63 protein-coding genes (2 of these 63 running past the window's edge) are annotated in these 56,613 nt (G+C 39.7%); 45 read left to right on the forward strand and 18 right to left on the reverse strand.

All coding sequences use genetic code 11. The annotated features are described in order from the left end of the window. Positions 1 to 815 carry the 3' portion of a Ger(x)C family spore germination protein gene (locus tag AC0VYV_RS08050; protein WP_475368816.1) on the forward strand. 286 nt of this gene lie to the left of the window's left edge, so only the last 815 of its 1,101 coding nucleotides appear in the window; its start codon lies off the left edge, out of view; its stop codon occupies positions 813 to 815. Here AC0VYV_RS08050 and AC0VYV_RS08055 read toward each other — a convergent pair whose 3' ends face one another. Next, positions 816 to 1,433: an NAD(P)-dependent oxidoreductase gene (locus AC0VYV_RS08055; RefSeq protein ID WP_475368817.1), complete on the reverse strand. Its 618-nt coding sequence runs from the start codon at positions 1,431 to 1,433 to the stop codon at positions 816 to 818. It lies immediately after the preceding gene. 262 nt (positions 1,434 to 1,695) lie between these two features. On the opposite strand from AC0VYV_RS08055, the gene AC0VYV_RS08060 reads away from it, so the two are divergent. Then, positions 1,696 to 2,901, forward strand: a complete 1,206-nt coding sequence (locus AC0VYV_RS08060) for a M20 family metallopeptidase (protein WP_430242240.1) — start codon at positions 1,696 to 1,698, stop codon at positions 2,899 to 2,901. A gap of 19 nt (positions 2,902 to 2,920) precedes the next feature. Next, positions 2,921 to 4,768 (forward strand): helix-turn-helix domain-containing protein, encoded by a 1,848-nt coding sequence (locus AC0VYV_RS08065; RefSeq protein WP_475368818.1) that lies wholly within the window; start codon positions 2,921 to 2,923, stop codon positions 4,766 to 4,768. On the opposite strand, the gene AC0VYV_RS08070 is transcribed toward AC0VYV_RS08065, so the two are convergent. Further along, positions 4,769 to 5,053, reverse strand: coding sequence for a hypothetical protein (locus AC0VYV_RS08070; protein WP_194221078.1), 285 nt, complete (start codon positions 5,051 to 5,053; stop codon positions 4,769 to 4,771). A gap of 268 nt (positions 5,054 to 5,321) precedes the next feature. Between AC0VYV_RS08070 and AC0VYV_RS08075 the strand changes: the two genes are divergently transcribed. Then, on the forward strand, positions 5,322 to 7,115 hold the full coding sequence (locus tag AC0VYV_RS08075) for an ATP-binding protein (RefSeq protein WP_475374723.1): 1,794 nt from the start codon (positions 5,322 to 5,324) through the stop codon (positions 7,113 to 7,115). An 80-nt stretch (positions 7,116 to 7,195) separates the two neighbouring features. Here the strand turns inward: AC0VYV_RS08075 and AC0VYV_RS08080 are convergent, their stop codons facing one another. Beyond that, the gene (locus tag AC0VYV_RS08080; RefSeq protein ID WP_475374724.1) at positions 7,196 to 7,423 is read right to left on the reverse strand and encodes a helix-turn-helix domain-containing protein; all 228 of its coding nucleotides are present in this window, start codon (positions 7,421 to 7,423) and stop codon (positions 7,196 to 7,198) included. After that, positions 7,398 to 7,886, reverse strand: coding sequence for a universal stress protein (locus AC0VYV_RS08085; protein WP_430242229.1), 489 nt, complete (start codon positions 7,884 to 7,886; stop codon positions 7,398 to 7,400). Before AC0VYV_RS08085 ends, AC0VYV_RS08080 begins: the two co-directional genes overlap by 26 nt. Positions 7,887 to 8,282: 396 nt before the next feature. On the opposite strand from AC0VYV_RS08085, the gene AC0VYV_RS08090 reads away from it, so the two are divergent. From AC0VYV_RS08090 to aceA, 11 genes are all read left to right on the forward strand, one after another. Continuing rightward, a complete protein-coding gene (locus AC0VYV_RS08090; RefSeq protein WP_475368821.1) occupies positions 8,283 to 9,212 on the forward strand; it encodes a metal ABC transporter solute-binding protein, Zn/Mn family in 930 nt (309 codons plus the stop codon). Between the two features lie 20 nt (positions 9,213 to 9,232). Further along, positions 9,233 to 9,988 (forward strand): metal ABC transporter ATP-binding protein, encoded by a 756-nt coding sequence (locus AC0VYV_RS08095; RefSeq protein WP_430242224.1) that lies wholly within the window; start codon positions 9,233 to 9,235, stop codon positions 9,986 to 9,988. 12 nt (positions 9,989 to 10,000) lie between these two features. Continuing rightward, complete coding sequence (locus tag AC0VYV_RS08100) at positions 10,001 to 11,368, forward strand: metal ABC transporter permease (protein ID WP_475374725.1); 1,368 nt, start codon at positions 10,001 to 10,003, stop codon at positions 11,366 to 11,368. After that, entirely contained in the window at positions 11,365 to 12,249 is an 885-nt protein-coding gene (locus AC0VYV_RS08105) for a metal ABC transporter permease (RefSeq protein ID WP_475367123.1), read from the forward strand. The genes AC0VYV_RS08100 and AC0VYV_RS08105 overlap by 4 nt, the downstream gene beginning before the upstream one ends. 388 nt (positions 12,250 to 12,637) lie before the next feature. After that, positions 12,638 to 13,477 carry a DUF1206 domain-containing protein gene (locus AC0VYV_RS08110; protein WP_475367124.1) on the forward strand — a complete coding sequence of 280 codons (840 nt, stop codon included), beginning with the start codon at positions 12,638 to 12,640 and terminating at the stop codon, positions 13,475 to 13,477. Between the two features lie 20 nt (positions 13,478 to 13,497). Further along, the gene (locus AC0VYV_RS08115; RefSeq protein ID WP_430242216.1) at positions 13,498 to 13,827 is read left to right on the forward strand and encodes a thioredoxin family protein; all 330 of its coding nucleotides are present in this window, start codon (positions 13,498 to 13,500) and stop codon (positions 13,825 to 13,827) included. 128 nt (positions 13,828 to 13,955) lie between these two features. Continuing rightward, positions 13,956 to 15,344 (forward strand): M48 family metallopeptidase, encoded by a 1,389-nt coding sequence (locus AC0VYV_RS08120; RefSeq protein WP_475374726.1) that lies wholly within the window; start codon positions 13,956 to 13,958, stop codon positions 15,342 to 15,344. Positions 15,345 to 15,411: 67 nt separating this feature from the next. Further along, a complete protein-coding gene (locus AC0VYV_RS08125; protein WP_475368825.1) occupies positions 15,412 to 15,909 on the forward strand; it encodes a DinB family protein in 498 nt (165 codons plus the stop codon). 136 nt (positions 15,910 to 16,045) lie between these two features. After that, positions 16,046 to 16,282 carry a hypothetical protein gene (locus tag AC0VYV_RS08130; RefSeq protein WP_475373628.1) on the forward strand — a complete coding sequence of 79 codons (237 nt, stop codon included), beginning with the start codon at positions 16,046 to 16,048 and terminating at the stop codon, positions 16,280 to 16,282. Beyond that, complete coding sequence (locus AC0VYV_RS08135; RefSeq protein WP_475374727.1) at positions 16,272 to 17,342, forward strand: aldolase/citrate lyase/malate synthase family protein; 1,071 nt, start codon at positions 16,272 to 16,274, stop codon at positions 17,340 to 17,342. Before AC0VYV_RS08130 ends, AC0VYV_RS08135 begins: the two co-directional genes overlap by 11 nt. A gap of 45 nt (positions 17,343 to 17,387) precedes the next feature. Then, complete coding sequence (gene aceA / locus AC0VYV_RS08140) at positions 17,388 to 18,668, forward strand: isocitrate lyase (RefSeq protein WP_475374728.1); 1,281 nt, start codon at positions 17,388 to 17,390, stop codon at positions 18,666 to 18,668. Positions 18,669 to 19,910: 1,242 nt separating this feature from the next. Here aceA and AC0VYV_RS08145 read toward each other — a convergent pair. Next, a complete protein-coding gene (locus tag AC0VYV_RS08145) occupies positions 19,911 to 20,384 on the reverse strand; it encodes a glycine/sarcosine/betaine reductase selenoprotein B family protein (RefSeq protein ID WP_194221092.1) in 474 nt (157 codons plus the stop codon). 176 nt (positions 20,385 to 20,560) lie between these two features. On the opposite strand from AC0VYV_RS08145, the gene AC0VYV_RS08150 reads away from it, so the two are divergent. Together AC0VYV_RS08150 and AC0VYV_RS08155 are read left to right on the forward strand one after the other, a co-directional pair. Continuing rightward, complete coding sequence (locus AC0VYV_RS08150; RefSeq protein ID WP_430242204.1) at positions 20,561 to 20,764, forward strand: YuzI family membrane protein; 204 nt, start codon at positions 20,561 to 20,563, stop codon at positions 20,762 to 20,764. A gap of 110 nt (positions 20,765 to 20,874) precedes the next feature. After that, entirely contained in the window at positions 20,875 to 21,222 is a 348-nt protein-coding gene (locus AC0VYV_RS08155) for a hypothetical protein (protein WP_194221094.1), read from the forward strand. A gap of 69 nt (positions 21,223 to 21,291) precedes the next feature. Here the strand turns inward: AC0VYV_RS08155 and AC0VYV_RS08160 are convergent, their stop codons facing one another. After that, complete coding sequence (locus tag AC0VYV_RS08160; RefSeq protein WP_475374882.1) at positions 21,292 to 22,083, reverse strand: superoxide dismutase; 792 nt, start codon at positions 22,081 to 22,083, stop codon at positions 21,292 to 21,294. A gap of 180 nt (positions 22,084 to 22,263) precedes the next feature. Here AC0VYV_RS08160 and AC0VYV_RS08165 point away from each other — a divergent pair, with 180 nt between their 5' ends. Then, positions 22,264 to 24,951 (forward strand): transglycosylase domain-containing protein, encoded by a 2,688-nt coding sequence (locus AC0VYV_RS08165; RefSeq protein ID WP_475374729.1) that lies wholly within the window; start codon positions 22,264 to 22,266, stop codon positions 24,949 to 24,951. A gap of 107 nt (positions 24,952 to 25,058) precedes the next feature. After that, positions 25,059 to 26,072 carry an alcohol dehydrogenase AdhP gene (gene adhP / locus AC0VYV_RS08170; RefSeq protein ID WP_475367132.1) on the forward strand — a complete coding sequence of 338 codons (1,014 nt, stop codon included), beginning with the start codon at positions 25,059 to 25,061 and terminating at the stop codon, positions 26,070 to 26,072. Positions 26,073 to 26,098: 26 nt separating this feature from the next. Here the strand turns inward: adhP and AC0VYV_RS08175 are convergent, their stop codons facing one another. The 6 genes from AC0VYV_RS08175 to AC0VYV_RS08200 form a co-directional block, all read right to left on the reverse strand. Next, a complete protein-coding gene (locus AC0VYV_RS08175; protein ID WP_194221097.1) occupies positions 26,099 to 26,311 on the reverse strand; it encodes a spore germination protein GerPB in 213 nt (70 codons plus the stop codon). A 14-nt stretch (positions 26,312 to 26,325) separates the two neighbouring features. Continuing rightward, positions 26,326 to 26,541, reverse strand: a complete 216-nt coding sequence (locus tag AC0VYV_RS08180; RefSeq protein WP_194221098.1) for a spore germination protein — start codon at positions 26,539 to 26,541, stop codon at positions 26,326 to 26,328. A 62-nt stretch (positions 26,542 to 26,603) separates the two neighbouring features. Further along, the gene (locus AC0VYV_RS08185; RefSeq protein WP_475374730.1) at positions 26,604 to 26,993 is read right to left on the reverse strand and encodes a spore germination protein GerPE; all 390 of its coding nucleotides are present in this window, start codon (positions 26,991 to 26,993) and stop codon (positions 26,604 to 26,606) included. A 12-nt stretch (positions 26,994 to 27,005) separates the two neighbouring features. Then, complete coding sequence (locus AC0VYV_RS08190) at positions 27,006 to 27,185, reverse strand: spore gernimation protein GerPD (protein ID WP_194221100.1); 180 nt, start codon at positions 27,183 to 27,185, stop codon at positions 27,006 to 27,008. Next, a complete protein-coding gene (gerPC, locus tag AC0VYV_RS08195; RefSeq protein WP_475374731.1) occupies positions 27,182 to 27,790 on the reverse strand; it encodes a spore germination protein GerPC in 609 nt (202 codons plus the stop codon). The genes AC0VYV_RS08190 and gerPC overlap by 4 nt, the downstream gene beginning before the upstream one ends. A gap of 161 nt (positions 27,791 to 27,951) precedes the next feature. Beyond that, positions 27,952 to 28,173 (reverse strand): spore germination protein, encoded by a 222-nt coding sequence (locus AC0VYV_RS08200; RefSeq protein ID WP_194221102.1) that lies wholly within the window; start codon positions 28,171 to 28,173, stop codon positions 27,952 to 27,954. Between the two features lie 288 nt (positions 28,174 to 28,461). Between AC0VYV_RS08200 and AC0VYV_RS08205 the strand changes: the two genes are divergently transcribed. The 18 genes from AC0VYV_RS08205 to AC0VYV_RS08290 all read left to right on the forward strand — a co-directional run bounded on the left by AC0VYV_RS08205 (position 28,462) and on the right by AC0VYV_RS08290 (position 40,723). Next, positions 28,462 to 29,127: a DUF4397 domain-containing protein gene (locus AC0VYV_RS08205; protein WP_430242195.1), complete on the forward strand. Its 666-nt coding sequence runs from the start codon at positions 28,462 to 28,464 to the stop codon at positions 29,125 to 29,127. 127 nt (positions 29,128 to 29,254) lie between these two features. Further along, complete coding sequence (locus AC0VYV_RS08210) at positions 29,255 to 29,494, forward strand: hypothetical protein (RefSeq protein WP_194221104.1); 240 nt, start codon at positions 29,255 to 29,257, stop codon at positions 29,492 to 29,494. Positions 29,495 to 29,549: 55 nt separating this feature from the next. Then, positions 29,550 to 29,756 (forward strand): DUF2188 domain-containing protein, encoded by a 207-nt coding sequence (locus AC0VYV_RS08215; protein ID WP_430242192.1) that lies wholly within the window; start codon positions 29,550 to 29,552, stop codon positions 29,754 to 29,756. 85 nt (positions 29,757 to 29,841) lie between these two features. Beyond that, on the forward strand, positions 29,842 to 30,324 hold the full coding sequence (locus tag AC0VYV_RS08220; protein ID WP_430242190.1) for a ribonuclease H-like YkuK family protein: 483 nt from the start codon (positions 29,842 to 29,844) through the stop codon (positions 30,322 to 30,324). 95 nt (positions 30,325 to 30,419) lie between these two features. Continuing rightward, positions 30,420 to 31,241 carry a DUF6612 family protein gene (locus AC0VYV_RS08225; RefSeq protein ID WP_475367133.1) on the forward strand — a complete coding sequence of 274 codons (822 nt, stop codon included), beginning with the start codon at positions 30,420 to 30,422 and terminating at the stop codon, positions 31,239 to 31,241. Positions 31,242 to 31,393: 152 nt separating this feature from the next. Further along, complete coding sequence (gene moaA, locus AC0VYV_RS08230) at positions 31,394 to 32,413, forward strand: GTP 3',8-cyclase MoaA (protein ID WP_475367134.1); 1,020 nt, start codon at positions 31,394 to 31,396, stop codon at positions 32,411 to 32,413. A 2-nt stretch (positions 32,414 to 32,415) separates the two neighbouring features. After that, entirely contained in the window at positions 32,416 to 33,210 is a 795-nt protein-coding gene (gene fdhD, locus AC0VYV_RS08235; RefSeq protein WP_430242184.1) for a formate dehydrogenase accessory sulfurtransferase FdhD, read from the forward strand. An 84-nt stretch (positions 33,211 to 33,294) separates the two neighbouring features. Beyond that, positions 33,295 to 33,567: a hypothetical protein gene (locus AC0VYV_RS08240; protein ID WP_226612478.1), complete on the forward strand. Its 273-nt coding sequence runs from the start codon at positions 33,295 to 33,297 to the stop codon at positions 33,565 to 33,567. 134 nt (positions 33,568 to 33,701) lie between these two features. Then, complete coding sequence (locus tag AC0VYV_RS08245; protein ID WP_475374732.1) at positions 33,702 to 35,543, forward strand: LTA synthase family protein; 1,842 nt, start codon at positions 33,702 to 33,704, stop codon at positions 35,541 to 35,543. A gap of 71 nt (positions 35,544 to 35,614) precedes the next feature. Then, a complete protein-coding gene (locus tag AC0VYV_RS08250) occupies positions 35,615 to 35,869 on the forward strand; it encodes a hypothetical protein (RefSeq protein WP_194221112.1) in 255 nt (84 codons plus the stop codon). A 175-nt stretch (positions 35,870 to 36,044) separates the two neighbouring features. Continuing rightward, positions 36,045 to 36,905: a transporter substrate-binding domain-containing protein gene (locus AC0VYV_RS08255; protein WP_475367136.1), complete on the forward strand. Its 861-nt coding sequence runs from the start codon at positions 36,045 to 36,047 to the stop codon at positions 36,903 to 36,905. A 16-nt stretch (positions 36,906 to 36,921) separates the two neighbouring features. After that, a complete protein-coding gene (locus AC0VYV_RS08260; protein WP_430242177.1) occupies positions 36,922 to 37,599 on the forward strand; it encodes an amino acid ABC transporter permease in 678 nt (225 codons plus the stop codon). A gap of 217 nt (positions 37,600 to 37,816) precedes the next feature. After that, positions 37,817 to 38,539 carry a SurA N-terminal domain-containing protein gene (locus AC0VYV_RS08265; protein ID WP_475367137.1) on the forward strand — a complete coding sequence of 241 codons (723 nt, stop codon included), beginning with the start codon at positions 37,817 to 37,819 and terminating at the stop codon, positions 38,537 to 38,539. Between the two features lie 128 nt (positions 38,540 to 38,667). Next, the gene (locus tag AC0VYV_RS08270; RefSeq protein WP_475367138.1) at positions 38,668 to 39,303 is read left to right on the forward strand and encodes an HD domain-containing protein; all 636 of its coding nucleotides are present in this window, start codon (positions 38,668 to 38,670) and stop codon (positions 39,301 to 39,303) included. 19 nt (positions 39,304 to 39,322) lie between these two features. Continuing rightward, positions 39,323 to 39,793 carry a GNAT family N-acetyltransferase gene (locus tag AC0VYV_RS08275; RefSeq protein WP_475368834.1) on the forward strand — a complete coding sequence of 157 codons (471 nt, stop codon included), beginning with the start codon at positions 39,323 to 39,325 and terminating at the stop codon, positions 39,791 to 39,793. Positions 39,794 to 40,032: 239 nt separating this feature from the next. Next, positions 40,033 to 40,188: an aspartyl-phosphate phosphatase Spo0E family protein gene (locus AC0VYV_RS08280; protein ID WP_194221118.1), complete on the forward strand. Its 156-nt coding sequence runs from the start codon at positions 40,033 to 40,035 to the stop codon at positions 40,186 to 40,188. A gap of 52 nt (positions 40,189 to 40,240) precedes the next feature. Further along, positions 40,241 to 40,480: a hypothetical protein gene (locus tag AC0VYV_RS08285; protein WP_194221119.1), complete on the forward strand. Its 240-nt coding sequence runs from the start codon at positions 40,241 to 40,243 to the stop codon at positions 40,478 to 40,480. Positions 40,481 to 40,582: 102 nt separating this feature from the next. Further along, positions 40,583 to 40,723 (forward strand): hypothetical protein, encoded by a 141-nt coding sequence (locus tag AC0VYV_RS08290; RefSeq protein ID WP_404682473.1) that lies wholly within the window; start codon positions 40,583 to 40,585, stop codon positions 40,721 to 40,723. 133 nt (positions 40,724 to 40,856) lie between these two features. Here the strand turns inward: AC0VYV_RS08290 and AC0VYV_RS08295 are convergent, their stop codons facing one another. Together AC0VYV_RS08295 and AC0VYV_RS08300 are read right to left on the reverse strand one after the other, a co-directional pair. Next, positions 40,857 to 41,615, reverse strand: a complete 759-nt coding sequence (locus AC0VYV_RS08295) for a DUF3891 family protein (RefSeq protein ID WP_475368835.1) — start codon at positions 41,613 to 41,615, stop codon at positions 40,857 to 40,859. Between the two features lie 218 nt (positions 41,616 to 41,833). Continuing rightward, entirely contained in the window at positions 41,834 to 42,283 is a 450-nt protein-coding gene (locus tag AC0VYV_RS08300) for a protease complex subunit PrcB family protein (protein ID WP_475368836.1), read from the reverse strand. A 170-nt stretch (positions 42,284 to 42,453) separates the two neighbouring features. Here AC0VYV_RS08300 and AC0VYV_RS08305 point away from each other — a divergent pair, with 170 nt between their 5' ends. From AC0VYV_RS08305 to AC0VYV_RS08325, 5 genes are all read left to right on the forward strand, one after another. Beyond that, complete coding sequence (locus AC0VYV_RS08305) at positions 42,454 to 42,672, forward strand: hypothetical protein (RefSeq protein WP_430242166.1); 219 nt, start codon at positions 42,454 to 42,456, stop codon at positions 42,670 to 42,672. A 225-nt stretch (positions 42,673 to 42,897) separates the two neighbouring features. Then, on the forward strand, positions 42,898 to 43,419 hold the full coding sequence (locus tag AC0VYV_RS08310) for a hypothetical protein (RefSeq protein WP_475374733.1): 522 nt from the start codon (positions 42,898 to 42,900) through the stop codon (positions 43,417 to 43,419). Between the two features lie 124 nt (positions 43,420 to 43,543). Further along, on the forward strand, positions 43,544 to 44,944 hold the full coding sequence (locus AC0VYV_RS08315) for a hypothetical protein (protein ID WP_475374734.1): 1,401 nt from the start codon (positions 43,544 to 43,546) through the stop codon (positions 44,942 to 44,944). A 280-nt stretch (positions 44,945 to 45,224) separates the two neighbouring features. After that, positions 45,225 to 45,680 carry a pyridoxamine 5'-phosphate oxidase family protein gene (locus AC0VYV_RS08320; RefSeq protein ID WP_475374735.1) on the forward strand — a complete coding sequence of 152 codons (456 nt, stop codon included), beginning with the start codon at positions 45,225 to 45,227 and terminating at the stop codon, positions 45,678 to 45,680. Positions 45,681 to 45,781: 101 nt separating this feature from the next. Further along, complete coding sequence (locus AC0VYV_RS08325) at positions 45,782 to 46,408, forward strand: TVP38/TMEM64 family protein (RefSeq protein ID WP_475368838.1); 627 nt, start codon at positions 45,782 to 45,784, stop codon at positions 46,406 to 46,408. Between the two features lie 264 nt (positions 46,409 to 46,672). Here AC0VYV_RS08325 and AC0VYV_RS08330 read toward each other — a convergent pair whose 3' ends face one another. The 4 genes from AC0VYV_RS08330 to AC0VYV_RS08345 all read right to left on the reverse strand — a co-directional run bounded on the left by AC0VYV_RS08330 (position 46,673) and on the right by AC0VYV_RS08345 (position 48,051). Further along, entirely contained in the window at positions 46,673 to 47,242 is a 570-nt protein-coding gene (locus AC0VYV_RS08330) for a manganese catalase family protein (protein WP_194221127.1), read from the reverse strand. Between the two features lie 20 nt (positions 47,243 to 47,262). Then, the gene (locus AC0VYV_RS08335; RefSeq protein WP_194221128.1) at positions 47,263 to 47,526 is read right to left on the reverse strand and encodes a spore coat protein CotJB; all 264 of its coding nucleotides are present in this window, start codon (positions 47,524 to 47,526) and stop codon (positions 47,263 to 47,265) included. A 3-nt stretch (positions 47,527 to 47,529) separates the two neighbouring features. Next, on the reverse strand, positions 47,530 to 47,745 hold the full coding sequence (locus tag AC0VYV_RS08340; RefSeq protein ID WP_194221129.1) for a spore coat associated protein CotJA: 216 nt from the start codon (positions 47,743 to 47,745) through the stop codon (positions 47,530 to 47,532). Between the two features lie 111 nt (positions 47,746 to 47,856). Next, the gene (locus AC0VYV_RS08345) at positions 47,857 to 48,051 is read right to left on the reverse strand and encodes a hypothetical protein (protein WP_194221130.1); all 195 of its coding nucleotides are present in this window, start codon (positions 48,049 to 48,051) and stop codon (positions 47,857 to 47,859) included. A 189-nt stretch (positions 48,052 to 48,240) separates the two neighbouring features. Here AC0VYV_RS08345 and addB point away from each other — a divergent pair, with 189 nt between their 5' ends. From addB to AC0VYV_RS08360, 3 genes are all read left to right on the forward strand, one after another. Beyond that, positions 48,241 to 51,741 (forward strand): helicase-exonuclease AddAB subunit AddB, encoded by a 3,501-nt coding sequence (addB, locus tag AC0VYV_RS08350; RefSeq protein ID WP_475374736.1) that lies wholly within the window; start codon positions 48,241 to 48,243, stop codon positions 51,739 to 51,741. Next, on the forward strand, positions 51,725 to 55,447 hold the full coding sequence (addA, locus tag AC0VYV_RS08355; RefSeq protein ID WP_475374737.1) for a helicase-exonuclease AddAB subunit AddA: 3,723 nt from the start codon (positions 51,725 to 51,727) through the stop codon (positions 55,445 to 55,447). The genes addB and addA overlap by 17 nt, the downstream gene beginning before the upstream one ends. A 77-nt stretch (positions 55,448 to 55,524) precedes the next feature. After that, positions 55,525 to 56,613, forward strand: partial view of an exonuclease SbcCD subunit D gene (locus AC0VYV_RS08360; protein WP_475367147.1) — the 5' portion only. Its footprint extends 72 nt past the window's final position; 1,089 of the gene's 1,161 nt are visible here — the first part of the coding sequence; its start codon is at positions 55,525 to 55,527; the stop codon falls past the right edge of the window.

A 56,613-nucleotide genomic window follows, 5' to 3' on the forward strand; every position in this document is an offset into this window, starting at 1 on the left:
CAATCATAATAGGAAGAACACTTGCTGAAGAAGGGGTCAGTCGTGTCATTACATCGATGGAACGAGATCAGGAAATTGGTTCACAAGTGAAGCTTGTCATGGCGTTTGGAGAAGGGGAAGAGATCATTAAGACAGATGTCGAACCGGATGTAGGTAGCTATGTTGACAAAATGTTAAAAACGGAAACGGATAAATTTACGATTCCAGAGATGGACATCTTTCATTTTTCAAGAGATTACTTTGATGACGGCATTGATCCGGTGGCCCCTCTTTTTAGCAGAGTAGATGATGATTTAGTATTAATGGGAACTGCTCTTTTTCGAGAAGATAAGTATGTAGCCCATTTGGATTTACTTCAGTCAAAGGTTTTATTGTTTCTTCTTGGGAAAGTAAAAAGAGGGGAATTAACAATTAAAATTCCGGATGGTGATAACATCCGCAACCTACATTTTGATTATATTAAGAGTAATAGGAAAATTAAGGTTGTTAAAAGTAATGGTAAGGTGGATCACATTCTAATAAATGTGAAGATGCGTGGCTCAGTCATTGAGGATACAGGAGCAAAAGAAATTTCAAGTACTAACGAAACTAAGAAAATTGAAAAGGTAATTGCGGAACATATTGAACGTGACGCGGAGGGGATTCTTAAAGTGTTAAAGGAAAATCAAACGGATAGTCTTGGACTAGGGCAATATGTAAGGCATTCACTATCATATCAAGAATGGAAAAACCTAGATAAACATGAATACCTTGAAACAATACCTGTATCAGTAAACGTTGATGTGACGATAAAAGATACAGGCATGTCTCAGTAATTAGTAAGCAATCCCCACACGTTTACAGGAGTGATTGCGATCGAAGAGTTCCTTGTATACAAAAGCAGCCGTGTCTGCGGTTGATATTTCACGACCACCATCAGGAAGATATTCTTCTTCCACGCGATATTCTCCTTTTGCCGGGCCATCTGGCAAATAAGTAGGACAGATGATTGACCAGTCCAGATCGCTAGCAGAGAGCATTTCATAAACAGAAAGATGTTCCCTTGCTGCTCGCGTTGTCTTTCGTTTAGATTCAGAGGATTCAAAACGATAGAGAGTTGGTTCGACTCGGCTATTAAGTATGCCAGCTGTTCCTACGGTGATAATCCGATTAATCTGTTGTTTTTTCATCACCCGTATTAAAATCGGGGTGCTTTCTGATAACGTTGTTGTTTTATCAGTACCAAGTGCACTAACGATCACATCAACGCCCTTGGCGGCTTTTTCAACGACGTCTTCATTGAGAACATCCCCTTCGACAATCGTAAGGTTACTATTTGTAGGGAGCTTCTCAGGTGATCGTGTTAAAACAGTCACCTGATGCCGATCGGAGAGAGCTAATGTAAGAATGTTGCTTCCGACTCGTCCTGTTGCCCCTAAAATCAATATATTCATCTTGACTCTCCCTTCTAATACTATTCATTTTAAAAAAGGAATGGCTCTATTGCAACTAACGATATTCATGGAATGACATTACTCCGCACTGGTATTTTGGGTGATTTAATGAGAATACAGCGCTTACATTGAAGAATCCTTTATATTTCACAATAGATTTCTGATTTCTACTTATAAAGTTCAGAATTTTTGTTAAAATACTCGTAACGTAATAAGAGAGTGAAGTTTATTTTGTTTTAGATAGAGGAGAGGGGAATGAAACATGAGAAAAGCGCTTTTTGAGAGATTAGAAGATTTAGTACCACAAATGATTGACCTAAGAAGAGATCTTCATCAGAATCCTGAATTGTCATTCCATGAAGTTCGAACACCTAAACTAATTGCAGATTTCTACGAGGAACTTGGCATGGACGTTAAAATAAATGTCGGTGGCAGAGGAGTAGTGGCTTCTTTAGAAGGTGCAATGCCAGGAAAGACAGTGGGCTTACGTGCTGATTTTGATGCCCTTCCAATCAATGATGAAAAAGAAGTACCCTACAAATCCACTGTTCCAGGTGTGATGCATGCGTGCGGTCATGATGGTCATACATCAACGCTTCTCCACTTAGCAAAAGCACTACATGAGCAAAAAGATCAATTAGCAGGTCGCGTCGTCTTTATTCATCAATTCGCTGAAGAGATTACACCTGGTGGAGCAAAGCCAATGATTGAAGACGGGTGCCTAGAGGGAGTGGATGTTCTTTTTGGAACACACCTTTGGTCTGGATTCCCAACAGGAACAATTGCGTATAAACCAGGACGCATTATGGCTGCTGCCGACTCTTTTGAAATTGTGATCAAAGGGAGAGGTGGTCATGGGGGTATCCCACATGAGGCGCTTGATTCAATTGTGATCGCCAGTCAGTTGGTTGGTAATCTCCAACAAATTGTCAGCCGGTTTATCAATCCTTCAAGTACAGCAGTCATCTCTATCGGTTCATTTCACGCAGGTTCCGCTTTCAATGTTATTTCAGAAACGGCAACATTGAAAGGGACGGTTAGAACCTTTGATCGAGACGTTCGCGAGAAGATCATCGGGTATATGGAACAAATGATTAAAGGCACGTGTGAGAGTAGCGGGGCAGACTATACATTTAGTTATGACAGAGGGTATCCTCCTGTAGTTAACCATGAAAAAGAAACGATGATGTTGAAGGAAGCTGCAGAAAGAGTAGCTGAGGTGAAAAATGTTGTAGAAACAGAAGCCTTAATGATCGGAGAAGATGTCGCTTATTATCTAGAAGAGGTTCCCGGAACATTCTTCTTAACCGGGGCAGGTAATGCTGAGAGTAAATCGACGTATCCTCATCATCATCCAATGTTCGATATCGATGAGAACGCTATGTTGATTGCTGCCAAAACGCTTGGGGAAGCAACGTTAGCTTATCTTGAGCAACATCGTTATGAGACGGAAGAGGTTAACACTTAAAATAAAAGGAGTGAAATGGATGGCGAGGGGTTTACTTGAGAATGAGGCAGAACTTAGCAAAAGGCAGTTGCATTTACTTATGCAAGTTTCAACAATCTTTAACTCATCACTAGATTTCTATTCTGTCATTCAGTCTGTTATAGAAGAAGCCGTCTCAGCCATTGATGCAGCTGATGGTGGTGTGCTTTTTCTATATGATAAAGAACAAAAAGGTTTAAAAGTGGCTGGGTCGACAGGGTTTCGAAAGAAGACGGTCAATGAAGTCATGCTCCGTTCAGGTGAGTCGATGACAGGTCTTGCATTTGAGAAAGAAACCACTTTGCACTTCAAAACAAGTGATGAAGTCGAAAAAGCTATGGGAACGATGTCTCATCAAAATGCTAGCCTATATTACCAATCTGCACAAGAGCTACCGCTGAGTACGATTTGTATCCCGATTAAAAAAGAAGGTACTTGTACAGGGGTCATAGTGCTCGACCAGTTTAATGGGGGAAAAGGATTTACAGAAGATGATATCCGACTTGTGGAAGCTATTTCTTCACAGGCGGCCATTGCACTAATGAACGCGAATTTGTATCAAAACAAAGAAGCTTCTTTACAGAAGTTAAAGCAATTTAATCAAACAGTGATTCATCAAAACGAAAGTCTATCGATCTCAGTAGATACACACCAGGCCCTGTCGGACATAGGGATGAATGAAGACTCGTTTAAAGAAATTTGCACGTATCTCACAAAGTCTATTGGAAAGAGCGTAGCCATCTATGATCCATTTGGAGAGGTGAAGGCTTCCAGTCAGATTGAATGGAATGCAGAAAAAAGTTTACAAAGCATTATTCTTAATCATTTAAGTACCATTCAAAATGAGACAAATGAGTTAGAAGTTGTGCAAACTGACGAAGATTCTTTACTTTTTCCTCTTGGCCGATTGTCATTTCCACTCGGTTATCTCGCTATTCTTTCTGAAAAGCTCCCACTTACAAGGTTTGAGCAGTCAGCCGTTTTTCACGCATGTACAGTTGCGGGTCTTCAGCTAATGAAAAAGGAATCGGAGCATAAAGAACAACAGCGTTTAACTGGAGAATTACTCATCCATCTTCTATCGCCACAAGAGGATGAAGCGGATTTAAGTTACCTTGCTGGGCGTTTGAAGACAGGATTAAATGGTTATTTCACAATCGCTTTAATCGATGTACCTCAGGAGTTTGAACAAGGACGCGAGGAATGGCTTAGAAGATGTATTCATGCTTCTATTAAACATTTACTGGAGAAAAATCATCAAAAAACTGTGCGTGTTACAGAGTGGGGCCGTCAAATTGTCTTGCTGTTCCATCAAGATGATGAGAAAGGCATCGAATCATCCATTTTCACTGTTAATCAGTTCATCCAAGAATTTAATGAGTTGATCGCTTCTGTCACAACTGAAAAAATTTGTAGAATCGGAATTGGAAAACCAGTTAGAGGAATCCGTGCCATTGATCACTCTTTTCAAGAAGCGAAGAAGACGATTAAATTTCTAAAGCGATTTACATTCGCGGGTTATTCATCATGGTATGGAGAAATCGGGGCGCTTCGACTCCTGTTAAACAATAAAGAAGAAGATCTAGCAAGCTATGCGCTTGAGTATCTCTCTCCGTTGCTAGCTTATGAAAAACGCCGCAAAGGAGAGCTCTTTCAAACTTTATTTGTTTACTTATCGACCGGACAAGATTTAAAAAACGCTTCTGAACAGCTCCATGTTCATGTTAATACGATGAATTATCGAATTCAACGCATACAAGAAATACTAACGATTAATTTTAATGATCCTTCTGATCTTATGAATATCCAAGTTGCCTGTAATATTTATCGTTATTTATTTGAAGCCTAGTTATTCATCGTCTGGCTGAAGATACGGGCGAAGTTTTCGTACGTATCGTCGAATGTCGAATAAGAGTTTGGTTTGTAATTTCTTTTCTTCTTCGAAATTTTGGATATGAGAGATGGATGGGAAAGATCCGTGTTCATTGAAACGAACGGGAATCAGTCCTGTTTTTAACAGTTCACCACTTTCTCGATTGATAAATTCCACTTCGACGTTCGCTTCAAGCGTGTTAGGTATATGATGGTCTTGTAGTCGCTTAACTTCCTGTACTTTAAATAATATTTGCGGCATGTGAGATCCTCCTTCCTTTTCCCCATACCCTTTTTTGAAATGAATTAGCCATAAGATATGTTTGTAACAGCCTGCCCTTTCATGCAGGCTGTTTTTATGTGGAAACTTTCTTGAGCAGATTAAATGATAGGGAAATGAGATGGGAAAATTGTATCATCTAAGAAAATGTGGAAGGAATTTGAAGATGAATGTCTAATGACTACTAATAGTGAAAGGAATTACTTGCACTTGAACTGATTTTGTTATGGAAAACGGAGTGGAGCGTATCATGGAAGACCTCATCTATGAATTTCATTTTTTTCTTATTTTGATTTCGATTTTAATGGTAGTTAGCTATACTTATACAGCTTTTGATTTTCATGAGAAGGCTTACAATATGACGCATTCATATCGACAGCTATGGATATTTGGCAGTGCATTAGCAATGGGAGCAGGGATTTGGATTCTACAGTATCTTGTACTGTTAGGGATTTCAACAGCCGACTCAACCTTTTACAATCCATGGTTTGTTATCATTACTTTAGTTATTCCTATTGTTGGATCACTCCTGTCATTCAACATCATTTCATCAAAAAGACAATTGAAACAGTTGGTAGTGGCAAGTTTCTCTCTCACCATTGTTTTGGTCTTTTTGCAATTGCTAACATCTGTCTATTTATTAGGAGAGATTTATCATTTGACAGATTGGTGGAAAATTGTCATTCCAGGTTTGACCGCCTTCATTTCGACAGTTTGTAGTTTTTGGTTAGTTTATGGTGTATCAAATGAAAAACGGAACTCCTGGGGGAAATTATCAGGGGCAATTGTATTTGGTCTAGGTACTCTCGCCGTTCATTATTTTACGATGATTTCCTCGGCTTCAAATTCAAATTTTAAAATAGAAAGCTACAGTGAAAATACGGTGTTGCAGTATCTTGTTTTGATTGGCATATTCATTATTTCTGTTTTAATCTTAATTAGTGTGATTCGAGGTCAAAAGGTAGAAGAACAGGCCACACAACTTCAAGAGAGCGAGCGGAAATACCTCTCACTCGTTGAAAATAGTCCCGATGGTATCATGGTACTAGATATCAGTGGTCAAATACTAAATATGAACCCCGCTTTAGAAAAAATGAGTGGCTACTCATCGAATAGCACAAGTAATAAAACGAGTTTTCAATTCGTGGATCAGCGTTACTTAAAGCAGACGTTAAATTGTTTTGAAAGAACGAAAGAAGGTATTCCGCAAAAGTGTGAATCTGCCATTGTTCATCGAGAAGGTCACTCGGTTCATGTGAAGTTAATTTCCATTCCTCATATGGTTCATGGAAAAGTACAGGGTGTTATTGTCATAGTGGAGGATATTACAGAATTTAAAGAAACGGAAGCACTGCTAAGACGCTCAGAGAAATTAACAGCGGTAGGAGAGCTCGCTGCGGGAGTTGCACATGAAATAAGAAATCCACTTACTTCTTTAAAAGGCTTTGCAACATTAGTCTATAGCTCTTCTGAAGACGATAAATCAAAAGAGTTTCTTCAAATCATGTTATCGGAAATTGATCGCATTAATTTCATAGTGAGTGAATTTATGCTCCTTGCAAAACCTCAAGAGAAAGAGTTTGGAGAAAGTGATCTTATTTCATTGCTTCAGCACGTAGTCGCCCTTCTTAAATCCCAGGCAATCCTGAAAAACATTGTTATTCGAACACAGTATGAGTGTGATCACTTTCCTATTTTAGGTGAAGAAAATCAGCTAAAGCAAGTGTTTGTCAATGTTGTGAAAAACGCTATTGAAGCGATGCCTGATGGTGGCACTATCTTTGTAAAGGTAAAAGAAAATGAGAAAAAAGAAGCGGTTATAACGTTTGTAGATCAGGGTGTAGGTATCCCAGAGCACCAATTGCCAAGGATCGGCGAACCATTTTATACGTTGAAGGAGAATGGGACTGGACTGGGACTAATGGTTAGTTTTAGCATTATTGATAACCATAACGGGAGAATGCGCTTAACAAGTGTTGAAGGAGAAGGAACTACCGTCGAAGTGATCCTACCAGTTTATGAAAATAAGCTGGTGAATGTTTGAAGAAATAGAGTTAGTACAAATGAAAAAACGCTAGCAACTTGCTAGCGTTTTTTCTCGTTTTTTAATAAATAGCTATCCTTTCATGTATCGGCTTTTTCTAACTGCTCAATTGTTTCCTTTTCAAGAAATTCAGAGGCTGGAATATCTAATGCTGTTGATATTCTTAGGAGTGTTTGAACGTCTGGCTGATAATGATTTTCTTCTATTTTCTGCATAAGCCCCGCCCCAATCCGTACTTTCACCGCTAACTCAGAAATGGATAAATTGGCTTCCAAACGGTGCTTACGTATTTTGTCTGCTGTGTTCATCTTTCTCAACCTCCTCAGAAAGTACTTTGCTGCCTCTTACAACAAATACATCACATGTGGCGTGACGAGTAATATGTTCAGAAACGCTGCCCATAAGCAATCTTTCTACGCGATTCATCCCTGTTGCCCCGCAAACAATTAAATCTATCTTATTTTGTGGAGCGATCTTTCTTGCGATTTTTGCTTTCGGGGATCCATATTCAATAACTGTATCAACATTCGAAATTCCTGCCATTCGTGCTTTTTCTTCGTACTCCTTTAATAGACGCTTTCCAAAGTCTTCTGCTCGTTCCGTTGCGATATCGTAAAGTTCAAAAGTTGAGAAATTTCTCGTATCAATGACATGAGCAATCAGTAGGGAAGCCTGGTCTTGAATCGAAAGTTCTACAGCTTTGGAAAAAGCAATCTCGGCTGAATCAGAACCGTCAACAGCAACAAGTATGTTTGAATGCTTTGTGCTCATTCTAATACCCTCCCAATAAAAACTTTATTTCTTAGCTTTATTGTATAGCGTCTCATTTGTCATTACTGTGAGATATATCACTATTATGATGAAAATATTCTATATCAAGGAAAAACTGCATAAACTTAAGTTGACAAAAATGCATTCATGCGATAGTTTTGTGCTAAGGAAACATTTGTGGTTAGAGGAATATTGACTAGCTGATATGAGATGTTAAAAAAATTTTTGTTTACAATTTGCCTTAGGGAAAGAAATGTTTATCTGGTAAAAAACAAAGACGTTAAGCAAATGTTTTTCGTTAAATTGAAATGGATAAGCACCTTACAGAAACAACGCCCATACGTTAGGTAAAGGGAAATGGTGCCGGTATAAATAGAAAAAGAGAGGTTGGTAAATGTGAAAAAGTGGTTAGGATTTGTTTTCGGTGCAGGATTATTTTTGATCGTGATGTCGGGGTGCAGTAGTACTGAGACAACCAAAGACGGTGAAGGAAAAATTAACGTGACGACAACAATCGGGCAAATTGGAGACATTGTAGAAAACATTGGTAAGGACCATGTGGAAGTCGATTCCTTAATGGGTCCAGGTATTGATCCTCACTTATATAAGGCCTCACAAGGAGACATTAATAAGCTATCGAATGCAGATGTCATTTTCTATAATGGTCTTCATCTAGAAGGGAAAATGGGCGAGATATTTGCGAAAATGAAGGGAGAAAAACCAACCTATCCTGTTGCAGAAGCTATTCCTGAAGAGAAGCTATTAATCACTCAGGGAAGTTCAAAAGCCGTTGATCCTCATGTGTGGTTTGATATTGATTTATGGAAATATGCTGTGCTAGAAATTCGCGACGGATTAATTGAATATGATCCCGAACACAAGGAAGATTATGAGAAAAATGCAGAGGAATATTTAGAAGAGCTAACTAAGCTACAAGAAGAAGCACAATCAAAATTGAATGAAATCCCAGAAGAGAGTCGTGTTCTTGTTACGGCCCACGATGCATTTCAATACTTCGGTCAGGCATATGGCATGGAAGTGAAGGGGCTGCAAGGATTAAGTACAGATTCAGAATATGGGCTTAGGGATGTTCAAAATCTTGTGAATGTATTAGCAGATCAAAATATTAAGGCTGTATTTATTGAAAGCAGTATCTCAGAACGTTCGATTAATGCAGTCGTTGAAGGAGCAAGAAAAAAAGGTCATGAGGTTGAAATAGGTGGCGAATTGTTCTCAGATGCGATGGGTGAGAAGGGTTCACCTGAGGGGACGTATATAGGTATGTATCAACATAACATTGATACGATTGTGGAAGCGTTGAAATAGGATAAGAAGGAGGTAGGGATATGAATCCAATTAATGTATCAAATTTAACGGTAGCCTATGACCGTAAGCCTGTACTTCAGGAAGTAACGGTTGAAATGCCAGAAGGAAAGTTAATAGGCGTTGTTGGTCCAAATGGTGCTGGTAAATCAACGTTAATCAAAGCTATTTTAGGGTTAATTCCAACAGCCTCGGGATCTGTAGAAATTTACGGAAAATCATATCGTACTCAGCGAAAACTAGTTGGATATGTACCACAGCGAGGATCAGTGGATTGGGATTTTCCTACGAATGCTCTTGATGTCGTACTGATGGGAAGATACGGGCACATCGGCTGGTTTAAGCGGCCTGGTAAGAAGGATACTGCTATTGCTATGCAGGCGCTTGATAAAGTGGGCATGAAAGAATATGCAAATAGGCAGATCAGTCAACTATCAGGTGGTCAACAACAGAGAGTGTTTCTTGCAAGAGCCTTAGCACAGGATGCAACAGTTTATTTCATGGATGAACCATTTGTTGGCGTTGATGCTGCTACTGAAAAAGCGATTATCTCACTTTTAAATGAGCTGAAGGCACAAGGGAAGACCGTCCTTGTTGTTCACCATGATTTGCAGACAGTGAAGGAGTATTTTGATTGGACCCTTTTGTTAAATAAAAGAAAAATTGCGCTCGGTCCTACAGATGAAGTATTTACAATTGAAAACTTACAAAAAACATATGGTGGAAGACTATCATTTCTTGATTCTGAGGTCAGCACACCATTTGTAGTTCAACCTTAAGGAGGGAGAATAATGTTAAATGAGCTCCTCCTAACGCTACAGGATGCAAATACACAGTGGGTGCTATTTGGTACAATTCTTCTTGGAGTGGCAAGTGGTGTCCTCGGTAGTTTTGCCCTTCTTAGGAAACAAAGCTTAATCGGTGATGCTATGGCGCATGCAGCACTTCCTGGGATTTGCATTGCATTTCTACTTTATGGAACAAAATCGATTGGCTGGTTTTTAGTAGGTGCTGCGATATCTGGCTTACTTGCAACCTACTTTATTCAAGCTATTATTAACCATTCACGTATTAAAGAAGACACCGCGATTGGATTAGTACTCTCAGTGTTTTTTGGGTTTGGAATTGTCTTATTAACTAAAATCGCTCAATCTGAAAATGGTAACCAGAGTGGTCTTGATGACTTTATATTCGGTCAGGCAGCATCGCTTGTAGGAAATGATGTTCGAGTTATTTCGGGAATTGCAATCGTGCTTCTCGTGATCACCTGGCTACTTTTTAAAGAATTGAAGCTATTTACCTTCGACCGCCAATTCGCAAAAGGAATTGGATTACCTACAGGGTTTCTTAATGCCTTATTGATGACACTAATCGTCAGTGCAGTTGTGATAGGTTTACAAGCAGTGGGAGTTATTCTAATGGCCGCTATGCTCATTACTCCTGCAATATCTGCAAGGTATTGGACCGATCGACTTGATCGGATGGTTATAGTAGCGGGAACAATTGGTGCTTTATCAGGAATTCTTGGCACGATATTAAGTTCTATGGCAAACCGACTTCCGACAGGACCCGTCATCGTCATTGCAGCAACGGTTATTTTCTTAATTTCTCTCGTTTTTGCTCCAAACAGAGGGCTTTTATCGAAAGGTTTAAAATTGTATCGTATTCGTAAAAGTGTTGCTAAGGATACCGTTTTTCAAACGATGTATGATCTTTCTGAAGAAGTTAGCTTATCCACTACGAATTTTGCGTTCACTATAGCTCAGCTTGAAGAAAGAAGAAAAATGCCACGTCGCAAACTAGAGTCGATTCTACATCAGCTTCAAAAAGAAGGATACGTCTTCCAGCCAGTGATCGGCAAATGGCGCCTTACTGAGTTAGGTGCTTATAAGGCGCATGAAATTACAAAGAACAATCGACTATTCGAGATTTACACTATGTATGAAATGAAATTTGCTCATCTTCAATCAAAAACAAACGATGAGTGGCATTATAAAGAGCTTCCTCCAACAGCCGTAGAAGATCTTACTCGATTAATGGATGTTCATGAACGGGCGCTTAAGTTAAACCCGGCTCATTTTGCTAGAGGAGAAAAGTATCATGTCAAAGCACCTTCTCAAAGCACAAAAAAGCGTAAGAAGGAGGTGAATTCCTCATGAGTTATGGAGCATGGATTATGCTTACAGGTTCTTTAGTGGGAGTATCGTGTGGGATCATCGGGTGTTTTTTAATATTACGTAAAATGGCGATGCTTGCTGATGCGATTAGTCATACCGTTTTGCTAGGTATTGTATTGGCATACCTCGTAAGTCATTCACTAGAAGGGATCTATATGCTGGTTGGTGCAGGGATCATAGGTCTATTGACTGCTTTTTTAGTGCAGGTCCTTCATTCAAGCGGTGTGCAATCTGATGCCGCTATCGGTGTAGTGTTTACTTCCCTATTCGCATTCGGAGTTATTCTGCTGTCAGCTTTTGCTAGTAAAGTACACCTTGATGTTAACCACGCCCTTATGGGAGAGATTACCTTTATTCCGTGGAATACGTTAACAATAGGTGGAGTGGACCTTGGACCTTCTGCGGTCTGGATGCTTGGAAGTGTTCTGGTGATTAATCTTATTTTGATCCTCACGTTTTATAAAGAGATTAAGATTAGCTCGTTTGATCCTGCAATGGCTACGGCTATTGGTATTCCAGTTATGTTCATCCATTACCTACTTATGTCGATGGTTTCAATCACGACGGTTGCTTCATTTGATAGTGTTGGGGCTATTCTCGTCGTAGCCATGCTTATTGTACCGGGAGCTACAGCATATTTATTAACAGATAAATTACTTGTTATGTTAATCATCAGTGCAGGTGTTGGCGTAGTTGCAGCGATCGGTGGTTATTATTCCGCGCTCGCTTGGAATATTTCGATCTCAGGTTCTATGGCATCGATTGCTGGAATGATATTTGCGATCACATTTATCCTTTCACCGAGACACGGTTTATTATCTAAAGTCATAGCAAAGAAAGGAATTATCGCAGATCAGTCTTAATCATTTAACGCGATGAATCGCAAAAGAAATGATTCAAAACTATATGAAAATTATGTGATCTGTAGTATAGTAAAGAAATGCGATAGCTTGTGTCCACAAGACTATCTCCTCAATTAGTAGCCCTGTAAGCGAATGCTGGATTCGCTTACAGGGCTTTTTTTCATTGAGTGGATTTTTTCTGTCATCATCTTGATTTCTAGAATAATGATACATTCGAGGGAATGCTTCCTCAAACGTAAAGTAAGGATTTAACGGATTCACGAAGTGTACGAAATTCAACTTTCCTATAAATGGATAAGCAGAATCGTAATCTTTTAGGTTGAAAGTAAGCATTAGTGGGAATAGAAAGAATGGATAAATGATATGAAAGAATGGAAGGAGATTAACAATGGACACTGGTACTGCTGCGAAACACAAAGCAAAACAAGCATCAAATGATGTGAAACCATGGATAAGAGGATTAGCAAGAATGGGGTATGCAGCCAAAGGAGTTGTTTACTTAATCATTGGGATCTTAGCTCTCCAGGCAGCATTTGGGCCAGGAGGTAAAACGACTGATTCAAAAGGTGCTTTCGCTACTATTGCAGGAAAGCCATTTGGTGAAGCACTTCTATGGGTTCTCATAGTTGGGTTAATCGGTTATTCCGTATGGAAAGGTATCCAGGGAATTAAGGATCCAGATCATTATGGTAACGATACAAAAGGCATATTAATTCGAATTGGATTTGTTGGCGCTGGTATTATTCATTTATTTCTTGCTTATAATGCGGTTTCTATTATTACAAGAGCGGGAAGTTCATCTTCTGGCAGTAAACAATCAATGTCTGCTAAACTATTAGGACAGCCGTTTGGTCAATGGATAATTGGATTTATTGGATTATGCTTAATTGGTTTTGGTATTTATCAGGTTATTCGTGGGTACAAGAAATCCTTTATGAAACAGCTTAAGCAGTATGAAATGCACGATCAAGAAGAATGGTGGGGCAAACGTGCTGGACAAATCGGACTTGCAGCACGAGGTGTTGTCTTCACGATGATGGGCGTATTCTTTATTCAGACAGCGATTACTGCTAATCCAGATAAAACGAAGGGGCTCGATGGAGCGCTTTCAGAATTAGCTAAACAGCCATATGGTGCTATCTTGCTTGGACTAGTTGCCATTGGATTTATCGCTTACGGCATTTTTATGTTTGTAAAAGGGAAGAATAGAAGAATGCAAATTTCTTAATTTATGGAGTATTGAAGAAGGTGAATCAACTGAATCAGACGACACTTGAAGAAGCAAGAAATGGAATTAAACAGAATCGTATGTACTTTTTGTACTTGTATGGAACAAATTGCTCTGTATGCCATGCTCTTTTGCCTCAAGTTGAGGAAGTATTAGAGGATTTTCCACAAATTATACGAGAGAAGTTAAATGTTCATGAAATTCCAGAAGCAGCAGGCGCCTTTTCTGTTTTCACCATCCCCGTACTTTTGTTATATGTGGAAGGAAAGGAAAGCATTAGAGAAGCGCGATTCGTTAATATTGACTCCCTTCGTTCATCGATCAATCGAATTGTTACGATGTTAGATTAGCCTAAAAACACTCATTAAGAGTGTTTTTTTGTTTTATCTTTATTATGAGTTGAAAACCATATACAGGAGAATGGAAAATTCAGTATACTGAACATAATCCAATGTGAAAGGAAATATGTGAAGTACGAATGAATGACTCGAAGCAGTTAACAACCACTTCAGAAACATCTCTATTTATTGTTCTCCTTGTCTTTAGCATACTTACTTATGTAGTTCTGTTTTTCTCAGTAATTGGAATGGCGATTATTGGCGTTTTATGGTTTATATCTTTTTTTAGTCACGGCTTGTTTATAGGAAACATTCGTAGTAATGGCGTTAAAATAACGGGATACCAGTATTCACATATCGATCAGAGAGTACGTGATTTATGTGAACGAATGGAGATTGAGAACGTTCCAGACGTCTATGTCATTGAGTCGGCAGGCATGCTGAATGCATTTGCAACAAGGTTACTAGGTAGGAACATGGTCATTCTTTATTCTGATATTTTTGAGTTAATTGAAGAAAACGCTGAAGAAGAAGTTACGTTTATTATTGCTCATGAACTCGCCCATATTAAACGAAATCACATTTTCAAACAACTTCTGCTTTTACCTGGAAATGTGATTCCGTTTCTTGGATCTGCTTATTCTAGAGCGTGTGAATATACGTGTGACCGAATGGGAGCTTACTACATAAATAGTGGCGAGAGGGCAGCAAATGGTTTAATTATTCTTGCCGTTGGAAAACGGCTATACCAGAGTGTGAACAAAGACGCTTATATAACACAGCTTCAATCTGAGAAGAGTTTTTTTGTTTGGTTAAGCGAATGGCTTTCAACTCATCCCCCTTTACCGAAAAGAATTGCTGCTGTAGAGTCGTTTATGGAACTGAGGAAAAAGACTCCATTTCCTGCTCCTCGTAAGAAATTAGTAATCCTTTCACTAATTATGCTTATGCTCTTTATCGGTGGAATAGGAACAGCCGTAATGGCAGTAGAAGTTGTTATTCCTTCGATCTCATCAGCATTCGAAGATGAGTTTGCGTTATTTGACGAGGCTACTGGCGTGACACCTCTTATGGAAGCCATAATTAATGAAGATGATCTCGCCTTTCAGTCTCTTATAGATAAGGCTGATCTTGAAGCAACTGACTCAGATGGCTGGAATGCTTTACATTATGCAGCTGAGCATTCAGAAAATGATAAGATGTTTCAAGCGCTCCTTGATCGTGAAATGAATCCAAATGCCGTTGATTTATATGGGACAAGTGCCTTAATGATTTCGGTTCAAAATGGCTATGTTTCTAAAGTGAATCGTCTATTAAAGGCAGGTGCTGATCCAAACATGGCGGACATTGATGGCTGGACGCCTCTTATTTATGCTGCTTATATGGAACCTTATAATCGGAATGAAATGTATAATCTACTCCTCGCAGCTGGGGCAAATCCCGCTATGCAAGATGAAGAGGGGTATACTGCAATTGACTATGCACGAGATGCGGGAAATGAAGAAGATATAAAAATTTTGTCTCAATAATGATAGATTCATAGGAAATTTAGTTTTGTGGCACGAATGATTATTAATAATGAAAGGTGGAGATTGAATGAAAGATGCTCAATTACTAAAACAATTTACTTTTTGGCGATATCGAACACTCCAGGCGCTTGATGCTGTTACAGAGGAGCAAGCAGATGTTCTTCCTGAGGGTTTTACGAACACAGTGCGATGGAATTTAGGCCATGTACTTGTCACTGCAGAATTTGTTTTAGATCGTTTTACAGTGATGGAGAAGAGCCTTCCAATAAACTATTCCGCATTATTTAAAGCTGGTACAAGACCTGGTGATTGGACGGAAGAGCCGCCGTCACTTACTGAGATAAAGCATTACTTAATCGAGCAGAATAAAAGAATAAGTGAGTTAGAAGGAGAACTGAGCGAGTCCCTTCAAAGTGAATTTTCTATTGGTTCCTACCTTACACTTGAAACAGTAGGAGAACTTATTCTGTTTTTAATGAATCATGAAAATCTTCATTTAGGGACAATTAGTGGGATTAAACGTGCTCAGGGTATGAAAGAACTGTGGAAAAAACAAACTGTATGAGTACAGCTTAAAACACGTGCAAAAGCACGTGTTTTTTGTATTTTTTATAACTTACTACAAGAAATATAGAATATATAACCTGTGATTTGTGCAATTCACAGGTTTTTTTAATTTTCTAAAAAAAGGTTGAACCTTTTTGGAAAGTTGTTATATAATACTAACAAATAAAATAAATTGTATTATAACAGATGGAGGGAAGCAAAAATGGATTGTTATACGTGCTATGGAAATGGTGAATTGGAATGTCCGCATTGTCATGGAAAAGAAAGAAAAAATGAAGGGTGTCACCACTGTGAAGGTGAAGGATGTGTGGGATGTCATCGCTGCAACAGTAGCGGCAGACTTGAATAGGAGGGGATGTTGTGCTGGATGAAACTTTAGAAAGCGCTTACGATCAAAAAAACCATTTACTAACTCTTGAAGCGATGGTGTTTCTAGAAAATCTTCAACGTCATTCACAGTCAATACAGCAATTAATGCAAGCAGAATTAAACAGAGAAGATTTCTTTGAACAAAAAATTCTCTTACCTGAAACGAAATCAATCCGTGAAGCGAATTGGGAAGTTAAACCAGTTCGGAAAGATTTACAAGATCGAAGAGTCATCGTGAAACAATCCATTATCGACATTGTAAATGGTGCTTCAACAATTAATGCTGGGGCAAATGTACTTATTGCAGACTTTTCGGATGAAGCAATGTCTTATGATCAGCGTATGGGAGCAGCGCAAAATCTAAAAGGACTTATTCAGCAAGAACGAGTTAAAGAGAATGTATATCCTACGGCCTTCATGATCGCAGTAAACAGTAGAAAGAATGAAGATAACTATAGTGGTATAGAAATTCCAGCTAACCTTATTGATTTTGGACTTTATGTTTTTCATAATACGACTGAATTATTGAAGCATGGTTCTGCTCCATATGTTTGTTTGAAAGGAATTTCTTCTTATCGAGAAGCTAGCTATTGGAATAACATTTTTTCTTTCACAGAAAAGGAAATGAATCTCTTTCAAGGAACGATCAAGGCCACTGTCACAATTGATCAAAACAATATGAACCAGACTGAGGAAATACTTTATGAATTACGTGATCATTGCGCGGGTCTTCATTTTGAATCTGAAGGTGTTGAGAGCATAAACGATTTAACGCGGTTTGTGATTAGCGTAGGACATAAGCGAAAGACACATGTCATTGTGGAAGAAAAGATGATGAAAAATAAAGATCGCGATGATGAGAGAAATGTGAATGGGGAAATGTTTGAACGGGGGACACGGGAAGTAATTGAAGGGTTTGATGGGAAGTGCATCACAGATACTAATCTGATTCCAATGATGAAGGCGATTTGGAATCACTATATGCCTGAACCGAATCAGATTTGGAAAATGAGGCATGAGTACTCGGCATTTGATAGCTTGAATCATTCGAAAGTGATCTAAGAAAGAAGCATGACCAAATACCAACATATCCAGGGGGAAATAATGATGACAAAGCAAACAGCAGAAACACTTCAAGAAAACTGGAACCAGGACCGTTTTAAAGGAATTGAACGCCCATATTCACCTGAAGAAGTTTTGAAATTACAAGGATCCGTTCAAATCGAGTATACTCTTGCGAAAAGAGGTGCTGAACGACTCTGGAAACTTGTGAATGAAGAGAACTTCGTCAATGCGCTAGGTGCCCTTACTGGTAACCAGGCTGTTCAACAGGTGAAAGCTGGCTTAAAAGCCATTTACTTAAGCGGATGGCAAGTAGCCGCAGATGCAAATATGTCGGGGCAGATGTATCCAGACCAAAGCTTATACCCTGTAAATAGTGTTCCACAAGTCGTAAAGCGAATTAATCAAGCTCTTCAAAGGGCGGATCAAATTGAACATTCGGAAGGAATTCATGAACGTGATTGGTTCGTTCCAATTGTTGCTGATGCAGAAGCAGGTTTTGGTGGTGCGCTGAATGTGTTCGAACTTATGAAATCAATGATTGAATCAGGTGCAGCAGCAGTACATTTTGAAGATCAACTCTCATCAGAGAAAAAGTGCGGGCACCTTGGAGGTAAAGTTCTTCTGCCAACACAGCAAGCTGTTAAAAATTTAATTTCTGCACGCCTCGCAGCAGACGTTATGGGAGTGCCAACGTTAATCATTGCGCGAACAGACGCTAACGCTGCGAATTTAATTACGAGTGATGTTGATAAATACGATGGTGAGTTTTTAACAGGGGAACGCACTCCTGAAGGCTTTTTCTATACGAAACCAGGTCTTGATCAGGCGATTGCAAGAGGCCTTGCTTATGCACCATACGCTGACCTTATCTGGTGCGAAACGTCTGAACCTAATTTAGAGGAAGCTCAGAAATTCGCAAATGCCATTCATGAACGTTTTCCTGGAAAATTACTAGCTTACAACTGTTCGCCTTCATTTAATTGGAAAAAGAAACTCGATGATGAAACGATCGCTAAATTCCAGCGTGAATTAGGTAAGATGGGCTATAAGTTCCAATTTGTTACGCTTGCTGGTTTCCATGCTCTTAACCACAGTATGTTTGAACTTGCAAGAGACTACAAAGATAATGGAATGGCTGCCTATTCAAGACTTCAGCAAGCTGAATTTGCTAGTGAGGCAGATGGTTACTCTGCGACAAGACACCAGCGTGAAGTTGGAACGGGTTACTTTGACGCTGTGTCTCAGGTCATTACAGGAGGAACTTCGTCAATGACTGCTTTAAAGGGTTCCACGGAGGAAGAGCAGTTTACTTCAACGAAATAAGAGAAAAAACTGGCTGAATTCAGCCGGTTTTTTGTGTGGGATTCGTTTAAATAGTGGAAGTGGGTCAGAAAAGCTGCTAGACATCGGTAGTATTAGAGTGAAAGGCACTTATTTCCGCGATAATTCATTGAATTCCGCGAAAAGTGATCACAATTCCGCGATAATCCAAATATATCCGCGGAAATAGGATTAATTCCGCGAAATCGGTTTTTTAGATCAGGCTGCAGCGCCTGCCGGGTCTAATCGGAGGCTTCCGTTTTTCGATGTCTAGCTGCAGCCTCCAGACCCTCGGTCACTTCACCTTTTCATCCGAACACAAAGACCGTGTTCATATGAAAAGGTTCCAGTGCCTGCCGGGTCTAAACGGAGGCTTCCGTTTTTCATGTCCAGCTGCGCGGGCCAAATCCTCCGGCTGTTTCGCCCTTTCGATTGAGACAAAAAGCGTCTCATTCGAAAGGGCTCCAACATACTGCGGATTTAGGCGGGCCCGCTCCGCTTTTCATGTCTAGCTGCGACTCGCAGAAACTGCGATATTTCGCTCTTGAACCAGAACACAAAGGGCGTGTTCTAGTTCAAGAGCTCCAATATCTTCGTTTCTAACCGCTCGTCTCCGCTTTTCGATGTCTAGCTGCAGCCTCCAGACCCTCGGTCACTTCACCTTTTCATCCGAACACAAAGACCGTGTTCATATGAAAAGGTTCCAGTGCCTGCCGGGTCTAATCGGAGGCTTCCGCTTTTCGTGTCTAGCTGCAGTGGCCAGGGTCTCGATCGCTTCACCCTACAAAATGAACACAAAGACCGTGTTCTTTTTGTAGGGCTCCAGCGCTTTTCGACCCTAACCGGCCACTTCCGCTTTTCGTGTCTAGCTGCAGTGGCCAGCCTCTCGATCGCTTCACCCTCTAAAATGAACACAAAGAGCGTGTTCTTTTTAGAGGGCTCCAGCGCTTGTCGAGGCTAATCGGAGGCTTCCGCTTTTCATTATTTATACTTAATTCCTGATTCTTCTACTATTCCGCCTTCATTGGCTTCGACTAGGAGGTCGAGGGCTTTGTTGAGAACTTGTTTGTGCTGTTCTCTGTTGTTTGGTTGTCCTAGTGCGCTGCCCATTGGAAAACGGTTGTAGAGGGAGCGTGGAATGTTAACGTATTCGCTTATTTCTTTAGACATTGTCAAGGAAACTGTTGGGATTCCGTGTTCTTCTAATATGCGTGCGATCAGACCGACCGACTGTTGACAGACTGGTCAGGAAGGCACCAACAAAGCGAAGTCTACGTTTTCCTTCAATAACTTCTGAGCCACCTCTTGTGCTGTAACCGTTTTGAGTGGGTGAGGTGTAGGGATATATCCCATAAAGCCATAGTGATTTTCAGCGAGTTCTCCAATTCTTCCTTCTTCTTGAAGTTCTTTCATTGTATCAAGAGGGAATTGGATGTTGGCATCCTGTATCACTTTTGAGTGATCATAGTGCTCGTGAGCAAATGATACATTATTGAGATCTGTATTTACGGGAATTTCTCTGTAAGAAGGATCACCCAAACCAAAGTTATCATTAAATGGTTGTTGCCCTTTTACATATACACCACCAGTAGCAATAATAGCGCCTTTCGCTTTGCTAAGGTCTTTAGTGAATGGTGTGAATGGGGTCGACTCGTTCTTTTCAAACTTAAAAGAAGGGACCCAATTTTGTTGCACCGCCTGTTCGACCTTTTCAATCATGCTAACTCCTCCTTCTCATTAAAATTATGTTGCCTTTTTGTTTTAGCATGTATACAAAAAAAACAAAAGTAAAACGTCTTGGACAGCATAATTTCCTCAAGTATGAAATACGATGGTTAGTAAATGAAGGAGGAGGGACAGGCCGATATGAATCAGAGAAGAAATGCCTATAAACAATGATTATTCGATTCTTCACTTTTCTAATCGGGTTTGGTCTGTCGGTTGCAGGTGGTGTTACGTTAATTCTAGAGCTCAATCTGATTATTATTGGTCATAGTCTTCTTGACTATTTTGCGTATATATCGCAGACCCCAGAGCTGTATCTATTTGCTTCTGGCGTTTTTGTTGTATGGGTAAGCGTATATTGGCCTAGAGCATAGGCAGTAAGAATTATGATTTCTCCGCTAATGTCCCTTCCCGATTGAGAAACTCCTCATACCCTATAATGTAGGCAACTATCATGATGGCCAAAAGGAAAGGGAGGAGACACATGAACCATTATCTCCCCATTCAGGGGGATTTTTATAGTGCTTATCCTGACACAAGGAATTATTATGGACTGAGACAGTATGACTACCAGCGGCCGTATCCGTTTATTGGAGGTTTTGCAGGTGGGCTTGCCGGAGGTCTTGCCGGAGGATTATTAGGAGTTTTATTAATACCGGGTATATATGGTGGATATCCTCGTCCACGACCCGGATATCCCTGTCCTGGTCCGGGATATTGCCCTCCAGGTTATGGACAGCCGGGATACGGAGCTCCAGGGTATGGCCCACCAGGATATGGCCCTCCGGGTTATCCTGGCGGACGACCGCCATATGGACCATATAGAGAATAGGATTAAAAGCAAAGGGAGAACCCTTTGCTTTTTTTCTTTATTTTAGCTTATAGTATTGTTTTTTCTTTTTTAGAAGGAATTCCACTTTACATTTTGAGCTTTACGAAATCGTTTGTTAACTTCCTTCCAATTAACGACATTCCACCAGTTTTCGATGTAGTTTTTTCGGTTGTTTTCATATTGTAAATAATAAGCGTGTTCCCAAACATCAAGAGCTAGAAGAGGGATGACATCCCACTGGCTTAAGTTTTGGTGTTTTTCAGCTTGAAGAATTTCAAGTCTTCTTGATACAGGTGACCAGACAAGAATGGCCCAACCTGACCCTTCTACTTTAGCAGCAGCATTTGTGAATTGTTGCTTGAATTGGTTGTATGATCCAAAGCTCTTTTGAATCTCAGGTAAAATTTCTCCCTCTGGCTTCCCACCGTTTGGGCTCATGATTTTCCAAAATAAAGTATGAAGATAATGTCCAGCTCCATTGAAAGCTAATTCACGTTCCCAATGTTTAATGAGAGCATAGTTATCCTGTTGTCTTGCTTTCTGTAATTCAAGTTCTGCTTTGTTTAACCCATCTACATAGCTTTGGTGGTGAAGGTCATGATGCAGCCTCATGATTCTTTCACTAATGTAAGGCTCGAGTGCATTGTATTTGTATGGCAGAGAAGGTAAGGTATGTCCTCCTATAGGAACGGATGAATCTTGTAAGTTCCGCCACTGCTTGTATAACGAATTGGCCATCTTATATAGGTCTTCTTCATTTGACCCATTCACATCAACATTTTCCTGAACCGCCGCTAACCATTCTTCAGTTTGAATAAGTAGAGAAGAGTTTACTCGTTCATGGAGGTTACCTTCTAAAATGTGATTTCGGAATTGGGAGCCCCACTCAAGCAGTTTTACTGACAATCCACTCACTCCTTTCTAGACGTTATTACTATATGAATCTTGTTAACAAATTGTTTCAATCTCTTAATAAATGTTTTTAATATGAAACATTTGGGTAACACCTCTCTATGGAGTTTGACGCTAAGGGGGATCATAATGGGGAAAAATATCAATGAAGAACAACATACAGGTAAGCAAGAAGGTCGAAAAAAAGGGAAACGTTTTGCTAGGAATGTCCTTTTAATAGGTGCTTTCTTGATGGTTTTTGTATTAACGTTTGGGGGATATCAAACTTACGCCTATATTAATGAAGCACCAAAGCTTGAAGAAAATAAACTAAGTTTACCGCAATCATCTACTTTATATGATGCAGAAGGAAATAAAATTACAGACATCGTAGGCAAAGAGCATCGAAATATCGTTTCATTTGATGAAATCCCTGAACATGTTGTAAATGCCTTCATTGCAGTTGAGGATGTAAGATACTGGGAACATAATGGAGTGGATTTAAAAAGAATCGGCGGAGCTGTCGTCGCCAATATTCAAGATGGGTTTGGGGCAGAAGGTGCGAGCACGATTACGCAACAAGTTGTTAAGAACATGCTTTTAGAGCCTGATAAGACAGTGAAACGCAAAGTTCAGGAAGCTTACCTTGCGATGGAATTAGAGAAACAGTATTCCAAAGAAGAGATTCTTGAGATGTATTTAAATAAAATCTATTTTGGACAAGGGGCATATGGAATCGCAACAGCTGCGAATACCTACTTCAATAAGTCACTTGAAGAGTTATCAACAGAGGAAGCAGCATTATTAGCAGGTTTGCCTCAGCGGCCATCAGGATACGATCCATACAAACATCCGGACATTGCAAGCGATAGAAGAGCTACTGTCCTAAGTTTAATGGAGCAGCATGGATTTATCTCTGAACAAGAACGGAAAGAAGCAGCTTCTGTTCCTGTAGAAGATTCAATTGTGGATCAACAAAGTCAGTCGACAACCAACGATGCTTTTATCGATCAGGTCATTGATGATCTTGAGAAAGCTGGCATTCCTGAAAACGCCCTTTATTCAGGGGGATTAGAAATTTATACGACGCTTGATCAGAATGCTCAGCAGATTGTAGATGAAGCACTTACCACAAATAAAGTTGTTGAATACCCAGATGAGCAGTTTAGAGCAGGGGTTTCCCTAATTGACACTCAGTCCGGTGCGATTAAGGCTATTGGTGGAAATCGTCAAACGGGTGAAGATGATGTGCAAAAAGGATTTAATTATGCCACTCAATTAGAACGGTCCCCAGGCTCCACGATCAAGCCAATTCTTGATTATGCTCCTGGAATTGAAAATCTAAAATGGTCAACGAATCAACAGTTTATTGATGAAGAACTTGAGTTAAACGGTAAAGAATTTAGTAACTGGAACGACGAGTTTCAGGGCAGTGTTTCTATACGAGAAGCACTTCAGTGGTCTTATAATATTCCTGCTATTAAAGCATTTATGGAAGTGGGGGGCGAAGAAGCTCAAGCATTTGCGAAAAAACTTGGCATTTCAATTGATGAAACGTATCCTGCCTATGCTATCGGTGGTTTTGCTGGAGGAATTTCTCCTCTACAACTATCAGGCGCATATGCCGCATTTGGTTCAGGCGGAACTTTCCATGAGCCCTATAGTGTTGAAAAAGTAGTATACCCGAATGGTAAGGAGCACCAGCTATCCTCTAAATCTGAAAAAGCGATGAGTGAAGGAACTGCCTACATGATTACAGACATGCTCCGGACGGTCGTGGAAGAAGGAACTGGCATGCAGGCGAAAATTAAAGGTTTGGACGTAGCCGGTAAGACGGGCACGACAAGTCTTGATGATGGTATTAACGGTGATGGTGTATCAGACGCCTGGTTTTCTGGATACACGTCTAACTATACTGCTTCCATTTGGACTGGATATGATAAAACGACTCAAAATTCCTTTATTCATAAAGAAGACGATGATATTGCGAAGTTGCTTTTCCGTCACATCATGAGTGAAGTATCGAAGGATAAAGAAACCGCCTCATTTGAAAAGCCGGATTCAGTTGAAGAGATTGAAATTGATAAGACAACAGGCTTACGTGCAAATAAGGCAACACCTTCGTCTAGTATAATTAAAGAGCTTTACTTTAAAGGAGAAGAGCCGAAAAAAGCACCACTTCCAAAACCAAAAAAGAAAACTTCATCAAATGAAAAAGATGAGAAAGACGATACATCTACAGAATCTACTAAGAAGAATTCCAATAATTCCAATGATAAAAAGAAGTCAGAGGATAAAGTAGAGAAAAAGCAGAAGGATGAGTCCATAAAAGAGGAACCAAAGGCTAAGCCGGAAGAAAAGAAAGAACCAAAAGAGCCTCAAGAACCGGAAAGATCAGACGAACAAGAACAACAAGAACCTACTGATCAGTCCGAAGAAAATGAAGAGCCTGTAACGGATGACTCTGCTAATACTAAAGCTGACAGTTCAGAAGACGGCGAAGATGATGCTAATGCTAACACTGGTAATGAAGAGAATACCAATAATGATGGCGGTAATGAAGGAACCCCAAGTAATACGGGTGACGCAGAAGAGGGAGGTAATCAAGAAGGTTCAAATAATGACCCTCCCGCTGATGGAAATGATGAGGGCACGAGTGAAGAAACAAATGAAAACTCTGCAAATGATAGTGAAAATAGCGAGGTAAGTGATTCGGAAGAAAACACTAGTGACACATCGGACACTTCTGATCAAAGTGGAAGTCAAACTTCTGAAGAGAAAGAAACTTCATCAGCTGATGCGAATCAATCGAAGGAAAAAGAAACAACAGAAAAGTAGAAAATACTGCAAATATCCTGAAACTGTGACCAATTTAACAGTTTATAGAATGAACCTCCATTATGATGAAGAAGGAAATGAAAATTCATCATATGGAGGTTTTCATTATGAAAGCAGCAATTGTACATGCCTTTAGAGAGCCACTTTCAGTAAAGGAAGTAGAAAAGCCTGTTATTGGACACGGAGAAATATTAGTACGCATCAAAGCATGTGGTGTATGTCATACCGATTTACATGCCGCCCATGGTGATTGGCCAGTTAAACCAAAACTTCCGCTGATCCCTGGTCACGAAGGAGCTGGTATTATTGAGGCAGTAGGGGAAGGCGTTACGCACTTGAAGATAGGAGATCGAGTGGGTGTCCCATGGCTCTATTCCGCTTGTGGTCACTGTGAATACTGCCTAACGGGACGTGAAACACTTTGTAAAGAACAGCAGAATGCGGGCTATTCAGTTGATGGAGGATATGCTCAATATTGTAAAGCCGATGCAGATTATGCTGTCAAAATTCCTGATCGTCTTAGTTTTGAAGAAGTAGCTCCTATTTTCTGCGCCGGCGTTACCACTTACAAAGCTTTAAAGGTAACTGAGGCTAAGCCTGGTGAGTGGGTGGCTATTTATGGTATCGGAGGATTAGGGCATGTCGCCGTTCAATATGCGAAAGCAATGGGGCTTCACGTTATAGCAGTTGATACGCACAGTGAAAAATTAATACTTGCAAAAGAACTAGGTGCAGATCTTATTGTTAATCCAGTTGAAGAGAATTCTTCTGAATTTATCCAAAGAGAGGTTGGTGGAGCGCACGCTTCCGTTTGTACAGCTGTTTCTAAGCCTGCTTTTAGTGAAGCTTATGCGGCAGTTAGACGAGGAGGCTCCGTAGTTGCTGTTGGACTACCACCTGAAGAAATGCCGATACCGATTTTTGATACAGTATTAAATGGCATTAAGGTCATTGGATCGATCGTGGGCACGCGAAAAGATTTAATGGAAGCTTTGCAATTTGCAGCTGAAGGTAAAGTAAAAACAATTATTGAGACTCGCCCACTAGAAGAGATTAACGAAGTTTTTGAGAGTCTAGAAAATGGCGATATTAATGGAAGAGTTGTGATCACGTTCGACTGAAAAAAAAACCGCCGTCGGCGGTTTTTTTATGTTGGGGGAGCAAGAGGGACAAATGGTGTTAATTCAGAAGTTTGGGCTGTAGATAGTTCAGGAGCAGGTTCAGTGTATCCACCTGTATTATAGAGATTTGATAGTGGTTTTATAATACCCGCGCTCCCAATTTGCAGGACTGAGGAATTCGAAATTCCTTCGACTCTAAGCTGATGAATAACGATGTTTTGGTTCACAAAGAAATTCACGAATCTTCAGCTCCCTAATTGTTTGCGGTAATGTTTTCATCCGCAACATCCGGGTCTAGTGAATTCGTTAAACTAAATCCGTTGTTCACGACATGAAAATCCCCTGTATTAAATGCACCTGAACCAGCGTATGTTTTTGAAGTTGATTTTGGTGTTGTGTTAAAACTATCCCCGAAGTTTACTACTCCACCCGCGCTATTTATCTTAACTGGTCCTACGATTGAAGGCATTGTTGAACACCCTTTGAGTTGTTATAAAGTATAGTATGTGATCAATAAAGGATCCGTTCAATTTATTCTTCATCATCGTAAGGATTAGACAAATATTCGCGATTATGTTTCACCCTTGCCTCCGTCTTAATCTGTCGTGTAGAACCAACTTGTAAAACGGAGGAAGCAGCGATCCCAATGACGCGAATGCTCCCAACTTTAATAATGGGGTTTTCGTGAATAGTGAATTGCTCGATGTTCTCAGTAAGCAGCGGGAGAGGTAGTAGTTGGGAAAACATCGGATATTCTGATAAATCTTCTACTTCATTCCCATTAAAAATAGGAAATTCACGCTGTAAAGCATAAATTTTAGTCTCGGGAGTCACTTGATTGCTGTCACCAATTTGCACAACTGCTGAACTATCGACTGACGAAACAAGGATCCAATTGACGAGGGAGGATCGACTATTCATAGGAAATTCCCCTTATGATGACGCTAATGGAACAAATGGAGCTGAGATAATTAACGATTCCGGCGGTGTGTCGAAAATAGATGAGCAGACGATAGATTCTGTGTCTCCTACAAGAAACACAGAAGAACTTGCTACAGCTGTAATATTAATATGCCCTACTGAAAGTCCTCGATTTATGACGGTATATTTCATTTAAAATCAGTCCTTCCAGGTAAGTTTTTTAGAAAAGCCTCCATGCCATTAGTAATGTCTCGCTTTAATTTGTTCGTTACTTCTTCGACTAGTTGCTCTGTGCTTGACTCAGGCGAACGGTTGGATTGTTGATTAACATAATAGTTAATGCGCTGATCTAGCTGTTTTTGAATATCATTTAGGATGAAGTGACGGTAAGGATCATCAAGAGGATACTGATATTTTTTCTCTAACTCCCCTAGATGTTGGATAGCTCCTTTTTTCATGTAGGAATGAATGTTTTGCTGAATGGATTGAATGGCTTCCGGAGGTATGTTGCTTGGGTTCATTCCATTTCCCCCGTTTACTGTAAAGTCATCCAGAACATCAGCTCCTCCGTTTGGAGTTAAGCCAATATTTAACGTTCCATCAAGCCTTTCAATTTTTAATTGATCAAATTTATATTCGATTTTCTCAATGTTGGTTTTAGGAGCTTTCGATAACTCATGGCAGCTATTTCTTAAATCATCCACCATATCTTCAAGCATTTTGATTCGATTGTTTTGTTGTTCAATGTTTTGTTGCATCCGTTGCAAGATCGCATAGAAATTATCGGTTGGATACATTGACAATCAACTCCCGTATCAAAATGTTTATTCCACCAATAAAGGGTCACTCCCCAAATCTTAGGTAATCCAACCAGGTATCACTCAATATCTTTATGGTCCGATGGATAGAAGACTTTACACTATCGTATGTTCGATAGCAAAATTAGGTGAATGCCCTGCTAAATATTCGCAACAACATTTTGGTCAGCAATATCACTATCGTTAACGGTAGTGACGCTGTAATTACTATTTACGTTTAAGCCATCGCCTGTATTAAACGAACCGCCGCCCGCAAAGGTGCGTATTGCACTTGTTGGAGACACAATAAATACATCGCCGACGTGGAAAACACCGCTGCTTCCAATGGAATTGACTTTAATAGCTCCAACGATTGCCGGCATTTTTTCACATCCTTATTAATGGATTTCACTTATTACTGTATGCGGAACAATAGCGTATGTTCAAAGCTTCTAGCTTTGGTCTATTTACCGCATACTTCGCCTGCATCGTAGCAAACTTAAAAGCTCTAAATTATAAAAATACTTCTGCATCTAAACTATTATTCAGTAACAAAACCACCTATAAGAATTTTTTAATAAGTCATATGACGTTGGATCAGCAAATGAATAATTTATATCTTTCAGTAAAAAATAGGCAGGTTAACAAATGAATAGAAGGGAGTTTTTATAATGAAATGGATGTTGAATTTACTATTCATGCTAGCGCTTTTTGTCGTGCTTTCTCCTGAGGGTTTTGCAGCTGAGAAAAGTGATGCCAATGTGCGTGTTATTCATGCTTCACCAGATGCGCCGTCTGTCGATATTTATGTAGATGGTCAACCTGCTTTTGAAAAGGTTTCGTTTAAAGATGTGACAGATTATGCTGCTTTAACACCTGGTGAGAAGACGATTCAAATTTTTGCCTCTTCTGCTAACGGGGAAGGTAAACCGGCCCTTGAACAAAAATTAACTGTGGAATCAGGAAAAAACTATTCCGTACTTGCGATCGGTAAACTTGAGAACCTTGCCCTTAAAGTATTAGAAGATCAAAAAGGTTCAGGAGAAAAATCGGGATTGAGAGCTGTACATGCTTCACCGAACGCTCCAGCTGTTGATATTGGTGTGAAGGATGGAGATGCTCTTATTAAGAATCTCGCTTTTACCCAAAACTCTGAATATCAAATGGTCGATCCCGGGACATACAATTTAGAAGTTCGAGCCGCAGGATCTGATAAGGCTGTTCTTGATCTTCCTAACTTACCTGTTGAAGCAGGTGTGAACTACACAGCTATCGCCATTGGCTTATTGGATGGAGACCCCCCATTAAATGTTATTCTTCTAAAAGATGGGAAATAATAAGAAGACCGCAGCTTAGCTGCGGTTGTTTTTGTCTGGAGAGGTTCTGTTCGTTTATTGCATTATTTTCTAATACAATGGGGTCCAACAAGTCCATCTATACTGAAAAGAAAGGAAACGTGATCGAATGCATTCAAAACATACAGTGCGCTACATTTGCGAGCGTTATATAAGTGGGAATAGTTATTATTATAAGCAGGAATTAATTACGCATGATACGTGGCAAAATCCTGCTTCAATTCAATGGTCTACTAAAAGACCAATTTCAAGTAATACATTTTATCAGAAAGAAAAAGAAGGCTATAAGACAATTACTAAGCTACATGACAAAAAACCAGCGAAGGTTCTCCAGTTTTCTAGAACATAGTAAGGTTTATTCTACATCTTAGGAAGGAATGAGAGATAGCAAGGAGGAATAAAGGATGAAAACCATTTATCATGTACAGAGCGGAAAAACCGGTTCATGGGAGATCAAGAAAGAGGGGGCAGAACAAGCAACCAAAACTTTTGAAACAAAAGCAGAAGCGTATCAGTATGGAAGGTCATTATGTGATGAGAATCGTCCATCTGAATTGATTATTCATCAGGAGAACGGGCAAATCGAAGACCATAGCCTATACAATCGTTAGTAATTTCTGTTCTCTTCGTACATATTTTTCAGCTTATGAATAAACATAGTACTAACTACTATCCTAATGAAAGAAGGGAACCTTCATGGATTTTATTAGTCCAACAGCTGGAAAAGTAACGGTTGAACAGCTTACTCAACTCATTGAAAGCTATACGAAAGAAGATCCTAAAGGAACATATCGCATTGTGATTGGAACAGATTCGCAGACAAGCCGGAAAGCGACACAGTTTGTGACAGCCCTCATTATCCATCGCGTCGGCAAAGGAGCACGCATTTTCTATCGAAAAGTAAAACACAAGCCGATTCATGAGCTCAGGCATCGCATTTATAAAGAAACCCAAATGAGTCTTGAGCTCATGGAATCGTTAAAGGATGAAGGATTTTCAACGCTATTAGAAACCTGGCCGATTGAGATTCATCTCGATGTTGGAAAGCAAGGGGAAACGCGTAAAATCATACAGGAAGTTGTAGGTTGGGTAACTTCTGTTGGCTATATTGCTAGAATCAAGCCCGACTCATATGGGGCAAGCAGCGTTGCAGATCGCTATACAAAATCAATTAGTTAAACTGGCGGAATATGCCAGTTTTATTTTTTTTTATGAAACTTCACTCTCGCTCATTCGTATTATTAGTAGAATGAATACTATGGAGGAGTGGTGAGATGAAGTTACGAATGATCACGATTCTTAGTGCACTGATGCTTATTCTTGCAGCATGTAGTGGTACAACAGAATCCGGAGGCGAAGTCAGCGTTGATAAAGGAATTGACGCTCAGGAAGTATTTGAGAAGTCAATTGCGGCTCAAGAAGAGATTAAGAATTTCCATATGAATGCGGATATGACGCAAAGTATTGGTTCAGGTGAAGAAGAGATGGATATTAATAGCGTGATTGACGCTGATATGGTGATGGATCCTATTGCTTTTCATCAAATGATTGATATGACAGCAAATGGTGAAACAATGCAAATGGAATCATACTTTACTGAAGAAGGTTTCTTTATGAAGCAGGGTGAGCAATGGATGAAATTCCCTGATGAAATGACAGATACGCTTCTTTCTCTTCAGGAAACTCAAGCTGATCCAGCTGAACAAATGGAAATGCTCAAAGAATATGTCGATGAATTTACTTTATCAGAAGAAGATGATACTTATGTGATGACATTGAAAGCTTCGGGTGAGAAATTTCAAGGTTTGATGGAGAAAACAGCTGAAGACATGGGCTCACAAAATCAAATGATGGAAGATGCCATGGATCAAATGAAAGTGAACAATGTGGAATACACATACGCGATCGATAAGGAAAGCTATCTCCCTGTTCAAATGGACATGAAGATGGACAGTGAAATGAGCATGGAAGGCGAAACAATTTCCACGATTATGGAGATGAACTCCACTTATGACAAGTACAATGAAATTGAAGAAGTGAAGGTTCCTGAGGAAGTTATTTCACAAGCAAAAGAAATGCCAGGTATGGAACAATAATAATAAGGAGTGCTGCTGAAAAAGCGGCGCTCTTTTATTATGAATATAGAATTTTTAAAAACTACTTATGAATCGGATAAGTTATAACTGGAAAAAAGTACCCTGAAGCGTTACGATTAGCACATGACAACTGTTTGAAAGGAGCGAGGTTCATGTCAACTGAAACATTATTATACGATCAACTGAAACGTCCTTTAAGAGATCTTCGTATATCGGTAACGGACCGTTGTAATTTCCGCTGTCGTTACTGTATGCCTGAAGAAACGTTCGGTCCAGATTATGAATTTCTTCCTAAAACGAGCCTTCTCCAATTTGAGGAGATTACTCGTCTCGCTCGGTTATTTGTTGAGATGGGGGTTGAGAAGATTCGTCTGACTGGCGGAGAACCGCTACTTAGAAGGGATCTCGATGTCCTTATTGGTATGCTATCACAAATTAAAGGTCTTGATGATATAGCTTTAACAACGAATGCTTCTTTATTAAAAAAGAGCGCATTAAAATTAAAGCAGGCAGGTCTCACTAGGGTGAATGTTAGTCTTGATGCCATTCATGATGAAACGTTTGGCAAAATGAATGGGAGAGGAACTAAGATAAAACCTGTTCTCGAAGGCATTCAGGCTGCAGCCGATGCAGGACTTCAAGTTAAAATTAATATGGTCGTTCAAAAGGGAGTTAACGATCACGAGATCGTTCCAATGGCTTCGTATTTTAAAAATAGCGGGCACATCGTTCGCTTTATTGAGTATATGGATGTAGGAAATTCAAATGGATGGAAGTTTGATCATGTGATGAATAAGAAAGATATTATTGATCAAATAGCAGAGACTTTTCCTCTTAAATCTGTTGATGCTGCATACTTTGGCGAAGTAGCAAGCCGCTATCAATATGAAGATGGATCTGGTGAAATTGGTGTCATTTCATCTGTCAGTGATTCGTTTTGTTCTAGCTGTACAAGAGCGCGCCTTTCAGCTGATGGAGCTCTTTACACTTGCTTGTTTGCTTCGAAAGGAATGAGCTTACGAAATCCGCTTCGTAATGGAGCGACAGATGACGAATTACGGACGATGCTAACAAATCTCTGGAACGGTCGACATGATCGCTATTCAGATGAGCGAACAGAGGAAAGTGTTTTAAATAGAGACAAGATTGAAATGTCATTTATAGGTGGATAATCATGGAGAAACAATTCAAACATACGACTGAACGCAAAATCACACGGTATGAAGGTGGGAAATTTAAAGAGAAGGAAGACGTGATTGCTCTTGAGAAACCAATCACGATTCGAATTAATCATACTGAATTCGCAACGCTTGTTTGTACACCTGATCATTTAGAAGATATGGTCATTGGATTTCTCGCTTCAGAAGGGGTGATTCGATCTTATCACGATGTGGAAGAAATGCTTTTTAATGATGGACAAGGGATTGTAAATGTAAAAGCTGCTGTTCAAGGTTCATTAACGTCTGATACATATACAAAGCGCGTCATTAGCTCATGCTGTGGAAAAAGTAGACATTTTTATTTGAAAAGTGATTCAAAAACGGCTCGGACGATTATGAAGGCACCTAAATTAACGGCTTCCGTTTGTCTTGCTAATATGAGAACGTTGCAAGAGGAGTCAGCTACGTTTAAATCGACTGGTGGTGTTCATAACGCGGCCATTTTCAAAAATGGGGAAATGGTGGCTTCACGTACTGATATTGGAAGACATAATGCTCTTGATAAGCTATATGGTTACGTACTCCGTCATCATCTTCATCCTTCTGATCTTAGCGTTGCGTTTAGCGGGAGAATTTCATCAGAAGTTGTTATTAAGCTATCCAAGATGGGTATTGGTGTACTGCTCTCAAAATCGGCTCCCACCGAGCTTGCCATTCAATTAGCGGATGATCTTAACATTACAACAGTAGGGTTTATTCGCCATGAAGGCTTCAATGTTTATACAAAACCAGAACGGATTCTGAATTAGAACACCTCTAGATTAGAGGTGTTTTTTTTGATGAAGTCGTTCATACTACTGAACAAATAAGCATTTTGGAAAGGCGGATATGCAATGGGTTGGACGATAGCTGTGATATTCTGGATTGCTGGTGTTGTATTGGTAGGAAGCCCCAAGTATTTGTTTCATCGTCTTGAGGCTATGAAATCGGATACGGCGGGTCATGCAAGGGCATCTGAAGCAACAGATAAAGAAGAAAGTATTTTCTTTTTTATTGAAACGAAAGCTCTTGATTCAATACCGTGGTGGGTTGTAACGATTTCTTGTGTCACAATTGGACTTTTTCTTATTGCGTTTGGAGTAATCGCCCTTGTTTTTTCCTATTAAAATGAAACTTTCTTGATTATTCATTCGTCTTTAGAGAGGAGGGATTTGCCGGTAGTTTGGTTATCCCCCTTTGGTGGTAAATAAAGAAAGAAAGAGTTCATTTATGTTAGGGAGATATAAGGGGTGTGTGACAGATGGAAGCAGAGAGAAGAAAAGTAAAGTCAGTGTGGCATTTTTATTTATTATTAGTAGGATTACTTGTTCTAAAAACGTACCTTGTTTATCGATTTGAATTTTCGTTTACGTTGAGCGGAATTGGCGAAGAAATGTTTCTTTTCATTAATTCAATAGGGTCAATCGTATTACTGCTAGGTATAGGTCTTTTTAGGAAGCAGTCAAAACCAGGCCTAATACTAGCAGTTTATTTTATTTTATCAGCTCTACTTTATTGTAATATTTTATATTATCGTTTCTACATAGACTTTGTTACCGTTCCTGTTCTTTTTCAATTCGGTAATGTTGGAGGGCTTGGTCAAAGTACAGTTGAGCTGTTGAATTTATATGATCCGCTCATCGTGTTCGACTCCATCATCTTATTTTGGATCCTAAAACGAAATCATTTACATAAGATCCCTTTATCAGAGAAACTACGAAAAAGAACGGCGCTTACTGGTGTCGCCGTATTAGTAGGAACAGCTGGACTGGCGTTGATTATGCATCCATTACTATTTGAAAAATCATATGATCGAGAGTTATTTGTTAAGTCACTAGGTGCCTACACATACCATATTTATGATATAGGCTATAACTCGTTTACATCCATTAATAGTGCGTTTGCGGATGATACCGAACTATCAGAAATCGAAAGTTATGTTGAGAAAAAGGAATTGAAATCTTCCTCCTATGAAGGGATCGCAAAAGGGAAAAATTTGATCATTATTTCTTTGGAATCTACGCAAGCATTTATGCTTGATGAAAGTATCGATGGGGAAGAAGCAACACCTTATCTAAATAAGTTGAAGGAAGAAAGCTTTTTCTTTCCCAATTTCTATCACCAGACAGCACAGGGGAAAACGTCTGATGCTGAATTTATGATTGATAACAGTTTGTATCCACTTTCCGGTGGGTCTGTGTTCGTAAGAAAGCCACAGAATGAGTTTTTCTCACTTCCTGAGGCATTAAATGACGAGGGGTATACGACAACTTCTTTTCATGGAAATGATCGAGAATTTTGGAATCGGTCAGAAATGTATGAAACGCTTGGTTACGATCGTTTTTATTCAAAAAAGGATTTTGAAGTGAGTGACGATAATTCCATTAACTACGGTTTGAAGGATATCCCATTCTTCAAGCAATCAATTCCTTACTTAAAAGAACTGGATCAGCCATATTCGGCAAAATTTCTTACGCTGACAAATCATTTTCCTTACTTATTAGAAGAAAAGGATACACTGATTTCACTGCCGGAGACGCCGGAAGAAGTAGTAAACCGATATTATGCAACGGTTCGCTATGAGGATGAAGCGATAAAGACTTTCTTTGAAGAAATGAAAGCTGCCGGTTTATATGAAGACTCCATTTTTGTTCTTTATGGTGATCATTATGGGTTATCTGAAACTTATGATAAAGCTCTTGGCGACTATCTAGGTGAAGAAATAGGTCCTGTTGAACATGTCGATCTACAAAAAGTGCCTCTCATCATTCACGTCCCAGGTGAAGAAGGAAAGGTGATTGATACAGTTGGAGGACAGGTTGATTTAAAGCCGACAATATTAGAGCTGTTAGGCGTAGAAGAAAGCACAAGTTTGAATTTTGGCACAAGCCTATTCTCGAAAAAACGAGAAGACCTCGTTATTTTCAGGGATGGAAGTTTTGTGACAGAGAATCTTATCTATACTAAAAATACGTGTTATAACAAAGAAACAAGTTCAAAAACCAATCGAAACAAATGTGCTCGCTATTTTGGTCAGGTTCAAGATGAATTAGATTATTCTGATCAAGTGATCTATGGCGATTTACTCCGTTTCATTGAATAGCTTTGGTGTTCATTCTGAGTCGTTCATGGTACGCTTAAATAGGATTAATGACTGTAAAGGGATGAGTATAAATGGATTTGCAGAGGTTACAAATTCTAACTGAAGTAGTGAGAGAGTACAAAACAGCTATTCACATGGATCAAAATAAAGATGAGGTAGGTAGAGAAGTTCTCGATATTGTGATGAATTCTCAGGATCTCGTTTTATATGGACATGTAAAAAGAGCTAAAGATGTTGATAAATTTCCTGGTGAAGCTTTGAAGCACCTCGATCAGGCTACAAAATATCTTCATGAAAAAATAGATGAACAGTTGAAACACTCTTGAACCTAAGGGTGTTTTCTTTACGATTGACATTGTTTTTATCGTAACATAGCGATCAAAACATTGATTGAAAAATGGAAATAGTTTGTGTATAAAAGAATGTGTTGTAATTGTTGCAATACACTGTCATATAGTGATATGTTTTTACTGTTTACTAGATTAAAGGAGAGTGAAATGAATGACTAATTTCGTTAAGCGACTGGCTCCTGTATTTTTAATGGGGCTAGTTGTTTTTGTGATAAGTGCTTGTTCGAACGGTGGAAACGAATCGAATGAAGCATCTGAAGATAAACCGACTGCCTGGGAAGAGATTCAAGAAGAAGGAAAGATTACGGTAGCTACGTCTGGGACGCTCTATCCAACTTCTTATTATGAAGAAGGTTCTGACGAAGTGACGGGGTACGAAGTTGAAGTTGTAAAAGAGATGGCGAAACGCCTTGATCTTGAAGTTGAATTTGAAGAAATGGGCTTTGATGGCATGTTAACAAGCATCAACTCAGGGAAAGTAGATCTTGCTGCAAACGACATAACATCAACGGAAGAGCGAGAAGAAAAATTCGCTTTTTCTGAACCAGTTAAATACTCTTACGGAACTGCGATCGTAAGAAAAGATGATTTATCTGGAATTGACTCACTAGATGATCTTGAGGGGAAAAAAGCCGCTGGTGCTTCAACAACGGTTTATATGAAGGTAGCTCGTGAGCACGGTGCTGAAGAAGTAACTTACGATAATGCGACAAATGAACAGTATTTACGTGATGTATCAACAGGGAGAACGGATATTATCCTGAATGATTATTACTTACAGAAGCTCGCTCTTGCTGCCTTTCCGGATTTAAATATTACAATCCATCCAGATATCGAATATTATCCAAATGACCAGTCGATCGTTATGAAAAAAGATAGCGGAGAACTTGAAACAAAAGTGAATGAAACCATTAAAGAGATGAAGGAAGACGGGACGCTCAAAGAGCTTTCAGAGAAATTCTTTGATGGAGCTAACGTATCAGTTAAGCCAGATATTGATTTTGAAGAATAAGTGGGAGTTGTAACAAGTGGGGGAAATACATTGGGAATATCTATTTGATGCGGGTCTTGCGTTAAAGTCGTTTCCCTATGTCATTCAAGGACTTGGATTAACGTTATTGATCGCGTTTGTTGGAATGATTATCGGGCTGGTGATGGGGTTATTTCTTGCTCTTGGAAGAATGTCAAAATGGAGAGCCCTCAGGTGGCCAGCTCGACTTTACATTTCGTTTATGAGAGGTACACCGATTCTTGTTTTTCTTTATATTCTTTATTTCGGGTTACCTGTCGTTGGCATTGAGTTTTCAGCTTTAACATCAGCATTGATTGGTTTTAGCTTAAATAGCGCCGCCTATATTGCTGAAATACAGCGATCTGCGCTGTCATCTGTTGAAAAAGGGCAGTGGGAGGCATCGACCGCGCTCGGTATGCCTTATTGGACAACAATGAGGGAAGTCGTATTGCCGCAGGCAACGCGAATAGCGATTCCGCCATTATCGAATGTGATGCTTGATCTAATCAAGGCATCATCTTTAGCGGCGGTCATTACAGTTCCAGAATTACTCCATCATGCGAAAATAGTTGGAGGCCGAGAGTTCGACTTTATGACGATGTACATATTAGTTGCGCTAATTTATTGGGCTGTTTGTGTATGTGTGTCTTTCATACAAGAGCGATTAGAAAAACGATATCACTATTTACACTAACCCTAGATGATTTTCTAGGGTTTTTTCTTTTGCCTTATTTTTTACTAAAGGTATCTTTGCTATTATTGTTGATTATTCGAACTGTGGCTTTACTATAGTCAGTCTTGAAAAAACAAAAATATCCCATATTTATTATGAAGTATTTTTAAGAATGTTATAATAAGTCCTATAATCAACATAGACGTTTCGTCATATTTGAAGGGAGTTCATCATCTGCATGAAAAAATATCTTAGCTTATTAATGCTTATTGGGGTTCTTTTGCTCGCTGCTTGTAACAATAATAGTGAAGCGAAAAAAGAAGAAAAGCCTTCAGAAGAATCAGCAACAATGGATCAAACACAGGAAGAACTAGAAGCAATGAAGGTAAAAGAAGATAAGGTTGTTGCTACTGTAAATGGAGAAGATATTAAGGGAAAAGATTATAATTCGATGCTAGTTCAAACTCAGCTGCGCTATACGATGAGCGGTGAAGATCCATCGGATACGGAAGTGGCGAAGTCAATTGAAGAAGAAGTTATGGATAATTTAATCGGACAGGAACTTCTGCTTCAGAAAGCAAAAGAAGAAGGTTTCTCTGCATCAGATAAAGAAGTTGAAACTGAACTTGAGCAAATAAAGGCTCAATTTGATGGTGAGGATGAGCTGAAGAAAGCGCTAGAAGGTCAAGGCATGACGCTGGCTCAGCTTGAAAGTCAATATTCTGATATTGTCGTTGTAGATAAATTTGTTAAAGAGAAAATTGAAACACCCGAAGTGACCGAAGAAGAGATGAAAGCATTTTATAATGATCAGTTCTCAAAAGATGCTGAGAATCCACCATCTTATGAAGAAATGAAGGATCGTATAAAAGACTATTTAATCGAAACCAAAACGCAAGAGAAAGTTCAGCAAATGAAAGAAGATTTACTAAAGAAAGCAGAAGTCGAAGAGAAGTTATAGGTCAGCACATAGCTGGCCTTTTTTTGTGAGGGTTAAGTTATAGCTACTAGTATCAATTTTTCGATTTATAACCGAGAGGAGATTTCGAGTAGGCATAACCCAACTATTAGAGAAGGAGACATATTACCGTGGAAACTATTTTGAATGAACTTAGAACGTACGTTAGACGAAAATTAGAAAGAGAAGGTAGCGGTCACGACTGGCATCATATTGATCGGGTTGTCAAACAAGCAAAAAGAATAGCAGATGAAGAGAGTGCTAACACATTTATTTGTGAAGTAGCAGCACTCGTTCATGATTTAGCAGATGATAAAGTAGCTTCCTCAGAGCAGGATGGAATAAGAGAGGTAGAAGCGCTGCTCTATCAATTAAAGGCCGCGGATCGAGAACACGTAATGGAAATTATTACGACTATTTCTTATAAAGGAGGGAATCGTCCACCAGTTAAGAGTCTCGAAGCACAAGTTGTGCAAGATGCGGACAGATTAGATGCGATAGGGGCGATTGGCATCGCACGAACGTTTGTGTACGCCGGCTCCAAAGCAGAAGTGATTTATGACCCTTCTATTGAACCAAGAACAAATATGACAATGGATGCCTATCGAAATGAACAGTCTACCGCTATTAATCATTTTTATGAAAAACTTTTGAAATTAAAAGATCTTATGAATACCGAGACGGGAAAAAGTCTTGCAGAAGAACGGCATGAATTTATACAATCATTTTTATCACAATTTCATGGAGAGTGGGAAGGGAATCGATAAGGTTATGAGAATTCACCCTATGACTTTAGAAAAGGCACGCGAAATTCAAACGTGGACATATGATGAACCTTATTCTTTGTATAGTTTTAAAGGCGATCAAGAAGAATTATTAGAGTTTATGAACGGGGCCTATTTTTATGTGATCGATGACAAAAGAAATTTGATTGGGTACTTTTGCTATGGAGAATCGGCGCAAGTACCAGCTGGTCACCAAGTTGACGCCTACGAGGAGAATTATATCGATATTGGTTTGGGACTACATCCAAATAAGGCGGGCAAAGGAACAGGATTGGCATTTTTGAAGGTAGGACTTGCTTATGCAATTGAATACAATGGGTTCTTAGGTCTCAGACTGACTGTAGCATCGTTTAATAGGAGAGCGATCAAGGTGTATGAGAGAGCGGGATTCACATTTGAAAAATCATTTACGAACGGCTCGACGAATTTTAATATCATGATAAGAAGAAATGGGAGTAGCACTCATCTATAAATGCAAACGATGGATTAAACAATTGAAAAAGGGGAATAAGAGAACTATATAAGTAACCTTATACAGGAGGATAGTTTCATACAGAGAGCTATTTCTTTACACAATTAATCGAGTTTAGCAAAAGATTTTGTCTTATTCCTACTAATTCTGACATAGCATAGGAAGTTTGGTCGAATACGTTTTGATTCCTTCTAGAAATGGGCATAATGGTAATGTATTGGCATGAGGAGGAATGAGACATGTATGATGCAATTGAAAAAAAACGCAAAGAAATGTTTGAAGTTGCGGGACGATATGGATTTGCATCAGAGAGAACCATTCGCTGTAGTCAGGAGCTTGACCGATTATTAAATGCCCTAATGCAAATGAACCATCAAAATGAGGAAGTTTTGTGAAACTAACATCTGCTATTTTCTTCCTGTGTGGTAAAGTAAAGGAGGAAACCTTATGAAGTTCGATCTCAAATCAATTCTCACAAAAGAGTTGTTTGATTGGATAGAAGATCATCCTAAGAGGAACCAATTAATTGAATCAATTCAGGGAGAGATCTTTCAATCAGTGGTTCATTTCCGCGAATGGAACGACTCCAATTATAATGGGAACGAAGATTGGCTACTTTTTGCACTGCGTAACGAAGAAACATGGCGAAACGAAGTAGACCCACTTGACCAGTGTGAAAGCCGTTAGTTAAACGGCTTTTTTGTTGTGGTTAAACCTTTACTTTAAGTAAGTAAGCGCTTACAATAATAGAAAGAATAGTTAGAATAATCGAATAAGGGTGTGTTGAGAATGAGAAGCGAGACGAGTTATCGAATGCTTGCCTTTGAAAAATTCAACGCTGAAAAGAATTGGTCAGAAAACAATCGCCTTTTTAATTATTCCATTGCCGGTCTGGGAACTATTTTCTATTTTGTAACGTTACTTTTCTAACGCCTTTCTTAGGAGAGGGGACTTTGTATACTCACACAGGAACTTCCTAAATGATTAGGAAGTTCCTATTTAAGTTGACGTGATGAATCTGGCTTTCGTTCAGAGGCAAATATCTCACTGTCTATTGTCAGCATTAGCTACTAAAGTGAAATCTACGATATTCAACTGGAGTGGATTGATAAGCTTTTGAAATTCCTTCAGTTTCGATCAGTTTTTTTGGAACACGCTTAAGCTGCACTTGAAAGACGTGATCTTCATGAAATAGAGGATGAGATATTTGTATCGTATCAGTAGATTTCCAGCTTGTCTGTATTGAATCCTGTTCCTCCAGAAAATAAAAGGATTGAGGGAATCCATTCCGATACCAGGAGAGCTCTTCCTCTTTTTGGACACCCGGTTCTTGAAAACATGCATAGAGCGACAGGTCGTCACAAAATTGAAGAAGCTGATAGTGAAATATTAGAAGATCATCAGGTATATCAATTGATTCCTTGAGCTGATCCTGTCTATTCTCTTCTTCTGCGTAAAAACGGATCGCACGTTCAGACTCGGCACCATTAAAGAAAGAGCGATAGTGTTTGCTACAAAGAAAAGCCCCGTAAGTTGTTTTTTCATTCACTTCCTCGATCCCTTTCTTATAGAATTCTAGCTTAGTAGCTAGAGGAAAGTCTAAGAAGGAGTAGGGTGCTTCGCGTCGATCATTCCAAAATGGAACTTCATCAAGTGGAATCCATCCACGATCATGATGTTTTATCGCATATAAAACATCTTCCTGATAGAGATTACCTGGCCAAAAAGACTTCCGCAACGCTTCTGCAAACTGCCCTGAAAGCAAAGCGTGATCATGCTGTGTAATCATGACAAAATAATCATTATCTTCATAAACAATCATATCCTCAGTCCTTTCAATAAAAGCGTAATTCCCCTGTTAATGGGCGACAATCACTGGAGTCTCTCAAATGAACACGCTATTTGTGTTCAGCATGAGAGATGAAGTGATCGAGGCCATGGGGAATGGAGCTGGATAGATAAAAGCGAAATTCCTCCGTTAATGGCTCATTACGAATGTTGTAAGCGTTGTGATTTTGTGTGTAACAAAAAAGCGAATCCTTAATTAGGAACGCTTTTTTGAATTTCTTTAAAATTAACACGAGTATTCGTCATCTCGATTTTTGAGATCACAATTGGTTTTGTAATGGCTTGTGTAACCATATCATCCTTTTTCGGATCAGTATAGAAATACGAGACAACAATTTCGTTGCCTTCTTTAATGATACTGTCGATTGAGACTGAATAACCACCTGTTGGCATCTCACCACGAGTAATAATAATATAGAGATCGTCATTTGATGGAATTGTAAAAGTGGATTTTTCTAACCATTTTTGTTGAACGGTTGTCTGAACATCTTTAGGAGCATTCTGCATTTCGACTGTTTCAAAAGCGATGTTTTCCTGCATTTGTTCTCCTCCGTTCGATTCGTTAGAGGTTTGAGATGAATTATTACCGCACCCCGCCAAGATAACGAACATCATTGAAATAACTAGTAATAATGAACGCAATGTCCTACTCCTTCCTCTATATAGAATCTTTCATTTTAGTAAAGCTGAAACTATCTTAAGTTTAGCGAATTTCATTACGCTTGGAAAGAGTCGGGTGTGAAAACGATTATAATTTCTGTTAATAGGGTAATAAAAATGTGAGACGTTGACGTATTGAAAGGAGACAAATCATGCAGAATGAAATTTTAAGCTTTTTAAGAAATGTTGAGGAACCGGTGAGTACTAGAGAAATAATGGAGTACTTATCAGGAAAAGGGTACAATCCTGATGAAGAAGAACTCGTTCGCATCATTAAACAAATGCCACAAGGGTCAGTTCAACAGGAATATGATGCCTCCGTTATTGATCCATCACCATCGGTCTTGTACAAAGCAGGACCTAATGCATAAGGCCTTATTTGCGGAATTGATCAACTAAATACAAACCAGCAATCAGTAAGAAAACAATTCCAGTTCCATATAGTACATCTATAATCAAATCCATCTAATGACATCCTTTCTCTGGATCTTTATTTTAGTGTATCAAAACTTCTTATTCATTAAATTTTTTTTGCTATGTTCGGATAAGGAAATGATATACTAGGAGCATTGAGATATGCGTGGAAGGATGTCGTTATGAAGAAATGGAAGTTAGATAGTTCTAAGCTAATTATATTGTTTTTTATTGTTTTTATTATTGTAGGCGCTGTCAATGTACTGTTTAGTGATCGGAAAATGAATACTAGTGAATACTTGCTTAGTGAAAATCAAAGAGACGTGGTATCAAGGTCGGAGACGCAGCCAAAAATGCCCATAGGCGCTCTTGTGAATAGTAAACTAGCAGAAGATTACAGTATTACCCTTACTGCCAAGATAAAGTATGAAGGTGACGAGAATACTCAGGTTGAGGTAGTAAAAGACAGGCTATTGGATTACCAAATTACTGAACAAAATACAGACGAAGTTGTTATTCCATATAATTCTTTAGTACCTTCAGTCGAAAAGAATGTGTCTAATGATGAAATTATCGAAGGGGATTCACTTGCTACAGAACCTCTAGATCCAGGTGCATATCAGATTGAAGTTAAAGTACCTATTGTGATGAATAATAAAGAAGAGAGTTTCTTGTTTCGAATTCCAGTTGAAATAGCACCATAAACTTCCTTAGAGGAAGTTTTTTTGGTTTATTCTTTAAAAAGGATGCTGAGATAGGACTGTTGTTTAAATCATAAGTTCAAAACTGATAGAATAGAGTTATGACGATCAGAAGTGAGGGATCTATGTGAGGAAATTAAATTTATATAAAATTATTGGAATTTTCTTATCTTTCGTCCTGTTCCTTGTTATTTTCAATCAGATTAAGAATGGGGAGCCTAATTTTAAAGTGGATGAGTCTCTTTTTGAAGTATACGAATCTACTAGTAGTTGGGAAGAAGCAATGGAAAACAGTGTTCCGCAGACTCGACTAGCAAGAGAGTTAGGAGTATTGGGTGGTGAGGAGCGCCGTATCCCCCTTCTTTCAGCCGAGAGAGATTTAATTATCCATGATGTAATGGTTCTAAATTACGGAGCCGTTTATCTTACTTATTCCTTTTCGTTGAAGGAAAGTGATCAACCATATAATTTACCAAGATTACATATCGGGTCAGTTAGCTTTACAGGAATCGAAGGATCAAACGAATCATATTTAGTTAATCAGCAGAACATTTCTAAGGAGCAAAATGGCAAGCCTCATGTTGTGAATCACCGTATCTATCAGGCTGATATTTTAATACCGAATCATGAGGCCGGTGGGACTATAAATGAGTTCAATCGTTTTTCATCAGCAAATTCCGTCCTTATTAAAGATGCGTATGTTCAAGGAAATGATGAGAAGGTGAACTTGGAAAATCAGGAGCTGTCTTTAGAAAGTGATTATGCTTCAAATGTATATGCTGAAACGGATTTGAACAAAAGTGTAAAAATAAAGGATGGAGAGCTTACATTTTCTCATTTTGAAGCAGGTCTTAACATGAATAAACTCTATATTGAAGGTGAGTACGATCCGCAAACAAAGTTTGTAATCACCAATACAAGCGGAGAAAACCCGTACTCCATTGAGTATGATGTAAGGGAAGACAAGGATGGAAGTTATCTTCCTTTAGAACCTTTTCAGGCAATACAGAAACAGTTCTCATATCGATTAAATGAAGTGATTCTTAATAAAGACGGATCAGTTAGTAAAACAATCGCGCAATCTGACTTGGAAGCGATGGAAAAGGGAGAAAAGGTAACCATTGGAGAGTACAGCGGAATCTCTTATTCTGTTCAATTAAAGGATGATGGTCAGCAACTTGTGATCTCATTTGATGCTGAAGAAGCAATAAGTTCGCAATTTTTTAATCAGTACTATATTGAAAGCCGAAAGACTTATGAAGAGCGATTTGATGTTGCCTCAGAAGAGGAGCGACAGCTTATTGAATCCCGCAAGCCTATTCTTTTAGAATTAAAAGATGATAAGAAGAGTTCTATTCTTATTTATCAAACAAGACCTATCGGGGAGCCGAACAGTATACAGGTTGATCTTGATCATGAGCATTTCACATCAGGTCTCCCAGTTTCTATGACGCTTTCAAATTTACCTGAATTCCAGTCGATTAACCTTGATATAAGTGGTTCACTTAAAATGAATGAAAAAAAATAATTTATTTTCAAATTTGTAGTTTGGTTTTTTGACATTCGGGAATATTCTTTATCAAACCCCCTAAGTAGTTTGAAAGTGATTTTCCCCCTGTTAGCCGTGCTCACGTGAGTACGGCTTTTTTTTATATGTTAGCTTATATTAATCATCAATGAGGTTCATTAATATAGTCTTCCTTATACAATAAATTCGGTTTGAAATGGTGAAGCGTTTCCATTAAGAGGGATTCGTGGTAATCTTTTAGGAAAGCAATAGATCAAAGAAATTGAAAGGATGAGGCATTTTGGCGAAGAAGGGGAATATGACAGAGCTAACAGAAGATCTTGTAACCTTTTTAGAAGGAGAAAAGCTTGTAATGCTTGCAACGATTGATCATGAAAGCCATACACCCAATGTATCATCGATATCATGGGTGAAAAGCCTAGATAAAAATAATATTCGCTTTTCTGTGACTTCTAACTCAAAAACAATTCAAAATGTCAAACAGCATTCTAATGTTGTCTTTACAATAATCGGATTGGAAACGGTATATTCCATTCACGGAAAAGCATCTATCCTAGAGGAAGCGATGCAAGGAGTGTCGCTGAAGCTTGCTAAGATTAATGTGGAAGTTACTCAAGTCGCAGAAAGCATGTTCTGGGGTGCGAAAATAACGGCAGAACCACAATATGAAAAAACATATAATCAAAAGAAAGCGGAAGCTCTTGATGAAGAAGTGTACGAAGCGTTGTTAAAATAGACGAGACTTTCTTATCATAATTTTTTGTGATTTAATATAAGAAATAAGCATTATGTGCTTTCGCAATGACGTATGCATCAGGAAACGAGGTTGATTCCCATATGGAATGGGAAATGATTAAAGACTTTTTGAATGAAGAAACAATCAGAGAGTGGCTAGGTCAGTATCGTGCACTTGGTCCTTTGCCTGGAATTTTGCTACCAATGCTTGAGGCTGTGATTCCCATATTGCCCCTTTTTCTTTTTGTAGCAGGAAACGCGGCTGCGTATGGATTCTGGTATGGCTCTTTACTTTCATGGCTTGGTGCATCTCTTGGCGCTTTGATCGTTTTTATAGTGGTCAGAAAGCTTGCTAGACAGCGCTTCATGCGAGTGATTACAAAACATGCCAAAATCGAAAAAACACTTCGCTGGATCGAGCGGCATGGATTTGGGATGGTATTTCTTCTGCTTTGTTTTCCATTTACGCCATCAGCTTTAATCAATGTCGTTGCGGGTCTGTCAAATATGAGCATTAGAAGCTTTGTACTCGCCGTTTTACTAGGGAAAATGGTGATGATATCGATCGTGTCTTTTATTGGACATGATGTCTTCGCCCTGATCCATCGTCCTTTGGAGATGGTGCTGATTCTCACTGCCATAGTTGTATTATGGGGAGCAGGCAAACTAATTGAAGTCAAATTGAATCAACGCCCGAGAAAACATCGTACTGAAGATCATGTGAGATAAAGGAAAAGCCATGCCCGAAAGGGGATGGCTTTTGCGTGTTATTGTTTATTTGGTTTTAAGCTTTTAGTGCCTGTGTAGGGTAAACGGGCGCATCCGCTTTTCATGTCTAGCTGCCGTGTCTAACCGCCCACATCCGCTTTTCGTGTCTAGCTGCAGCGCCCAGCCTCTCGATCGCTTCACCCTCTAAAATGAACACAAAGAGCGTGTTCTTTTTAGAGGGCTCCAGCGCTTGTCGAGGCTATACGGGCGCTTCCGCATTTCGTTTTAAAATATCCTTTTCTTATCTCTTTCTTCTTTAAGTATTTCAACGGCTTCTCTGAAGCGTTGGGAGTGGATGATTTCTCGTTCTCTTAGGAAGGCGAGGGAGTCGTTTAGGTCTGGGTCGTCTGAGAGATCGATGATCCATTGGTAGGTGGCTCTTGCTTTTTCTTCTGCGGCGATGTCTTCGTATAGGTCGGCGATTGGATCGCCTTTGGCGGCGATGTAGCTTGCTGTCCATGGGACGCCAGCGGCATTGGAGTAGTATAGGGCACTGTCATGATTAGCATAGTGGGCGCCGAGTCCAGCTTCTTTCATTTGATCTGCGGTTGCGTCTTTTGTGAGTTTATAGATCATTGTAGCGATCATTTCGAGATGAGCAAATTCTTCTGTTCCGATATCGGTTAATAACCCGACGACCTTATCAGGAATGGTATACCGTTGATTCAAATAACGGAGGGCTGCTGCTAGTTCACCATCAGCACCGCCATATTGCTCAATCAAAAATTTGGCAAGCATGGGGTTACATGTACTGACTTTAACGGGATATTGCAATTTCTTTTCATATAGCCACATTGAGGTTCACCCTTTCCAGACTAGACTTGCCATGGCCACGGTGCGTCGCCCCAATTCCATGGGTAGTTTGAATAGCTGTTGCCGTATTGCTGAAGGGGACCATATTCCTTTTCATAGCGTTTCTTAAGATGCTTACTTCTTTTGGCATATTCATTGAATTGTTGAATGGCTTCGTAGTCATCCGGGTGTGTATCAAGGTAAAGAGTCAGTTCAACGAGAACGAAATCAGTGGCCTGCAGTTCCTCTAACAGCTCATAGTAGGCTTTCGGTAGCTGTTTAGACATGTTTTACTCCCCCTGCTTTGAAGGATAAGGATAGGGATCATAGAAGGCTTTCCAGAGAGTACCTCGAGAGAGAGCTTCACGTGCGGAATATTGCTCCAGTCCTGGGGGCTGAAATCCCATATAAAGATTAGGAGGAGTGGAGTAAGACTTCACTCGAATAGGAGGACATGGATCAAATGGACTAACATAAGGCTCGTAATACTTTCTGTGGGTATACATCGTTGACCTCCTTCTATACAAATCTCTACTCTTTAGATGTATGAAGTTATGAAAGAAACATGATTTCTAAATAAAGAAGCACCCCCTAAAGTGGGAGTGCTCCTCATCTTTTTACATTTTATTAACCGTATTGTTCCACGTAGCAAGCATATTCTTTAGGTCATGAAGGTCTGATTTAAATGGATAGTTCGATGCAACACTTCTTTTTTGACCTTCGTCGAGCTTTTCGTAGCTATGCACAAATTCGGTCATGTCTCTTGTTAGTCTATTTAGCTCCCACTTAAATGTTTCGAATTCTTTTTCCATTGTCAAAACTCCTTTGTAAATATGTTCTTATATTTGATATACCCTGACGGACCATTCTAAAAACCATCGAGTGTGATAATTTACAAATAATGTCGCTTTAGATGCGAACGTATTTTCTTGTCTTGCTATCCAATTGAAGAAAAACATGAGATAATAGACAAAGAATATACGGTGTAGGAGGTAGAGTACATGGCGGTACAGTTTGTGATTGGTCGGTCTGGAAGTGGAAAAACTGAGCATTGTTTATCTGAAATGCAGCAAGAATTGATCGATCGCCCGCTTGGTGAAGATATGATCTATCTTGTACCAGAGCAAATGACTTTTCAATCAGAATATGAACTAGTACATAATAGAGGGTTAAAAGGAATGATTCGTGCTCAGGTTTTTAGTTTTACAAGACTGGCATGGAAAGTTCTTCAAGAAACGGGAGGGATGGCCCGCCCACACTTAACGAGCGTAGGAACAAGTATGATGTTACGTCATATCATCGAAGAGAATAAACAGAAGCTAAGAATTTATCAGCGTTCTTCTGAAAAAACAGGGTATGTGGAACATCTGAATGACATGGTAACAGAGTTTAAACGGTATTGTCTTGAACCGGAAGATATAAAACGTTTTGCGGATGATCTTTATGATGAAGATGAGCGAAGCTTACTTCGAGATAAGCTCTATGATCTTCACCTTGTTTATGATGCTTTTCAGAAGGAAATGCTCGGGTTTTATCTTGATTCGGAAGACTATTTGGCATTGCTTGCTGAGAAAATCGAAGCGTCAAGCTACTTAGAGGGTGCCTCTATCTGGATTGATGGTTTTCATAGTTTTACACCTCAAGAGCTTCTTGTGCTTCAGGCTTTAATAAAAAAAGGAACAAACCTTACAGTTACCATCACGATGGATCCCGAGATGAATCCTTCAAGCATTCATGAACTGGATCTCTTTCATGAGCCAGCGAAAACATATCAAACTCTTCAAGGACTTGCGCATGAAGAGGGGGCTGCTATTAAGGAACCGATAATTCTAGCTGATCAAAAGCGCTATAACAATAGTGAACTTGCTCATTTAGAAGCCAACTATGGTGAACGACCACCAGTTCTTTATAATGGAAGTCTTCAGCATATTCAAGTGCATCATGCGGTGAATATCCGTTCCGAAGTTGAAGCGGCAGCGCGTGAAACGCTTAGATTAGTACGCGATGAGGGCTATCGATATAGAGACATTTCAGTCATGGTACGTAACATGGCTTCTTATTATGAACTTGTCGAAACGATCTATGCCGATCACGGTATTCCTATTTTTTCTGACCAAAAGAGAACGATGCTGCATCACCCGCTAATTGAATTAATAAGGTCCGGTCTAGATATAATTCAATATAACTGGCGCTATGAATCTGTGTTTCGCTGTGTCAAAACAGAATTGCTTTTTCCTGACGATACAGAAGAAAGTATCGAAACCATTCGCGAGCGCATGGATGAACTCGAAAATTATGTAATTGCTAAAGGCATTAAGGGCTATCGCTGGAAAACGGATGAGCGCTTTAAAGCAAATATCTACCGACAGCTTGAAGATGATGAAACGGTCACCTCAGATGACCTCGAAAAAATGGAAGATCGATTAAATGAAACGAAAGAATGGATTGTTACACCGCTCGAGAAGTTTGAAAGAAAAATGACGAAAGCAAAAACCGTTCGCGAAATGTGTGAAATTCTTTATTATCTTCTAGAGAATAGTCATGCTGCAGAAAAAATAGATCGATTGAAGGTACAAGCAGAAGAAGCAGGTCAGCTTTCGAAAGCACGGGAGCATGATCAAGTTTGGGATGCTGTTATTGCACTGCTTGATGAAACGGTTGAATTGATTGGTGATCAAAAACTTTCGATAGAACAATTTACGAAACTTCTTGAAGCTGGAATGGAAAACATGAAATTTGCCCTCGTACCTGCTTCACTTGATCAAGTTGTGATCGGTAGCATTGATCGAACGAGATTTACTGATGTGAAGTGTGGTTTTTTGCTAGGTGTCAATGAAGGAGTTTTACCATCAAGAATACAGGAAGATGGGCTTTTGAACGAACAGGATCGAGAAAAGCTAGAGGATCAGGGGATCCAGCTGGCACCTGGATTAAAGCGACGTCTTTTAGACGAAGAATTTTTAATTTACCATTCCTTGTCAACGCCCTCTGATGCTCTTTGGGTAAGTTGTCCTCTTGCAGATGAAGAAGGAAAGGGATTGCAGCCTTCTATTGTGATGAATCGATTGAAAGAGATGTTTCCTGAACTTAACATTGGTTTGAAATTTGCTGAACCAGGTGAAGAATTGAAAGAAGAACTATCGTTTATAACGAACCCGGCGAAGACAATTGGTAGATTAACAGGTCAGCTTCGTCAATGGCATCGAGGCTATCCAATTGATCCGATCTGGTGGGATGCCTATAATTGGTTCGTTACAGCGTCTTCACAAGAGAATCGAGTTCGATTGATTGAAAGTCTTTTTTATCGTAACAAAGCAGATCGTCTGACAGAAGACACTAGTAGAAAACTGTATGGTTCAAAGATTCAAACAAGTGTTTCTAGAATGGAAAGATATAAGTCCTGTGCCTTTTCGCAATTTGCTTCTCATGGTTTACGGTTGAAAGAACGGTCAACATTTAAGCTTGAAGCTCCAGACATTGGCCAGTTATTCCACGCGGCGCTAAATATGATGGCTGAAACAATTAAGCAGCGTCATTGGGATTGGGCCAAGCTTTCATCGAATCAATATTATGAACTATCAGGTCAAATCGTAGAGCAACTTGCACCGAAATTGCAAAATGAAATTCTATTAAGTTCAAATCGCTATCACTATATAATGAGAAAACTTTCTCAGGTAGTAGGTCGAGCCTCTTCCGTTCTCGGTCAACAAGCGAAGAAAAGCGGTTTTCAGCCAGCGGGGCTTGAACTAGGATTTGGCCCAAACCAGGAGTTGCCACCAATCGAGTTTACGCTTAAGAATGGGGTGAAAATCCAGCTGATCGGACGAGTGGACCGCGTTGATCAGGCGCTAAATGGAGAGGAGCTTCTTCTCAGAATTATTGACTACAAATCAAGTGGAACTTCTCTTGATCTCTCAGAAGTTTACTTTGGCTTAGCGCTTCAGATGCTAACGTATCTGGATGTTGTGATTACAAACGCAAACATCTGGCTCGGTCGTGATGCAACGGCAGCTGGAATGCTGTACTTCCACGTTCATAATCCAATGTTGCAGGCATCAGCGCCAGGACAAGCTGCTCTTCAACAGGAACTTTTCAAAAAGTTTAAGATGAAGGGTCTTCTTCTAGCTGACAAAGATGTCGTAAGCTTGATGGATCAGGACATTGAGAAGAAAAAATCTGACATTATTCCAGCCGCCTTAAAGAAAGACGGTACTTTTTATAAAAATTCTTCTGTTTTATCTTCCGATGATTTTCAGGCGCTCAGGTCATTCACACGGCAAACCATACAAACGATTGGAACAGAAATATCAGACGGACGTATCGATATCGATCCTTACAAGATGAAGGATCGCATCCCATGCACATTCTGTTCCTATCGCTCATTTTGTCAATTTGATCAGGCGATGGAGGATAATGACTATCGACCGATTACTGTTCAGGATGATGAAACAATACTGAGACGGATGAGAGAGGAGGCGAACGGGAATGACGATAATGAATAAACCCGAAGGCTCGAAATGGACAGACGAACAATGGGAAGCTATTGCTGCTCGTGATCAAGACGTTCTCGTAGCAGCTGCAGCTGGGTCGGGGAAAACGGCTGTTTTAGTTGAACGAATTATTAGGCGTCTTGCTGATGAGAATGATCCTGCTGAAGTTGATCGAATTCTTGTCGTAACGTTTACAAATGCTGCAGCAGCTGAAATGAGACATCGAATCGGGGAGGCTCTTGAAGAAAAGTTAAAAGAAGACCCATCTTCCCTTTATTTAAGAAGACAGCTTTCGATGTTGAATCGCGCTTCTATTTCAACGCTTCATTCTTTTTGTATGGAAGTGCTTCGACGCTATTATTACGAAATTGATCTTGATCCAGCCTTTAGAGTAGCGGATCAAACCGAAGCGGCATTGCTTCGTGAAGAAGCAATGGAAGAACTTTTCGAAGAGCATTATAGCAAGAAAGAGAATGAGGCTTTTTATGACCTTGTTGATCGCTACAGTAGTGATCGTAGTGATGTGGATCTTCAGCTTCTTGTAGAAAGACTCTATCATTTCTCTTCTAGTCACCCATGGCCAGAGCAATGGTTGCAAGAGAGTGTCGCCGTATATGAAGAAGCGAGTGAAAAAGCGTTTGATGAATTGGTCTGGGTAGAGGAAATAAAAAAAGATGTCGTTCTTCAGCTTGAAGGTATGCGTGAAATGCAGGAGAAGGCCATTTCTCTTTCTAATGCACCAGGCGGGCCAGAGCCATACCTTGAGATGTTAGAAATGGAACGTGAAATGACGGAAAGGCTTCTATCAGCTTCCGCTCAAACGTGGCAGGAGCTCAAAAATGAGTTTGAACAAATAACGTTTGGTCGCTTAAAGCCTTGTAAAGGGGATCAATATGATCCTGAAATGATTGATACAGTAAAGGGCCTTCGTGATCGTGTCAAAAAGACCATCCAAAGTTTAAAAGAAGAGCTATTCCAAAGAAACCCTGAGGAATATGTAGAAGACATCGTTCAACTTGCTCCTGTACTAGGAACGTTATCTTCTCTTGTAAATGAATTTAGATACAAGTATACGGAGCTAAAAAAAGAAAAAGGGCTTGTGGATTACAGTGACCTTGAGCATTATTGTCTTTCTATTTTGTTAGATGATCGTTCTACTCCCGAGAACCCGGTCCCATCGAGTGCCGCTCGTGAATATCAAACACAATTTGCTGAAGTATTGATCGATGAATACCAGGATACGAACTCTGTTCAGGAAACCATCCTGAATGCCATTAGCAGAACTTCTGACTTAGGAGGGAACCGCTTCATGGTAGGGGACGTGAAGCAAAGTATTTACCGTTTTAGACTAGCAGAACCTGGGTTGTTCCTCTCTAAGTATAAGACGTTTGGTCGATCGTCTGACGAGCCATCGAAACGAATTGATCTTGCGCGCAATTTTCGTAGTCGAGAAGAAGTGTTGAATAGTACGAATTTTATCTTCAAACAAATTATGGACGAGCGTGTTGGAGAAATAGAGTACGATGAAGCAGCTGAGCTCATTCCTGGCGCAGAATACCCTAAGTCTGAAACGGTTGTTCCGGAAGTTCATATTATTGATAAGAGCGCTCAGAAAGACGAAGACGAAGAAGAAACTGAAAAGGTTCAGCTTGAGGCTCGGCTTATTGCCTCTAATATTAAAGATATGATGGGGAAGAGTGAAAGCGAACGAACAAAAGTGTACGACCGGAAAGAAGATCGTATGAGACCAATCCAGTATAGGGATATGGTGATTTTAATGCGTGCAACAGCAAGCTGGGCACCTGTGATCATGGAAGAATTAAAGCAAGCTGGCATCCCATCTTATTCAGATCTTGCAACAGGATATTTTGAAGCAACAGAAGTTGCCATTATGATGAGTCTTCTTAATGTTATCGATAATCCTTATCAGGATATTCCGCTTGCCTCCGTGCTTCGTTCACCCATTATCGGGTTAACAGAGGAAGAGCTTTCCCTTATTCGTATCAATGAGAAACATTCAAGTTATTATCTTGCCTTACGATCTTATTGTGAGACTGAGTCGAACAAGCTATCGGAGACATTATCGAAGTTCATCACAAACTTGAACAGGTGGCGAGAAGCGGCAAGGCAGTCTTCTTTAAGTGAGTTGATTTGGCAGCTTTATCGAGAAACGAACTATTATGAATTTGTTGGTGGAATGCCTGCCGGCTTGCAGCGACAGGCGAATTTACGAGCGCTGTATGATCGGGCAAGACAATACGAAGCGACTTCGTTTCGTGGCCTATTTCGCTTTCTGCGTTTTATTGACAGAATGAAAGAGCGTGGGAGTGATCTCGGAACTGCGCGCGCTCTTGGAGAACAAGAGGACGTTGTCCGAGTGATGACCATTCACAAAAGCAAAGGACTTGAATTTCCTGTCGTCTTTATTGCAGGAATTGCAAAGCAATTTAATATGAGAGATATGGCCAATCAAATGCTGATGCATAAAGAATTTGGTCTTGCTACAAAATTCATTGATCCAGTTCAGAGGATTAGTTATCCGACATTGCCTTACTTTACACTGCAAAAGCGGATGAAGCTTGAGCTACTTGCTGAAGAAATGCGAGTTCTTTATGTTGCGTTAACGAGAGCGAAAGAGAAATTAATTTTAGTTGGAACGGTAAATGATTGGGAGAAAGAACGATTGTCATGGGCAGGAGCAGCTGGAGATGAGTGGCTGCTATCGGATTACGAACGATCGAAAGGGAAGACCTATCTGAGCTGGATTGGACCCGCTATTATGAGACATAAAGATCTCGCTTCTATATCTGAAGGAATGGCGAATTTTTCAAAACATGATGAGGTATTTCAACATCCGGCACGGTGGTTACTCACTCTTCATAACGCTTCGTCCTTCGCTGAGATTGAAGCAGAAGATGTTCATAAACATCGGGAATATGAAATGTTACTACAGAAGAAAGAGCCTATTCCTGAAGTTAGCTCCTATAAAGATGAGGTGAACCACCGTCTTGATTGGACTTATCCTCATCAAGCAGCGTCTGAAACAAGGTCGAAACAATCCGTTACAGAAGTGAAGCGCCAACGTGAGATCTTTCAAGATGAACGAAGTGATGACAAGCTAGTCAAAGGATTTAGCCAATCACTGAAAGAGCGACCTCGCTTTCTTCAAAGTAAGCAGTTAACGCCTGCTGAGCGGGGAACGGCGATGCACATTGTCATGCAGCACCTTGATTTGCAAAAGTGGCATGATCGTGAAGACATTAACGAGTTAGTCGCCAAACTTGAGCATAAGGAATTGTTAACGACTGAACAGGGACGAGCCATTGATGTCGAGCAAATTCATCAATTAATGGATTCAGAGCTCGGGCAGAAAATGAGAAATGCAGCTGAAATATATAAAGAGGTCCCTTTCAGCCTAGGAGTAGATTCAAAATGGATCTATCCTGAATTTGAAGGAGATCAAGAGACGGTAGTTCTACAGGGTGTGATTGATTGTATTCTTCGCGATCAAAACGGTGATTTAGTGCTAGTCGATTACAAAACAGACGTGATAGCGAATCGTTTTACTTCTGATGAACAAGCAATGGAGACAATGAAACGGCGCTATACAACACAGCTACAATTATATGAAAAAGCCATTAATGAGATCTGGAAGGTGCCTTGTAAGGAGAAAATATTATTCTTCTTTGACGGAGGTCGATCTCTCTTAATCGATTAACAAGTAGCCGGGCTTATGTCCGGCTGTCTTCGTTTCGATGGAGTCAGAATATGAATCGAAATAAAGGAGTGATTAATATGAGGTTACTTCATACTGCAGACTGGCACCTGGGGAAAACATTAGAAGGAAGAAGCCGTCTACCAGAACAAAAGGAATTTCTTGAAGAATTAATGGTGATTGCTGATGAAGAAAACGTAGACGCTATTTTAATGGCTGGAGACGTTTTTGATACCGTCAATCCACCTGCAGCAGCTGAAACGCTTTTTTATGATGCAGCAGTAAAATTAACTAGTCGTGGCGAACGCCCTCTAATCATCATTTCAGGAAATCATGATAATCCTGAACGGTTGTCGGCATCACGCCCACTTGCACATACAAATGGTATATCGATTATTGGGTTTCCCACAATTGATCCGATAGAAGTAACGGTTCGAAATGGACAAAAGCTCTCTATCGCTGCACTTCCTTATCCATCGGAATCTAGACTGAATGAATGTTTAACAGCGAGTCAGGAAGAAGAGGCTCTTCAGCTAGCCTATGATGATCGGGTGAAAAAGTTATTTAGTGATTTGACAGAAGCGGGGTCAGAGGAGGCCGTTCATATTGCTATGAGTCACATTTATGTAGCCGGAAGCAGAGAGAGTGATTCTGAACGACCGATACAAGTAGGAGGCGCTTATACGGTATCAGCGAATTCCCTTCCTGAACAGGCTCAGTATGTCGCGCTCGGGCACTTACACCGTCCTCAAACGATTACGAGAGCTTCAGCACTTGCACGCTATTCCGGCTCCCCACTTGCTTACAGCTTCTCAGAAGCCAATCAATCCAAGTCAGTTACAATCGTTGATGTGGAGCCAGAGGGTCTTGCTCATATAAATGAAATTCCTATACAATCAGGCAAGCCACTCGTTCGATGGATCGCTGATCAAGGGATTGAGCAAGTATATACGTGGCTAGAAGAAGGAAAAGATGCTGATGCGTGGATTGATCTCGAAATCCATTTAAATGATACGCTATCTATAGAAGAAATTCATCGACTCCGCAGTCAGCATGATGGATTTATCCATATTAGACCTGTCTTTGCAAAAAAGGATCAGCAAAAAGAAGTGTCTAATGCTAATCTTCCGATAGAAGAGCTTTTCAAACGATTCTATGAAAGACAAACA

The sequence above is a fragment of the Anaerobacillus sp. QJM3NY_17 genome (assembly GCF_056173665.1).

What these genes read in the sequence shown, in the direction of transcription:
- AC0VYV_RS08065 (WP_475368818.1), top strand. Translation starts at nt 2,921, where the DNA reads ATGGCGAGGGGTTTACTTGAGAATGAGGCAGAACTTAGCAAAAGGCAG.
- addB (WP_475374736.1), top strand. Translation starts at nt 48,241, where the DNA reads ATGGCGGTACAGTTTGTGATTGGTCGGTCTGGAAGTGGAAAAACTGAG.
- AC0VYV_RS08145 (WP_194221092.1), bottom strand. Translation starts at nt 20,384, where the DNA reads ATGATTGAAAAGGTCGAACAGGCGGTGCAACAAAATTGGGTCCCTTCT.
- AC0VYV_RS08095 (WP_430242224.1), top strand. Translation starts at nt 9,233, where the DNA reads ATGAATCCAATTAATGTATCAAATTTAACGGTAGCCTATGACCGTAAG.
- AC0VYV_RS08125 (WP_475368825.1), top strand. Translation starts at nt 15,412, where the DNA reads ATGAAAGATGCTCAATTACTAAAACAATTTACTTTTTGGCGATATCGA.
- AC0VYV_RS08345 (WP_194221130.1), bottom strand. Translation starts at nt 48,051, where the DNA reads ATGGAAAAAGAATTCGAAACATTTAAGTGGGAGCTAAATAGACTAACA.
- AC0VYV_RS08085 (WP_430242229.1), bottom strand. Translation starts at nt 7,886, where the DNA reads ATGAGCACAAAGCATTCAAACATACTTGTTGCTGTTGACGGTTCTGAT.
- AC0VYV_RS08060 (WP_430242240.1), top strand. Translation starts at nt 1,696, where the DNA reads ATGAGAAAAGCGCTTTTTGAGAGATTAGAAGATTTAGTACCACAAATG.
- AC0VYV_RS08335 (WP_194221128.1), bottom strand. Translation starts at nt 47,526, where the DNA reads ATGTCTAAACAGCTACCGAAAGCCTACTATGAGCTGTTAGAGGAACTG.
- AC0VYV_RS08250 (WP_194221112.1), top strand. Translation starts at nt 35,615, where the DNA reads ATGGATTTGCAGAGGTTACAAATTCTAACTGAAGTAGTGAGAGAGTAC.
- AC0VYV_RS08310 (WP_475374733.1), top strand. Translation starts at nt 42,898, where the DNA reads ATGAAGAAATGGAAGTTAGATAGTTCTAAGCTAATTATATTGTTTTTT.
- AC0VYV_RS08185 (WP_475374730.1), bottom strand. Translation starts at nt 26,993, where the DNA reads ATGAATAGTCGATCCTCCCTCGTCAATTGGATCCTTGTTTCGTCAGTC.
- AC0VYV_RS08215 (WP_430242192.1), top strand. Translation starts at nt 29,550, where the DNA reads ATGAAAACCATTTATCATGTACAGAGCGGAAAAACCGGTTCATGGGAG.
- AC0VYV_RS08325 (WP_475368838.1), top strand. Translation starts at nt 45,782, where the DNA reads ATGGAATGGGAAATGATTAAAGACTTTTTGAATGAAGAAACAATCAGA.
- adhP (WP_475367132.1), top strand. Translation starts at nt 25,059, where the DNA reads ATGAAAGCAGCAATTGTACATGCCTTTAGAGAGCCACTTTCAGTAAAG.
- AC0VYV_RS08155 (WP_194221094.1), top strand. Translation starts at nt 20,875, where the DNA reads ATGAACCATTATCTCCCCATTCAGGGGGATTTTTATAGTGCTTATCCT.
- moaA (WP_475367134.1), top strand. Translation starts at nt 31,394, where the DNA reads ATGTCAACTGAAACATTATTATACGATCAACTGAAACGTCCTTTAAGA.
- AC0VYV_RS08110 (WP_475367124.1), top strand. Translation starts at nt 12,638, where the DNA reads ATGGACACTGGTACTGCTGCGAAACACAAAGCAAAACAAGCATCAAAT.
- addA (WP_475374737.1), top strand. Translation starts at nt 51,725, where the DNA reads ATGACGATAATGAATAAACCCGAAGGCTCGAAATGGACAGACGAACAA.
- AC0VYV_RS08210 (WP_194221104.1), top strand. Translation starts at nt 29,255, where the DNA reads ATGCATTCAAAACATACAGTGCGCTACATTTGCGAGCGTTATATAAGT.
- AC0VYV_RS08180 (WP_194221098.1), bottom strand. Translation starts at nt 26,541, where the DNA reads ATGCCTTCAATCGTAGGACCAGTTAAGATAAATAGCGCGGGTGGAGTA.
- AC0VYV_RS08255 (WP_475367136.1), top strand. Translation starts at nt 36,045, where the DNA reads ATGACTAATTTCGTTAAGCGACTGGCTCCTGTATTTTTAATGGGGCTA.
- AC0VYV_RS08100 (WP_475374725.1), top strand. Translation starts at nt 10,001, where the DNA reads ATGTTAAATGAGCTCCTCCTAACGCTACAGGATGCAAATACACAGTGG.
- AC0VYV_RS08225 (WP_475367133.1), top strand. Translation starts at nt 30,420, where the DNA reads ATGAAGTTACGAATGATCACGATTCTTAGTGCACTGATGCTTATTCTT.
- aceA (WP_475374728.1), top strand. Translation starts at nt 17,388, where the DNA reads ATGACAAAGCAAACAGCAGAAACACTTCAAGAAAACTGGAACCAGGAC.
- AC0VYV_RS08340 (WP_194221129.1), bottom strand. Translation starts at nt 47,745, where the DNA reads ATGTATACCCACAGAAAGTATTACGAGCCTTATGTTAGTCCATTTGAT.
- AC0VYV_RS08080 (WP_475374724.1), bottom strand. Translation starts at nt 7,423, where the DNA reads ATGAACACAGCAGACAAAATACGTAAGCACCGTTTGGAAGCCAATTTA.
- AC0VYV_RS08205 (WP_430242195.1), top strand. Translation starts at nt 28,462, where the DNA reads ATGAAATGGATGTTGAATTTACTATTCATGCTAGCGCTTTTTGTCGTG.
- AC0VYV_RS08330 (WP_194221127.1), bottom strand. Translation starts at nt 47,242, where the DNA reads ATGTGGCTATATGAAAAGAAATTGCAATATCCCGTTAAAGTCAGTACA.
- AC0VYV_RS08240 (WP_226612478.1), top strand. Translation starts at nt 33,295, where the DNA reads ATGGGTTGGACGATAGCTGTGATATTCTGGATTGCTGGTGTTGTATTG.
- AC0VYV_RS08105 (WP_475367123.1), top strand. Translation starts at nt 11,365, where the DNA reads ATGAGTTATGGAGCATGGATTATGCTTACAGGTTCTTTAGTGGGAGTA.
- AC0VYV_RS08120 (WP_475374726.1), top strand. Translation starts at nt 13,956, where the DNA reads ATGAATGACTCGAAGCAGTTAACAACCACTTCAGAAACATCTCTATTT.
- AC0VYV_RS08305 (WP_430242166.1), top strand. Translation starts at nt 42,454, where the DNA reads ATGCAGAATGAAATTTTAAGCTTTTTAAGAAATGTTGAGGAACCGGTG.
- AC0VYV_RS08265 (WP_475367137.1), top strand. Translation starts at nt 37,817, where the DNA reads ATGAAAAAATATCTTAGCTTATTAATGCTTATTGGGGTTCTTTTGCTC.
- AC0VYV_RS08245 (WP_475374732.1), top strand. Translation starts at nt 33,702, where the DNA reads ATGGAAGCAGAGAGAAGAAAAGTAAAGTCAGTGTGGCATTTTTATTTA.
- AC0VYV_RS08220 (WP_430242190.1), top strand. Translation starts at nt 29,842, where the DNA reads ATGGATTTTATTAGTCCAACAGCTGGAAAAGTAACGGTTGAACAGCTT.
- AC0VYV_RS08075 (WP_475374723.1), top strand. Translation starts at nt 5,322, where the DNA reads ATGGAAGACCTCATCTATGAATTTCATTTTTTTCTTATTTTGATTTCG.
- gerPC (WP_475374731.1), bottom strand. Translation starts at nt 27,790, where the DNA reads ATGTATCCAACCGATAATTTCTATGCGATCTTGCAACGGATGCAACAA.
- AC0VYV_RS08150 (WP_430242204.1), top strand. Translation starts at nt 20,561, where the DNA reads ATGATTATTCGATTCTTCACTTTTCTAATCGGGTTTGGTCTGTCGGTT.
- AC0VYV_RS08290 (WP_404682473.1), top strand. Translation starts at nt 40,583, where the DNA reads ATGAGAAGCGAGACGAGTTATCGAATGCTTGCCTTTGAAAAATTCAAC.
- AC0VYV_RS08295 (WP_475368835.1), bottom strand. Translation starts at nt 41,615, where the DNA reads ATGATTGTTTATGAAGATAATGATTATTTTGTCATGATTACACAGCAT.
- AC0VYV_RS08070 (WP_194221078.1), bottom strand. Translation starts at nt 5,053, where the DNA reads ATGCCGCAAATATTATTTAAAGTACAGGAAGTTAAGCGACTACAAGAC.
- AC0VYV_RS08280 (WP_194221118.1), top strand. Translation starts at nt 40,033, where the DNA reads ATGTATGATGCAATTGAAAAAAAACGCAAAGAAATGTTTGAAGTTGCG.
- AC0VYV_RS08055 (WP_475368817.1), bottom strand. Translation starts at nt 1,433, where the DNA reads ATGAATATATTGATTTTAGGGGCAACAGGACGAGTCGGAAGCAACATT.
- fdhD (WP_430242184.1), top strand. Translation starts at nt 32,416, where the DNA reads ATGGAGAAACAATTCAAACATACGACTGAACGCAAAATCACACGGTAT.
- AC0VYV_RS08190 (WP_194221100.1), bottom strand. Translation starts at nt 27,185, where the DNA reads ATGAAATATACCGTCATAAATCGAGGACTTTCAGTAGGGCATATTAAT.
- AC0VYV_RS08285 (WP_194221119.1), top strand. Translation starts at nt 40,241, where the DNA reads ATGAAGTTCGATCTCAAATCAATTCTCACAAAAGAGTTGTTTGATTGG.
- AC0VYV_RS08275 (WP_475368834.1), top strand. Translation starts at nt 39,323, where the DNA reads ATGACTTTAGAAAAGGCACGCGAAATTCAAACGTGGACATATGATGAA.
- AC0VYV_RS08200 (WP_194221102.1), bottom strand. Translation starts at nt 28,173, where the DNA reads ATGCCGGCAATCGTTGGAGCTATTAAAGTCAATTCCATTGGAAGCAGC.
- AC0VYV_RS08165 (WP_475374729.1), top strand. Translation starts at nt 22,264, where the DNA reads ATGGGGAAAAATATCAATGAAGAACAACATACAGGTAAGCAAGAAGGT.